Source organism: Zoogloea sp., from assembly GCF_023150065.1.
In the GTDB taxonomy this organism is placed as follows: domain Bacteria; phylum Pseudomonadota; class Gammaproteobacteria; order Burkholderiales; family Rhodocyclaceae; genus Zoogloea.
In genome coordinates, this window is sequence record NZ_JAKLLN010000001.1 from 168,522 (window position 1) to 222,897 (window position 54,376).

The following is a 54,376-nucleotide window of genomic DNA, read 5'->3' on the forward strand; positions in this document are numbered from 1 at the left end:
TGCATGGTCAAGGCTCTTGAACGTCTCTCCTATTTTTATTTTGAAGAGTCATGCGGCCAATGTACGCCCTGCCGTGAAGGCACGGGTTGGCTGTACCGTGTTGTTCACAGGATTGAGAACGGGCTTGGCCGGCCGGATGATCTCGATCTGCTGAATAGTGTGACGGCTAACATCATGGGGCGCACGATTTGTGCTCTTGGTGATGCAGCTTCAATGCCTGTTCAAAGTTTCGTGAAGCATTTCGGCGACGAATTTGCTTTCCACATCGAACACAAGAAATGTCTCGTGCCGAAGGATGTGCAGCACGAAGGCAGCAAGATTTACGTAGCGTAGGCTCGACATGCTAGACATCGAAATTGACGGAAAGCAGTTGCAGGTCGCTGACGGTAGTACCGTCATGGAGGCCGCCACCCAGGTTGGCGCCTATGTGCCTCATTTTTGCTACCACAAGAAACTATCGATTGCGGCTAACTGCCGCATGTGTCTCGTCCAGGTGGAAAAGGCTCCGAAGCCGTTGCCTGCTTGCGCGACGCCGGTCACTAATGGAATGAAGGTATGGACTCACTCTGAGCAGGCGGTCAAGGCTCAGAAGGGCGTAATGGAGTTCCTGCTCATCAATCATCCACTTGATTGTCCGATTTGTGACCAGGGTGGTGAATGCCAGTTGCAGGACTTGTCCGTCGGCTATGGCGGCGCTCAGTCGCGGTACGAAGAAGAGAAGCGTGTCGTATCGAACAAGGATCTAGGTCCGCTGGTTTCGACGGATATGACGCGTTGCATCAACTGCACGCGCTGCGTTCGGTTCACCTCCGAGATCGCCGGTCTGATGGAGCTGGGGCAAGCCTTCAGAGGCGAGCACGCTGAGATCATGCCTTTTGTCGAGAAGACGGTTGATACGGAACTCTCGGGCAATATCATCGATTTGTGTCCGGTGGGTGCTCTCACTTCAAAGCCGTTCCGCTTCGCGGCACGTGCTTGGGAGATGTCCCGTAGAAAATCCGTGAGCCCGCATGATTCACTCGGCAGCAACCTTGTCGTTCAAGTCAAACACGACACTGTCAAGCGTGTTCTTCCGCTTGAAAACGAAGAAGTCAATGAGTGCTGGCTCTCGGACAAGGATCGTTTCTCCTACGAAGCGCTCAACGGGCCTGATCGTCTGACGGCCCCAATGGTGAAGCAGGGCGGCACTTGGATAGAGACGGATTGGTCGACTGCGCTAGAGTATGTTGCTAACGGTCTAAAGGGGGTTGTGGCGGAGCACGGCGCAGATGCGATTGGTGCGCTCGCTTCCCCTCACAGTACCGTAGAAGAGCTTTTCCTGACTCAGGCGCTCGTACGGGGTCTTGGTTCGGGTAACGTCGATTTCCGACTGCGTCAGATCGATTTCTCCCTCGACGGCAAGATGGCTGGGGCTCCCTGGCTCGGAATGCCTGTTGCAGATATCGGTCGGCTGGATCGGCTCCTCATCGTCGGTAGTTTTTTCCGTAAAGATCACCCGTTGATCGCTCAGCGGGTTCGTCAGGCAGTCAAGCGTGGTCTGAAAGTCAGTGCGGTCAATCCCGCGTTTGATGATTGGCAGCTACCTGTTGCGAATGCGCTGTGTGCGTCCCCGTCCGGAATCCCTGGCGCTTTGGCTGCTATCCTCAAGGCCGTTGTTGAGGATAAGGGTACTCAGACCTCTCCAGAATTTGTAGACGTAATCGGCGGGGTTGTCGTTGATGAGACTGCCCGTGCGATTGCAGGCAGTCTCGCCTCGGGGCGTCGCGTAGCTATCTGGCTGGGTAACTTTGCCGTTCAGCATGCCCAGGCTGGTCAGATTCATCGGATCGCCCAAGAGATCTCGCGTGTCACTGGCGGCAGCTTTGGTGTGATCGGTGAAGCTGCCAACAGTGTAGGTGGTTATCTGGCAGGAGCTGTTCCTTTTGGAAAGATCTCTGGTAGGAATGCCAGCGAGATGACTTCTTCGGCGCTGAAGGCCTATCTGCTCGTGAATGTCGAGCCTGAGTTCGATTGCGCAGCTGGTGCATCCGCCGCCGGTATTATCGGCAAGGCGGATATGGTTGCTGTATTCAGTGCTTTTAAGTCGGAATCAGCGCTTGGTTTTGCGGATGTGCTCCTTCCGGTTTCACCCTTTACGGAAGCCCCTGGGACCTTTGTGAATTGCGAGGGCAGAGCTCAAAGCTTCTACCCTGTCGTTAAGTGTCTTGGTGATTCGCGTCCTGCCTGGAAAGTCTTGAAAGTTCTGGGTGAGATGCTCGGCCTTAATGAGCTGACGATTGACTCCATCGAAGACGTGCGTAAGCAGATCTTCGGTAAAGAATTCGTTGTCGATTCAAGCAAGCTGGATAACTCTGTACTAAGCGAAATCGTAGTGCTGGGCAGTGTTGGTGCAGGGCTCCAGCGGATAGCGGATGTGCCGATTTATTTCGCAGACTCTATTGTCCGACGCGCTCCTTCGCTTCAGGCAACCCGTGATTCTTCCGAGCCTGCTGCCAGGATGAGCCGTACGACCTTGGCAAGTCTCGGGGTCGAGGCAGGCCAGAAGGTTCGCGTTTCTACTGGAAGCGGGCAGGCCATTGTGCTCGCAACAGAGGACGAGGGGGTTGCGGAAGGCTGCGTAAGATTGGCTGGAGCTCATTCCCTCACCGCGCCCCTCGGTGCGCTTTATGGTGAAGTCAGCGTGGAGCGGTTGTGATGGAAGCATACATCGAGCCTGTAGCGGCACTCTTCGGGGCATCGTGGCCTCTTGTATGGTCTTTGTTGAAGATCATTGGTATCGTCGCGCCGCTTTTCTTGTGTGTGGCCTATCTCACATTGGCTGAGCGTAAAGTCATCGGTTACATGCAGGTGCGCATCGGGCCGAACAGAGTGGGTCCAAAGGGGCTGCTCCAGCCAATAGCTGATGGCGTAAAGCTTCTGCTGAAGGAAGTGATTGTTCCTTCTGGCGCGAACAAAGGTTTGTTCATTCTCGGTCCTGTGCTTGCTCTTGCTCCTGCGCTGGCTGCTTGGGCGGTTGTGCCGTTTTCGGACGGGTGGGTTGTCGGGAACGTCGATGCAGGTCTTTTGTTCCTGCTCGCGATTACGTCGGTAGAGGTCTATGGGGTAATCATTGCTGCCTGGGCGTCGAACTCGAAGTATGCATTTCTCGGGGGGATGCGGGCAGCTGCGCAGATGGTTTCTTACGAGATTGCGATGGGCTTCGCGCTCGTATGTGTTCTGATGATTTCTTCAAGTCTTAATCTGAGCGAGATTGTCGCGGTTCAAGGCAAGGGGCAGTGGGCGGATTGGGGGTTTGGTTTCCTCAGCTGGAATTGGTTGCCGCTGTTCCCGATGTTCATCGTTTATCTGATTTCCGGGATCGCTGAAACCAATCGCGCGCCTTTTGACGTAGTCGAAGGCGAGTCGGAAATCGTCGCCGGGCATATGGTCGAGTATTCGGGGATGGCGTTTGCGCTGTTTTTCCTCGGTGAATACGCGAACATGATCCTCATCTCCGCGTTGACCTCCATCCTATTCCTCGGCGGCTGGCTTTCTCCGGTTGGCTTCCTGCCTGACGGTTTCATCTGGCTGGTAATCAAGACGTCTTTCATTCTGTTCCTGTTCCTCTGGTTCAGAGCCACTTTCCCGCGCTTCAGGTACGACCACATCATGCGTTTGGGCTGGAAGGTGTTTATTCCTCTGACGCTGTTCTGGGTGGTTGTGGTCGCAGTCTGGGTTATGTCGCCCTTGTCGATCTGGAAGTGAGGAGAAGATAATGGGTTCGATGAAGGATTATGTTGGCAGCCTTTTTCTTAAGGAGCTGCTCAAGGGTATGGCTCTGACGGGCCGGCATCTGTTTGCTCGGAAGATTACTGTTCAGTTTCCGGAAGAGAAGACGCCTCAGAGTCCCCGTTTTCGTGGGCTGCATGCGCTGCGTCGCTATCCCAACGGTGAAGAGCGTTGTATCGCGTGCAAGTTGTGTGAGGCGGTTTGCCCTGCAATGGCCATCACTATTGAATCGGAGCAGCGGCAGGATGGTTCCAGGCGGACTAGCCGCTATGACATCGATTTGACAAAGTGCATCTTCTGTGGCTTTTGCGAAGAAGCATGTCCGGTCGACGCCATCGTCGAGACGCGTGTTTTTGAGTATCACGGCGAAAAGCGCGGGGATCTGTATTACACAAAGCAGATGCTCCTTGCTGTTGGTGATCGCCACGAGGCACAGATCGCCAAGGATCGGGAAGTCGATTCGAAGTACCGGTAGGCTGGTGGGTACGGACTAAATCATCTTTGCGGAACACGTTTATGGATTTCCAGTCGGTCGTTTTCTACTTCTTTTCGACGGTGATGGTGCTTGCTGCGCTTAGGGTCATCACTGCGAAAAACCCGGTTCACGCTGCGCTCTTTCTTGTCCTGGCCTTCTTTTCGGCTGGTGGCATCTGGATGTTGCTTAGAGCGGAGTTCCTGGCTATCGCCCTTGTCATGGTTTATGTCGGCGCGGTCATGGTTCTGTTCCTGTTCGTCGTGATGATGCTCGACATCAATCTCGAGCGTATCCGTCAGGGGTTCTGGAGCTATCTCCCCATAGGTGCTGTCGTCGGGTTGTTGATGATTGCGGAAATGGCCATTGTTCTCGGCGGCAGATATTTTGGTCTTGAAGGCATGCCTGCTCCTTCGGAGCCCGAGCCCGGGTACAGCAACACCAAGGAACTCGGTCGACTGCTCTACACCGAGTATGTGTATCCCTTCGAGCTCGCGTCCATCGTATTGCTGGTTGCAATGATCGCTGCCGTCGCCCTTACGCTGAGAAAGCGGAAGAATGTCAAGAAGATTGACCCGGCTGCTCAGGTGGCTGTGAAGCGCGATGATCGTGTGCGTATCGTTTCGATGCGCGCAGAAAAGGACTGAATTTCTGCTGACGATCGTCAGGGAGGGGTTTTATGCTTTCGTTATCTCATTATTTGATTCTTGCTGCGATTCTGTTTGCGCTCGGTGTCGTCGGGATTTTCCTGAATCGCAAGAATTTGATCGTGCTTCTGATGGCCATTGAACTGATGTTGTTGGCTGTCAATTTGAACTTCATCGCGTTCTCCCACTACCTTGGGGATGCAGCGGGTCAGATTTTTGTTTTCTTCATATTGACCGTTGCTGCGGCTGAAGCGGCAATCGGTCTGGCCATTCTCGTGGCGTTGTTCCGTAACCTGCGGACGATTCACGTTGATGACCTGGATAGTCTCAAGGGATAAGGAAGCGTTTCGATGACTGAGATGCAAAAGCTATATCTGTTGGTTCCCTTAGCGCCCTTGTTCGGTGCGATCGTTGCCGGTCTCTTTGGCAAGGTGGTTGGGCGGGCGGGCGCGCATTCTGTGACGATTCTTGGCGTCGCAGTGTCTTTTCTCGCCTCCATTGTCATCTTTCAGGACGTCCAGGCAGGCAACGTCTTTAATGGGACATTGTATACCTGGGCTACCAGCGGTTCCCTTACCCTTGAGGTGGGTTTCCTGATCGATTCGCTGACCGTCATGATGATGCTGGTGGTCACGTTCGTTTCGCTCATGGTCCACATCTACACCATCGGCTACATGTCAGAAGATCCTGGGTATCAGCGATTCTTCAGCTATATCTCCCTCTTCACCTTCTCCATGCTCATGCTGGTGATGTCGAACAACTTTCTGCAGTTGTTCTTCGGATGGGAGGCTGTAGGTCTTGTGTCCTACCTTCTGATTGGTTTCTGGTACACGCGACCGACAGCGATCTTCGCCAACATGAAGGCGTTTCTGGTTAACCGTGTTGGTGATTTCGGTTTTCTTCTTGGGATCGGGCTTGTTGCTGCCTTCGCAGGAACGCTGAATTACGCCGAGGTCTTCGCAAAGGCTGGTGAGTTGGCCGGCATGACGGTTCCGGCGACGGGATGGCCGCTCATCACTGCAATCTGTATTGGCCTGTTCATCGGCGCGATGGGCAAGTCTGCTCAGGTTCCGCTGCACGTTTGGCTGCCGGATTCGATGGAAGGTCCGACTCCGATTTCCGCGTTGATTCACGCTGCGACGATGGTTACCGCGGGTATCTTCATGGTCGCCCGGATGTCGCCCTTGTTTGAACTGTCCGAAGCTGCGCTTTCCTTTGTACTCGTGATTGGTGCTACCACCGCGTTGTTTATGGGTTTTCTGGGCATCGTCCAGAACGACATCAAGCGCGTTGTCGCATACTCCACACTTTCGCAACTGGGTTACATGACCGTTGCGCTCGGCGTTTCCGCATACTCTGCAGCAGTCTTCCACTTGATGACGCATGCTTTCTTCAAGGCTCTGCTGTTCCTTGGGGCTGGCTCCGTGATTATCGGGATGCACCATGATCAGGACATGCGCAACATGGGTGGGCTCTGGAAGTACATGCCTATAACCTGGCTGACCTCCCTGCTTGGATCACTGGCCCTCATTGGCTTTCCCTTCCTGTCCGGCTTCTATTCCAAGGACATGATCATTGAGGCTGTCAAGCTGTCCCACATTCCCGGCGCTGGCTATGCATACTTCTGTGTGATTGTTGGGGTTTTTGTTACTGCCTTTTATTCCTTCCGGATGTATTTCCTGGTGTTTCACGGGGAGGAGCGCTTCGGCAAGGAGGTCGAGCATCATGGTCATGAACACGCACATGGCGATCATGCCGACGATCACCATGGCGATGATCACGATGATCATGCCCATCATGGACTCGCGCCCGGGCAGAAGCCCCACGAGTCGCCTTGGGTCGTGACCCTGCCGCTGGTGTTGCTTGCCATTCCTTCGGTGATTGTGGGTTTCTTCACCATTGAACCGATGCTTTTTGGCGGCTTCTTCGACAAGGTCATCCACATCGGTGAAAACCACGGTGTTTTGAAGGAACTGGCCGAAGAGTTTCACGGCGCTTACGGCATGGCGATTCACGGCTTGATGACGCTTCCCTTTGCGCTGGCGATGAGCGGTGTGGCGCTTGCCTGGTTCTTCTACATGGTTGCTCCTTCGATTCCTGCTGCGATCATGCGGACGTTCAAGCCGATTCATACGCTGCTCGAGAACAAGTACTACTTCGATCGCTTCAACGAGATTGTCTTTGCAGGTGGTGCTCGTTTGCTCGGTCGCGGCCTTTGGAAGATCGGTGACCAGGCTGTGATCGATGGGATGGTGGTTAATGGTTCTGCCAAGTTCGTTGGATTGATTGCGCAGCTCTCCCGCCTCTTCCAGAGCGGGCATATCTATCAGTATGCGTTTTCGATGATCTTCGGCGTCGTCATCCTCCTGACCTTCTGGTTCAATCGCGGGTGATGCTGGTTTAGTGGATCAGGGCTAACAAAGAGATTTAGGACTTGAGCGCCGCTCAAACGGTGCATAGAACGGAAAGTAGAGATGACGGGTATTCCATTCCTCAGCCTTGCGATTTGGGTTCCGATCGTTGGTGGCCTATTGGCGCTTGCTACGGGCTCGGACCGCAACGCGTCAGTCGCCAGATTTGTAGCGCTCTTTTTCGCGCTCGCGGGTTTGGCGGTCAGTATTCCGCTCTACACCGGTTTCGACGTGAGCACCAGCGCAATGCAGTTTGTCGAGACGTATTCGTGGATTCCCCGGTTCAACATCAACTATGTGCTCGGAGTCGACGGCATCTCCGTGCTCTTCGTTCTGCTGAACAGCTTTATCACGGTAATCGTGGTGCTGGCTGGTTGGGAGGTCATTCAGGAGAAGGTTGCCCAGTACATGGCGGGTTTCCTGATCATGTCCGGTCTGATCAATGGCATTTTCTCCGCACTTGATGGTGTCCTGTTCTATGTCTTCTTCGAAGCGTCCCTGATCCCGCTGTTCATCATCATTGGCGTTTGGGGCGGTCCGAATCGCGTGTACGCGGCTATCAAGTTTTTTCTCTACACGCTGGCCGGCTCACTGTTGATGCTGGTTGCGTTGCTGTACCTCTTCATGGAGTCTGGTGGCAGCTTCAGCATTCTGGATTGGCATCAGCTCAAGCTTGGCATGGACGCACAAACCCTGTTGTTCTGGGCTTTCCTTGCATCCTTTGCCGTGAAGATCCCGATGTTCCCTGTGCATACCTGGTTGCCTGACGCGCACGTCGAGGCTCCCACAGGGGGTTCGATCGTGCTGGCTGCCATCGGCCTCAAGCTCGGTGCGTATGGCTTTCTGCGGTTCTCGCTTCCGATTGCCCCGGATGCCAGCCAAGCCTTCGCGCCGATGATCATCACCCTGTCGCTGATCGCTGTCATCTATATCGGGTTCGTCGCGCTCGTCCAGACGGACATGAAGAAACTGGTCGCTTATTCTTCAATTTCGCACATGGGCTTTGTGACCCTTGGCTTCTTCATTTTCAACCCGCTGGGCATCGAGGGCGCTCTTGTCCAGATGATTTCCCACGGCTTTGTGTCCGGAGCGATGTTTGCGTGTATCGGGGTTCTCTACGATCGCATGCATTCCCGGCAGATCGCGGACTACGGTGGTGTCGTTAACGTGATGCCCAAGTTCGCGGCGCTGTTCATGCTTTTCTCCATGGCCAATTCCGGGCTCCCCGCGACGTCGGGCTTCGTCGGTGAGTTCATGGTTGCCCTGGGGGCGGTTCAGTACAACTTCTGGGTCGGTTTTGCGGCTGCCACCACCCTGATCGTGGGTGCGGCATACACCCTGTGGATGTATAAGCGGGTTGTGTTTGGTGCCATTACCAATCACCACGTTTCCGAGCTTACCGATCTCAATAACAGGGAGTTTGTGTTTCTCGCGATCCTCGCTGTCTGTGTGCTGGCTATGGGTATCTATCCCTATCCGGTCACAGAGGTAATGCATGCGTCCGTCAATGACTTGCTCAAGCACGTATCTGCGAGCAAGCTCTGATCTCGAAGTAAACGACACAAAACCCTCCGGATTGTGGGCTGAAGATGAACTTTGTTATTCCTGATTTTTACCCTGCTGCGGCTGAGCTGTTCGTCGCCGCGATGTCGTTCGTCATTCTCTTGGCTGGAACGTTCAAGCAGAACGCGCGAAATTTGGTATATACCCTTACGCAGTTGACCCTCGTGGTTGCTGCGGTAATTACCTGGAGAACGATGGATGGCCAGGTCAACTTCACGTTCAGCAACATGTACGTGGATGACCTGATGGGTGATTTCCTAAAGCTCATGCTGTACCTGTCGGTTGCAGTAGTGCTCCTCTATTCCCGTGGTTACATGAACGACCGGAAGATGGAGACTACCGAGTACTACCTTCTGGCCATCTATGCAACGCTCGGCATGATGGTGATGATCTCGGCCAATCACTTCCTGACCATCTATCTGGGTTTGGAACTTTTGTCGCTGGCTCTTTATGCCATGGTCGCGCTGGAGCGGGATTCGGCACGTGCGACTGAAGCTGCGATGAAGTACTTCGTGCTTGGCGCGCTTGCGTCGGGTCTGCTGCTGTACGGTATCTCGATGATTTATGGTGCGACGGGTACGCTTGAGATCTCCAGCGTTGCACAGGCCATCTATCATCAGGCTGGCAACCGTACCGTGCTCATGTTTGGTCTGGTGTTTGTGGTAGCTGGTCTGGCGTTCAAGCTCGGCGTCGTTCCCTTCCACATGTGGATTCCGGACGTCTATCAAGGCGCGCCTGCTGCGATCACTCTGTTCATTGCGTCTGCGCCGAAACTCGCTGCGTTTGCGATGGCCATGCGGCTGCTTGTGAATGGCCTCTTTGAGCTCGCCGAACAATGGCAGTCGATGTTGATGTTCCTTGCCGTGCTGTCCATCGTTCTCGGAAACCTTGCGGCAATCGCTCAGACCAACCTGAAGAGAATGCTGGGTTATTCTGGTATCTCTCACATGGGTTTCATGTTGCTGGGATTGATGTCCGGTGTTGTTGGCGGTGATCGGCATTTCGCGCTCAATGCCTACAGCTCTTCGATGTTCTACGTCATCTCGTATGTCCTGATGAGCATGGCGTCCTTTGGCGTGATTCTCCTGATGTCGCGCTCCGGCTTCGAGGCGGAATCCCTTGACGATTTCCGGGGTCTCAACAAGCGTAACTCCTGGTTTGCGGGGGTGATGGCCATGGTCATGTTCTCCATGGCGGGCATCCCGTTCTTTATCGGTTTCTTTGCGAAGTTCTCGGTGCTTCAGGCTGTCGTTGCGGCGGGTTACATCTGGCTCGCGGTGCTGGCGGTCGTAATGTCTCTTATCGGTGCTTTTTACTATCTGCGCGTCGTCAAGATCATGTTCTTCGATGAGCCTGCAGATTCTGCTCCGATTACTGCGACGACCGACATGCGCGTGCTGCTGTCCCTCAATGGCGTAGCGATCGCCGTTCTGGGTCTGATGCCGCAGACTTTGATGTCGCTCTGTGCTTATTCCCTGCTCGGTTCGCTTTGATCTATCTGCCGCGGATCAGCTAGGGGCGAAAGGAGGGTGGGTTGGCTAACTTTGTCGTCGTTCTAGGCGTATTCGGTTTGCTGGCCAACCTTCCTTTCTTTACGCCACGGTTCATGGGTGTAATGCCCATGAAGGCAAGCAAAGTCGGGTTTGTCTTGTTCTTCGAGGTGGCTCTGTGTTATTTGCTTGCGCTGCTTGGCTTGGTTGGTGCTGAGTCTTGGTTGGAAGGCGTGGGCTACAGTCAGGGATGGGAGTTTTATGTCGTGGTCTCCTGCCTGTTCGTCGTTGCGGGTTTTCCTGGCTTTGTTCATCGTTTTTTCTTTAGATCTCCTGTAGCTAGCCAGACAGCGCAGGGTGGGTGAAAGTCTGTTGTCTCCGGCTTTCGAAGTGGTTGGCTTGTTCGATAGTTTTCAGCTCCGTTGTTGGTGAATATGTCTGTTCATTCCGCATGAATTCTAAAGTCGATAACTTCGTGATCGTGGGTCGTACCAGTGATGATCGTACGTTCCGGCCCAGTGACTGGGCGGATCGTCTTTGCGGCATCATGTCTGCTTTTGGAGCAGACCATCGCATGACCTATTCACCCTACGTGCGGCCTGCCTGCAACCTGAGGGGGGACAAGACCGTGCTGGTTGATGCGCGTATCCACGATATAGAGCCCCTTGCCTATAATTTCCTGAAGAACTTTGCGAAGGACAACGATCTTCAGGTCGAACTCCTTCCCGACGATTACTTCATCTGATCGCCTTCCGATCGACTTTCCTTGGCGTCTGATACCTCAGCCGTCATCACAGCAGAAGCGCTGCCTATCCCGGTCTCTCGTTCGGGAGACCTTCCTAAAGTGTTGATATCGTTTCAGTAAGGTCCGGGCTCAGCGTGAGCCCGAATTGCTGTTGGGGCGAAGGTTCTGGTCAATGGCCCAGACGGCTGCCTCAAGGCGTGATCGGAACTTGAGTTTCTTTAGCAGGTTCTTGATATGGACCTTGACGGTCCCTTCGGCGATATTCAGATCGCGGGCGATCAGCTTGTTTGACAGGCCATTGGCGAGGCAGCCGAGAATATCGCGTTCCCTGTCGGTGAGAGGGGCGAGAGAGCGCTCGGCAGCCTGCGCTTCGTCCCGCAAGGACCTTGCGAGCAGGCCGTTCAGACTCTCGCTGATCACGATCCGGCCGCGCTGCGCTTCAACGATCCTTTCCAGCAGTTCCTCCGGCTCCATGTCCTTCAGCAAGTAGCCGTCAGCGCCCGCACGGATTGCCGCGACCAGATCGTCGGCTGCATCTGATACCGTCAGAATCAGGATTCTGGCGGCGAGATCTGCCTCACGCAGCGCGCGTAGGGTCTCGATGCCGTTCATCCCTTTCATGTTTAGATCCAGCAGGATCAGGTCAGGCTCCAGCCCTTTGGCCATTTCCAGACCTTCCTCTCCGCTGGACGCTTCGCCGATGAGATGCAACTCGTCGTTCAGGGCCAGCAACTGGGACACACCTTTGCGGAAGAGGGGGTGGTCGTCGATGATCAGTACGGAACTGGTGGAGGCAATGTTCACTGAGGGGTTCCTTGGTTGAGGGAAGGAGCGTCCTGGAGGACGGGTTGATTGGGAAAGGTGAATTCGACACGGGTCCCACCGCCGTTCCGCGGAAGAACCTTGAGATCGCCCTCCAGGTTTTGGGCACGGTCGCGCATGATCACGATCCCGTAGCGGTGCATGGGAGTGTTGTTTTCGTCGAAGCCGATGCCGTCGTCTTCTATGCTGACGGTGATCAGGTTGTCTTCGGCATTTCTGAGCGTGACTGAAACGTGTCTTGCGTGGGCATGGCGTTCGATGTTGGAGAGCGCTTCCCTGATGATCTGCAGGACGTGAATTTCCCGGTGAGGCGGTAGCTCAAGGCTGCTCAGATGATTCTCCAGCGTGATGTTCAGCCCGGTGCGCCGTCGAAAGTCCTGCACGGTGTCGTCGATGGCTGCCGGCAGGCCGCGCCCGTCGATGCGCAGGCGGAAGGTGGTCAGAAGTTCGCGGAGCTGGCGGTAGGCTTCGTTGAGTCCATCACGCAGTTCGCTCACGACTTCATTGACGGGTTCCGGGCGCGGGTGGGGGCCAAGAAGGCTCTGCAGGCGGGTGACCTGAATTTTCAGGTAGGAAAGGGACTGAGCCAGGGAGTCATGGAGTTCCCGGGCGATCACCGAGCGTTCGTCGAGGAGGGCCAGTCGGTGGCGTTCCTCATTCCGCTGGGTGGTCGCCAGGGCGCTGCCGATGTGCCGACCGACGGCTTCCAGGAGTTCGATCTGCCAGCTTTCGAGGCGCTTGCTGTCTGCCTGCTGAAGCAGCATGGCCCCGTGACTGCGCGTGCCGTCAAAGAGAGGTACCGAAATGTTCCATTCGCCGGGTACCGCGTCACGCACACCGATGGTGACCTGGGGAGGGCTGCCTTTCTCGCAACCGTGGCATTCCGAGCGGCATAGCTCCGTGTCCGGCATGGGGGCTGCCGGATCTGCCTGTACGACCACGCTCATGCCGTCGACCCGGGTGAGGCACAGGGTTCCGGCGCGGATGCCGATCACCTGCGCGACTTCCTGGAGAACCTGCTGCAGCGTGGTCTTGCTGACTGCACGCTCGGAGAGTGCCCGTATGGTCCGATAGAGAAGATTCAGGGATTGGTTGCTGCGGGCCAGCTCCTCGGTCTTTTCCATGACCCGGTTTTCCAGCTCGGCGTAGCTCCGTGACAGATCCTCAACCATGAAGTTGAAGGCCTCGCCGAGTTGTCCGAGTTCGTCGGGCTCGCGAATGGTGACCCGTTGGTTGAAATTGCCTGCCCGGACTACCTTTGCAAGGCCCAGAAGCTCGTCTAGGGGGTTCAGTACGTAGGTCCTGAGCTGGACTACCGCGGAGGCTCCGACGATCAAGAGCAGGGCCAGTGAAATGCCTTGTACGAGGCGCAGTGCCTGAAGTTTGGTCTCGAGCCCGTCTTCCACCAGGGCGACCAGCTGGTCGATATGCACCACCATCTGCGTTGTGTCGGCCTGGAGAGCGAGGCGGGCGTCGGCGTCGGGCCCTGCTTTCTGGACGGCGGGACGGAAGCGGGTGCGCCAGAATTCCCCTACGCTTTCGTAGGCTTGGCGCACGGGGTCGTCGGCGCCGAGGGGAATGATCCGCAGGAGGTCCGGATGGGCGTAGCGCGCCTCGAATTCGGCCATTGCCTTGGCCAGCCTGGGGTAGCGGGCATCCTTGGTGTCCAGTCCTACGGCCGACTGGACGGCGTAGGAGTGCATGCGCAGGGCGCCTGCCATGTTGATTGCACGGGCTTCCCCCGACGACAGCTCGACCACGGTGATCGAGGCGAGAATCGAAATTGCGGCCAGCGTGGCAATGGCGGCGATCCAGCCCCCAAGACGGATGACGACGGAGGGGCGTCCGTTACCGTGGGAGCTTTTCTGATGGATGGATGAGGCACTCAAGGCGTGATCTCCGGTTGCCCTGACGGGGTCTTATTTTGGGCCTGGTGCAGGGTGGAAGGGAATCCGTGCGCGCGTTCCGGGACGGAAAATGGGAGTAGGGCAATCCCGCTTGAAGCCGCGCCGCGAAGTTTGGGATCGTTTTTTTTGATTTGGAAAATCAATTTAAAAGCAGTGTGTTGTATGAATTTTTATGCAATTGGTTGATACCAAAAAAGAGGTATTTCCTGCATTTTCGACCCCTCCGGGAGCATGATCTAGGTCAAATCCAGATACCCGGACGACTCCTAGACTGCGCGGCATGTCAAAGGGCAGCCACTTAAATTCCGGGTTGTCCTGCACATGTACCAAGCGGGGAAAACCATGCATACCAGCCTAGATGACTTGTCCTTGATCCTCAGTGAGATCGCTCTGTTTCGCGCCTTGCCTGAGCATGTGATCAGCGATATCGCCCGCTCCGCGGAGGTTGTCAGCCTTGCCAAGGGCAAGGCGATCTATGCGGCGGGAGATCGGCCGCGTGCCCTGTACCACGTCATGTCCGGTCACCTCAAGGTTTCGGTGTCGTCTCAGGATGGTGGTGAAAAGGTGATCGAGATTCTGTCACCCCGGCAGCTTTTCGGGGTCGCCGAATTGTTTGGAGATGCGCCCTGTGTGTCCTCGGTGGAAACCGTGACCCCTGTGGTCATGCTATCAGTGGGGCGGGACAGCGTGCTGCGAGCCATCGAGCAGGAACCGGGTCTGTCCCGGCGCATGCTCAGCGCCATGGCACAGCGGCAGTCGTCCATCGAGAGGGACATCGCAGCGGACTGCTTCCAGTCGGGCACGGCCAAGGTCGTGGACTACCTCCTGCGTCTGGCGGGGCCGGGCATCGAGAAGGGGAGGGTGGTGGAGCTCGAACTCGAGATTCCCAAGCATGTGCTGGCGGCACGCATGGGTTTTACCCCGGAAACCCTGTCGCGCATCTTCCGTGAGCTCTCCGATGCCGGAATGATTCATGTGCACGGCAAGCATGTCACCCTGATGGAGGCCTTTGTCCGCACACACGCGGCCCGCCCGTCCCTTCGCCGTGAAGGCCCGGTTGGCATCTCCCGAGTACCGGCCTCCTCCCAGGGAAGCGCGTGGTTTTCACGCCAGGGGGTTGGACAAGCGGCAGCCTTCGGGGCCCGCGGCGCCTGAGCAAAGCCATATTCCGATGGCACGGTGCCTTGGAGTATCCTTCGCTCCTCGCCCAACCGACGGAGTGGCCCATGCTTGTCAAGGATTCCGATTTCGATAGTCTTGTACCGGGCTTGCCGCTGAGCCGTCGGACCTTCGTCGGCGCCTCCCTTGCGGCCGGTTTTGCACTGGCAGTGCGCCCGGCCCAGGGTCAGAGTGTCATCCAGACCGAAGCCAGCGGGCTCTCCACGGGCGACATCAGCATCAAGGCCGCCGACGGTGTGCCGCTCAGGGCCTATTGGGTCCAGCCCTCCGGCAAGGGGCCTTTTCCGACAGTGCTCGTGATTTCCGAAATCTTCGGCCTGCACGAGTACATTCGCGATACCTGCCGCCGGCTGGCCCGGCAGGGCTACCAGGCCATTGCGCCCAACCTCTTCCAGCGTCAGGGCGATCCTGCGAGCGTGGGAAGTGTGGCCGAGATCCTCTCGACGATAGTTAGCAAGGTACCCGATGCTCAGGTCATGAGTGATCTGGATGCCTGCGCCAGCTGGGCTGCGGCAAATGGCGGAGATCCGGCAAGGCTGGCGATCACCGGCTTTTGCTGGGGAGGGCGGATCACCTGGCTTTACGCCGCCCACAATCCGCAGTTGCGGGCCGCCGTCGCTTGGTACGGCAGGCTTACCGGTGTGGCAACCGGCACCTCGCCCAAGCATCCTGCCGATCTCGTCGGCCACATCAATACACCGGTGCTCGGTCTGTATGGCGGCAAGGACCAGGGGATTCCGGTGTCCGACGTGGAGGACATGCGCGAGGACATGGCCCGGGCCGGCAAGCGGGCCGAGTTCGTCATCTACCCCGAGGCGGGTCACGCCTTTCACGCCGACTATCGGCCCAGCTATCGGGCTGAGGATGCCATTGACGGCTGGGCCCGGATGCTGGCCTGGTTTCGGGACAAGGGCGTTTAGCTGGCCGATGCGTTTAGCCGGCCGACAGGCCGGAGGCGCGCTCAGCCGCGCAGACTGATCACCGGCCAGTTCCGGGACGTGGCGTGGGCGCGCAAGGTGTCGTCCGGGTCCACGGCGATCGGGTTGCTCACCTTGCCCAACAGGGGCAGGTCGTTGTGGGAGTCGCTGTAAAACCAGCTGCGTTCGAAGCTCGACCAGCACAGACCCAGGCCTTCCAGCCATGCTTCAACCCGCTCGATCTTGCCGTCCTTGAAGGCCGGTGTACCCCGGGGTTTGCCCGTGAAGGCGCCGCCTTCCTGGGCCGGGACCGTGGCGATCAGGTGGGGGATGCCGAAAGCCCGGGCAATCGGGTAGGTCACGAAACTGTTGGTGGCCGTGACAATGGCCACGATCGCCCCGGCCTCCAGGTGCCGGTTCACCAGCGCCCGGGACGCCTCCGTCATCATCGGTAGAATCCGGCTGGTCATGAACGCCTTGTGCCAGGCATCGAGTTGCTCCCGGCTGTGGCGGGCCAGGGGCTTGAGCTGGAAGTCCAGGAATTCGAAGATGTCCAGCGTGCCTGCCTTGTACTGGTCGAAGAAGGCCTGATTGCGCGCTTCATAGACTTCCTTGTCGAGGACGCCGCGGGAAATCAGGTATTGGGCCCACTCGAAGTCCGAGTCACCGGCGAGCAGGGTGTTGTCCAGGTCGAAGAGTACGAGTTCCATCTTGATCGCTTCAAAGGCTCAGGTCGCGCTGCAGGATTTCCCGCAGCAGGGGCAGGGTGATGGCGCGCTTGCGTTCCAGCGAAGCGGCATCGAGGGCATCCAGGGTGCGCAGCAGGCTGGTCAGGTCGCGGCGGCCGTGGCGCAGCAGGTATTGCACGATTTCCGGGTCGAGGCGCAGGCCGCGGGCTGCCGCCTGGGCGTCAAGAATGGCCAGGCGGTCATCGTCATTCAGGGCCTTGACCTCGAAGATCAGGCTCTGGCCGATGCGGGTGCGCAGATCTTCACGCAGATGCAGGTGGAGCGGCGCGGCGCAGCCACTGGTGATGAGGGTCATGCGCTGGCTGCGGGCCGAGTTGAAGGCCCGGAACAGGGCGATCTGGGCATCGGGGCCAAGGGCCTCCACGTCATCCACGGCCAGCATCAGGGCGGGCGCCTCGGGCAGGGTGTCCGTCACATCGGCGGCCCGCAGGTAGCAGGCCGGCCGGCCGGCCTGGGCGGCGGCGGTCACCACGCTACGCAGGAGGTGGCTGCGACCACTGCCGGCATCGCCCCACAGGAAGAGGTGCTGGGGCACATCCGCCACAGGAATGGCTTCGTAGAGGGCGGCGAGCAGGTCGGCGTTGGCCGCGGCAACGAAGTTTTCCAGCAGCGGCGGTGCGTCGGCGTGCAGATCGAGGGTGAGTTGCTTCACGAGGTAGTCTCGCCGTTCAACACCGTGCAAGGGCGGGCTGGCGACATTTCGGCTAAAATTCGGGTTTGTTTGCGCGGGGCAGGTGGGAAACACCCAGATGTCTGCAGCGCAAGGCCCGTTAATGTAGCCGGTCGCGGCGGGGCGCTCAACCCGATGAGTGCAATCCTCCTGCTCGCTGGTCGCTTCACAAGAGATCACAGAACCCATGAGCTCCCTTACTTATCGCGATGCCGGTGTGGATATCGACGCCGGCGATGCCCTGGTCGACCGTATCAAGCCCTTTGCCAAGCGCACCATGCGCCCGGAGGTGATGGGGGGGATCGGCGGCTTTGGCGCCCTGTTCGAGATCTCGAAGAAGTTCAAGGAGCCCGTGCTGGTTTCCGGCACCGATGGCGTGGGCACCAAGCTCAAGCTGGCCTTCCAGCTCAACAAGCACGACACCGTGGGCCAGGATCTGGTGGCCATGAGCGTCAATGATATCCTCGTTCAGGGGGCCGAGCCCCTGTTCTTCCTCGACTACTTTGCCTGCGGCAAGTTGCATGTGGATACCGCCGCCACCGTGATCCAGGGCATCGCCCAGGGCTGCGAGCTGTCCGGTTGCGCCCTGATCGGCGGCGAAACCGCCGAGATGCCCAGCATGTACCCGGATGGCGAATACGACCTGGCCGGCTTTGCGGTGGGCGCGGTCGAGAAGTCCCGGATCATCGACGGCTCCACCATTCGCCCGGGTGATGTGGTGCTGGGCCTCGCATCCAGCGGTGCCCACTCCAATGGTTACTCCCTGATCCGCAAGGTCATCGAGATTGCCAAGCCCAACCTCGAAGGCGACTTCCATGGCCGCAGCCTCAAGGACGTGATCATGGAGCCCACCCGCATCTACGTGAAGTCGATGCTGGCCCTGATGGAAAAGCGTGATGGCCTGGTCAAGGGCATGGCTCACATCACCGGTGGCGGCCTGCTCGAGAACGTGCCGCGTGTGCTGGCGGACAATCTCACCGCTGTCCTGAAGAAGGATGCCTGGGAGATGCCTTACCTGTTCCAGTGGCTCAAGCACGCCGGCAACGTGGACGCCCAGGAGATGTACCGGGTGTTCAACTGCGGTATCGGCATGGTCGTGATCGTGGCCAGTGAGGATGTGGATGCCGCCACCGAGCAGCTCCGCTCCACCGGGGAGACGGTGTACAACCTGGGCACCATCGAAGCACGGGCCGAAGGCCAGGCACAAACGGTGGTGATCTGATCCCCGGGCCCTGACAGGGGGCCTCTGCAGCAGATGAAAAAGCGGGCCTGCCAGGCCCGCTTTTTCATTGACGTCTGCACCTCTGACTGCCTTCCCCCGGCTTAAGGTAGCTGCCGCAGCAGCCCGGCGGGTTGTCCTGGCTGGACCGCCGATCCAGGCCCTGCAGCACGAGTGAGACTACTGCTTACTGCTGCTTGAGGCGATCGATCAGGTCCTGCACCACATCTTCCGCACCGCGCACCTTGAAGAGGGCGCCCTCTTCATCGGCGCGCTCTTCAAGCACCTGGCAGTTGGAGTAGATCTCGCCACGCAGCTGCTGGGCCGACCAGGGCAGGAAGAGCTCGGCTTCGACCAGATCCTGCTGGAAGAAGCCCAGAATGACCTCGCGGAGCCCGGCGACTTCATCCGGGCGGCGGGCGCTCATGACCACGCAGTCCGGGTAGCGGGCCCGCAGCGATGCTTCGCATTCGGCCTGGGCGGCGGCATCGCCGACGTGGTCGATCTTGTTGAAGACGCGGATGCGCGGCAGGGTATCGGCGCCGATCTCGGCCAGCACCACGTCGGTCACTTCGAGCTGACGTTCGAAGCCCGGGTCGCTGGCGTCGATGACGTGGAGCAGCAGTGACGCGTCGAGCGCTTCGTCGAGGGTGGATTTGAAGGATGCGACGAGGCCGTGGGGGAGGTTCTTGATGAAACCCACCGTATCGCTGACCAGCACCCGGGGCACGCCCTCGGGGTGCAGTACCCGCACGGTGGTGTCCAGCGTGGCGAAGAGCTTGTTGGCAACCAGCACCTCGCTGCCGGTGAGGGCCCGCATCAGGGTGGATTTGCCGGCGTTGGTGTAGCCGACCAGCGCCACCGTGGCGAGGCCCTGGCGCTCCTGGCGGCGGGCGCGCTGGGTTTTGCGCTCGACCTCCATGGCGTCGATCTCCTGCTGCAGCTCGGCGATGCGGTCGCGGATCTTGCGGCGGTCGAGTTCGGTATGGGATTCACCGGCACCCCGGCCGCCCACGCCGCTGCGCTGGCGTCCCTGGGGGCCGGCCAGCTTGGCCATCTCGCGCAGGCGCGGCGCCATGTAGCCGAGGCGGGCAATCTCCACCTGGGCCCGGGCCGCCCGGGAGCGGGCATTGCGATGGAAGATCTCGAGGATGACCATGGTGCGGTCCATCACCTCGCAGCCCACCTCGACTTCCAGATTGCGCGCTTGGGAGGGGGAGATCTCGTGGTCCACCAGGATGGCGTCGATCACGCCACCCCCGGGCAGGGCCTCGTGCTCGCCATTGACGTAGGTCTGGATCTCCTGGCGCTTGCCCACGCCCAGGTAGGCGTTGGCGTCGAAGCTGGCGCGCTTCTGGATGAAGGTGTGAACCACCTGCAGTCCGAGGGTCTTGGCGAGCTCCCGGAGTTCGGTCAGCGAGGCTTCGAACTCCAGGTCAGTGACGCTGGGCAATTGCACGGCCGCCACAACGGCGTACCTGGGTTGATCTTTGACTTCCATTTGCATGTGGGGGTGAGCGGATCGGGTGGGCAGGGGCGAAGTGTAGGCTTTCAGTGGCCGGCGCGCTTGCGTACGGCGTCCACATAGGCGCGGCCGTCCAGGGGGGCTTTGTCGCGCTGGGCCTTCCAGATGGTTTCGCCCAGGCATTCGAGTACGTCGTGGAGGGCTGCGTGGCGATCACCATGGCGGCCCTGGCAGGCTTCAAAGGCTTCCCGGATGCCGGGGGGCTGGTTGATGGAGAGCTGTTCCTCGATGGCCAGGTGCAGGGACAGATGCAGGAAGGGGTTGATCTGGCCGTCCTCGGGGCTGAAGTCCTTCATCACCGCCTCGGGGTCTTCGAGCAGCGCGTGATATTCCGGGTGATGAGCGACCAGATCGGCAGCGATGATCTCGAGCTGGGTCAGAACCTCGCGGTTCCGGTGCTTGGCCCAGGCGCTGACGAAGAACTGGCGGGCCTGGTCACGGGATGGGTCGAACATGGCGGGGATTTCCTTGGGGAGCTTGGGGTGATTCCGTGGGGTATCGGGTGGGGCATGCCGGCGTCGTGGGGCGCGTCGCGTTGTCCGCCGGCCCCAGGCTTGCAGGGGGCCGGGCAGCGCGCCTGTCACGGGTCAGTCGGTCTTGTCCCGGGACAGGCACAGGTCGCGGATGATGCACTCACCGCAACGGGGCTTGCGGGCCACGCACACGTAGCGGCCGTGCAGGATCAGCCAGTGGTGGGCGTCGCGCAGGTATTCCTTGGGGATGCGCCGGAGCAGGCGCTTTTCCACCTCCAGCACATCCTTGCCAGGGGCCAGGCCGGTGCGGTTGGCGAGGCGGAAGATGTGGGTGTCCACGGCCATCGTTGGCTCGCCGAAGATGGTGTTGAGCACCACGTTGGCAGTCTTGCGGCCGACGCCGGGCAGGGCTTCGAGGGCTTCCCGGTCGTTGGGGACTTCGCCGCCGTGCCGCTCAAGGAGCTGATGGGACAGGGCCAGGGTGTTCTTGGCCTTGTTGCGGAACAGGCCGATGGTCTTGATGTATTCGGCGATCCCGGCTTCGCCCAGGCTCACCATGGCTTCGGGGGTGGGCGCACTGGCGAACAGCTTGCGGGTGGCGATGTTGACGCCCTTGTCGGTGGCCTGGGCTGACAGCACGACGGCGACCAGCAGCTGGTAGGGCGAGGCATATTCCAGCTCCGTGGTCGGGGTGGGGTTGGCGTCCCTCAGGCGGCGGAAGGCTTCGGCTACCGCGGCCAGCTTCATGTCGGCCATCAGGCGGGGTCGGCCGAGGTCGCCGCTTCGGCAGGTGTTTTCGGACTCCTGGGGGCTGGCGGATTGGCGCGGGCACGGGCCTGTTTGCGGGCCTCGATCCAGTTACGGCCGGCGATCAGGAAGCCCAGGGCGATGAAGGCTCCCGGTGGCAGGATGGCGACGAGGAAGCCCGGGTAGTCGTCACCGAAGAGCGTCAGCCCCTGGATGCCGGGGAAGATCATCTCGATGCCCGAAAACAGGGTGCCGCTGCCGATTACCTCGCGCATGGCACCGAGCACGGTGAGCACCAGGGTCAGCCCGATGCCCATGGCGATGCCATCCACCGTGGCGCCGCCGGGCTCGTTCTTGGCGGCGAACGCCTCTACCCGGGCGAGCACGATGCAGTTGGTGACGATGAGCGGGATGAAGATGCCGAGCACCAGGTAGAGCTCGTGGAGATAGGCGTTGAAGGCGAGGTCTACCACGGTCACCAGGGCGGCGATGATCAGGATGAAGACCGGGATGCGGATCTCGTAGGGAATGAAATTGCGCAAGGCCGAGATGGTCAGGTTGGACAGGGCCATGACCAGGATGGTGGCGAGGCCGAGGCTGACGGCATTGACCACGTTGGAGCTGATGGCGAGGATGGGGCACAGGCCGAGGATCTGGACGACCCCCGTGTTCTGCTTCCAGATGCCGTTCCAGGCGATGTCCTTGTGGGCTTGAAAGTCCATGGCGGGTCTCCCTTCAGAGGGGGCCGCCGCTCTTGGCGGCGAACAGGCGGTTCTGGTTGTCGGCCGCAAAGCGGGCCGCGCGGGCCACGGCGTTGGTGACGGCGCGGGCGCTGATGGTGGCGCCGGTGTGGTAGGTAATCTGCCCGCCGTCCTTCCTTACCTTGCAGGCGGGCACGTCGGCAGCTTTCAGGTCGGCAAACTGGGTGATCCAGGGGGACTTCTTGTCCTTGTCCTTCTTCGGATCGATGTAGTCGCCAAGGCCCGGGGTCTCCCGGTGGCTGACCGCGCGCACGCCGGACACGCTGCCGTCGGCATTGATTGCGATGATCAGGTCGATGCGGCCACTGTAGCCGTCGGGGGCTGTGGCTTCGATGAGCAGGGCCGCCGCCTGGCCGGCCTTGCGGGCCCGGTATGCGCGGCCGCCTTCGTCGAGGCCGAGCTCGCGGGTGGGCCCGAGCTGCACGTAATCGTCCAGCAGCGCGTTGTCGTAGGCGGCGCCGGGCAGCACCTCGGCGATGAGCTTCATCTTTTCTTCGGTGGCCGAAGCCTGGATCTGCTCATGGGTGGCGTCGTAGGTAAACGCCATCATCGCCGTGAACACCACGGTGAAGGCCACCATCACCCCGCCGGTGCGGGCGGAAAGGCCGAGGGCAGTGGTTTCGCTCATGGGCCGTCAGTCCTTCTTGTGGCCGAAAACGGGTGCCTGGGTCTTCATGTCGATGATGGGCACGAGGATGTTCATCAGCAGGGTCGCGAAGGCGATGCCGTCGGGGTAGGCGCCGAAGACGCGGATCACGTAGGTGAGCACGGCTGCGCCGGCGGCAAACAGCAGTTTTCCCCGCGCCGTGGTGGCACCCGAGACAGGATCGGTCAGGATGAAGAAGGCTCCGAGCATGGCACCGCCAGAGGCCAGGTGGAAGAGCGGCGAGGCGAAGCCCTCGGGACGCAGGCCCCACAGCAGGCCGGCGGTGACGAAGAGGGCGCCGCAGAAGGCGGCCGGGATGTGCCAGGTGATGATGCGCCGCTGGATCAGCCACAGGCCGCCCAGAAGATAACCGAGGGCGACCCATTCACCGCCCGTGCCTCCCAGGGCGCCGAAAGCCGGTCCGTCCATGAGTTGGGAGGCGCGCAGGCCGTGGAGCTCGGACTCCGGGCTGGCGGCACTGCGCAGGGCGGTGCGCAAGGCATCGAGGGGGGTTGCGCCGGTGATGGCGTCCACCTGGCGGGCACCCCCGAAGATCAGGTCGAGCTGGGTCTTGAAATCCAGCTGCCCGGCGGCAGGCCACTGGGACATCAGCGCCGGGTAGGCCACGATCATCAGGCAGAAGGCGGCCATGGCCGGGTTGAAGGGGTTCTGGCCGAGACCGCCGTACAGTTGCTTGACGATGACCACGGCGAGCAGGGTGCCGGTGACGGTGAGCCACCAGGGGGCGATGGGCGGGAAGGTGAGGGCGATCAGCCACGCGGTGACGATGGCCGACAGGTCGGTGAGGAAGAGCGCCTTCGGCTTGCCGCGGATGGCGAGCATGGCGGCCTCGCCCGCAAGGGCGGCGGCACTGGCAATGGCCAGCTGGACCAGAATGCCCGCGCCGAAGAACCACACGTAGGCGACGATGCCGGGCACGAGGGCCAGCAGCACCTGGAGCATGACGCTCTGGACGCTGGCGGGTTTGCGGATGTAAGGCGAGTTGATCATGGGTGGTTTCCGGGCGGCGCGCTCAGGCCTGGCCGGCCGGGGGTGGGGGTTCGGTGGGCTGCTCCAGGGCGGCACGGCGGGCATCGATGGCGGCCATCTCGGCCTGCACGCCGGGGGTGCTGGCGTCCGTGTTTTTGGGGGCAATCTGCGCCTTCTGCTGGCGGGCCTTCTCCATGGCGGCCTCGATCAGGGCGCGCTTGGCGTCGCCGCCGGTGGGCTTGGCTGCGGTGGGGGTGGCCCCCGGGGGCGCAGCCTCGCCGGCGACCTTTTCGCGGGTGGCGGCCGCCTTGGCAGCGAGCTTCTCGGCTTTCTCCTGCTTCTCCCGCTCTTGCCGGAGGTTCTTGAACTCGAAGCGTTCGCGGGCGGTGTCGGCCGCCTCCTTTTCCCGCTCACGGGCCCAGATCTCGCTCTTGGAGAAGCGGAAATAGTCCACCAGTGGAATGTGGGAAGGGCACACAAAGCTGCAGCAGCCGCACTCGATGCAGTCGAAGAGGTGGTATTCCTGGGTCTTGCCGAAGTTCTTGGCGCGGGAGAACCAGTACATCTCGAAGGGGGCGAGGTCGGCCGGGCAGGCCTTGGCACACTCGCCACAGCGGATGCAGGGCATCTCGGGCGGGGGCGGCGGGAACAGGGCCGGGCTGCCGACCAGGATGCAGTTGGTGGCCTTGACCACCGGCACGTCGAAGGCCGGCATGCGTACCCCCATCATCGGGCCACCCATGATGTAGCGGTCGGTGTCGGGGTGGGCGCCGGCCAGGCGTACCACGTGATCCATCGGCGTGCCGATCAGGACATCGTAGTTGCGCGGGGTATCGACGTTGCCGGCCACGGTGACGACCCGTGAAAGCAGGGGCCGGCCGTGCTCGAGGGCGTCGTGGATGCTGTAGGCGGTGCCGACGTTGAAGCACTGCACGCCAAAATCGGTGGAGCGGCGCCCGTGGGGGACTTCGATGCCGGTGAGCACCCGGATGAGCTGCTTGGCGCCGCCCGCCGGGTAGCGGGTGGGGATGCTCAGGGCCTCGATGCCCTGCTCTCCACTGGCAGTGATGGCGGCCTGGACGGCAGCGAGGGCCTCGGGCTTGTTGTCCTCGATGCCGATCAGCACTTCCCGGGCCTGGAGCATGTGGCGCATGGCGCTGATGCCCTTGAGCATGTCGGCGGCCCGCTCGCGCATCAGCATGTCGTCACAGGTGATGAAGGGCTCGCATTCGGCCCCGTTGATCACCAGGGTGTCGAGGCGGCCTTCCTTGCCGGGCTTGAGCTTGAGGTGGCTGGGGAACACGGCGCCGCCCAGGCCCACCACGCCCGCGTCACGCAGGTAGTCACGCAGTTCGTCGGGAGTGGCTGCGCGGACGTTGATCCGTTCGAGCTCGCCCCAGCGATCCTCGCCATCGGGTTCGATGACCACCGACAGGGTGGTGAGGCCCGAGGTGTGGGGCATGACCGCCGGCAGCACGTCACGGACGATGCCGGAGGTGGACGCATGCACAGCGGAGGACAGGTTGCCGTCGGCCGCACCGATGCGCTGGCCTTTGAATACCCGGTCGCCGGGCTGCACCAGGGGGCGGGGGTGGCCGCCGACGGATTGATGGAGGGGTATCACCAGCCGGTCCGGCAGGGGCACGGGGGCGATGGGGGCGGTGGTGGAGCGTTCCTTGTTGGTCTGGGGCTTGACGCCGCCATGGAACTTGAAGAGTTTGCGCAGCATGTCAGATCTGCCCGGCGGTCCGGAGGGATGGGTTGGCCCCACGGGGAGCGCGAACGAGGTGTGCGTGGAAACGCTTCATCCTAGGCAGCCTGCTTGATCTGGAAGACCGGGTAGCGCCATTTCCAGGTGTCCACCGTTTCGGCGATGGGCTCCATGGCGATGCAGTCCACCGGGCAGGGGGCCAGGCACAACTCGCAGCCGGTGCAGTCGGCGGCGATGATGGTGTGCATCTGCTTGGCCGCGCCGACGATGGCGTCCACGGGGCAGGCCTGGATGCACAGGGTGCAGCCGATGCAGGTGGCTTCGTCGATCACCGCCACCGACTTGGGTTTTTCAACCCCGTGTTCTTCGGAGAGGGGCTTGAATTCGCGGCCGAGCAGGTCGGCCAGCTTGCGGATGCCCTCTTCGCCACCCGGCGGGCACTGGTTGATCTCGGCCTCGCCGCCGGCGATGGCGTTGGCGTAGGGGCGACAGCCCGGAAAGCCGCACTGGCCGCACTGGGTTTGCGGAAGGATGGCGTCGATCTTGTCCACCAGCGGATCGCCTTCGACCTTGAACTTGATCGAGGCAAAACCCAGCCCGGCCCCGAGGAGCAGGGCGATGCCGGTCATGACGAGGAGTGCGGTGAGCATGGTTCGGTGCGGAGGCTCAGTGATACTTGTCGAGACCGGCAAAGCCCATGAAGGCCAGGCTCATCAGGCCGGCCGTGACCATGGCGATGGCGGTGCCCTTGAACGGGGCCGGTACGTCGGCGCCATCCAGGCGCTCGCGGATGCCGGCAAAAAGGATGAGGACGAGGGAGAAACCGACGGAGCTGCCGAAGCCGAATAGCAGGGATTCAAGCAGGTCGTGGTGCAGGGCCACGTTGAGCAGGGGGACGCCCAGTACCGCGCAGTTGGTGGTGATCAGGGGCAGGTAGATGCCGAGCACCTGATGCAGCACCGGGCTGGTCTTCTGGATGACCAGCTCGGTGACCTGGACGATGGCGGCGATGATCACGATGAAGGCCAGGGTGCGTAGATAGTCCACGCCCGCGGGCATGAGGACGTAGTGATCCACCAGGTAGCTGGTGCCGCAGCCCAGGGTCAGCACGAAGGTGGTCGCTGCCCCCATGCCAATGGCCGTGTCGAGCTTCTTGGAGACACCCATGAAGGGGCACAGGCCGAGGATTCGGACCAGGACGACGTTGTTCACCAGAACTGCGCCGAGGATCACGAAAAGATAACTGGTCATGTCAGCTGCACAGGGGAAGGGCAGGACCCGGATTATCCCGTGATGGCTGGCGGGGGCTCAAGCCTGCTGCGAGTGGGGACAATCCGGCAGGGAGCATCAGCTGTAGTCGCGGGTTTCTGCAACCGCCTCGCGAACCAGGGCCGGGCCGCGGTAGATCAGGCCGCTGTAGATCTGCACCAGCTTGGCTCCTGCATCCAGCTTTGCGCGGGCCTGGCGGCCGTCGAAGACCCCGCCGGCGGCGATGATGGGCAGTTCGTTCTGGAGCGCCTTCGCCAGCGCTGCCACGACGGCAGTGGACGCTTCGAACAGGGGGGCGCCGGACAAGCCCCCTTGCTGATCACCAAAGGGAATCCCCTGGACCTTGTCCCGGGCCAGGGTGGTGTTGGTGGCGATCACAGCATCGATGCGGTGACGACGCAGGGCATCGGAAATATTGGTGATCTGGGCGTCGTCCAGGTCGGGGGCGATCTTGAGGGTGATCGGCACATAGCGGCCGTGCTTGTCGGCCAGTTCGGCCTGACGGGCCTTGAGCTGGCCAAGGAGCGAATCGAGCTCGGACTCGCCCTGCAGCTGACGCAGGTTCTTGGTGTTGGGCGACGAGATGTTGACCGTGATGTAGCTGGCCAGGGGGTAGGCCTTGTCGAGGCAGATCAGGTAGTCGTCGGCAGCCCGCTCGATGGGGGTGTCGGCGTTCTTGCCGATGTTGATGCCGAGGATGCCCTTGAATTTCATGGCTTCGACGTTGCCGATGAGGGCGTCGATGCCGTGGTTGTTGAAACCCATGCGGTTGATGATGCCCTTCACCTCGGGCAGCCGGAACATGCGCGGCTTTGGATTGCCGGGCTGGGCGCGGGGGGTGATGGTGCCGATTTCGATGAAACCGAAACCCATGCGGGCCAGGCCGTCGATGATCTCGCCGTTCTTGTCGAGGCCGGCGGCCATGCCGATGCGGTTGGGGAAGCTGAGCCCCATGACTTCGACCGGGCGGGCAGGCAGCGGCTTGCCGGCTGGCAGCAGGCGCCCGGCGACATTCAGGCCGGCCAGGGCGGTTTCGTGAGCGGTCTCCGCATCAAGGGAGAAAAGGACGGGGCGGGCGATTTCGTAGAGCATCCGCCATTCTACCGCAGTGCGGAAAAGCTATGTTTCGGCGCTCAATCGACGGCGAAGCGGACCTGCAGGCCGAGATAGCCGCTGTAGCCGGGCAGGTTGGGGATGGCAACCAGATTGGCTCCGACCCGGCCCATCTGGATCAATGCGGCCGGCAGGAGCAGGACCGGCGACGGATAGCCGCTGGCGATCAGGCCGAAGGCGCCGAGGCGTAGGGGGCCGAGCGCCAGGGGCATCCAGCGGGCGCCGGCGTAGAAGGTGTTGCGGTCGTAGCTGTTGCGGAAATAGCCCGCCGTTGCCACCCAGGGCGTGCCCGTGAACTCCTTCTCGATGCCCGCCCCGGGGTTGCTTTCCCGCCAGTCCCGACGGTCGGGCTGGAAATGATGGGAGACGCCGGAAAGCACCAGCCAGTGGCGCCCGGGGGCGTCGATGAAGTCATCCAAGGGGGCTGCCGCCCGGGCCGGGGTGCTGACGAGGGCAACGAGGGCAAGGCAAGCGAGGGTGGAGAGGGGGTGATGCCGGATGCTGGGGCGGGCTGGGTGAGTCATTCGAGTTGGGCGATGTCGGTATCGGTAAGGGTTTGCCACTGCCCGCCGACGCGCCCCTGGAGCGGTCTGAAGCGGGCCTTGTAGGCCATCTTGCGGCTGTCCCGGATCCAGTAGCCGAGGTAAAGATAGGGGAGCTGGAGCTCCCTGCAGACTTCGATCTGCCACAGCACGCCAAAGGTGCCCAGCCCGGGTCCGGAGGCCTCGGGTTCGTAGAAGGTGTAGACGCTCGAGAGGCCGTCGGTGAGGCAGTCAATGACGCTGACCATGCGCAGGATGCCGTTCTCGCGAAACTCGATGAGGCGGCTGTCCACGTGGCTTTGCAGCAGGAAATGGGCGTATTGCTCCCGGTTGTCCTGGTCCATGCCGCCGCCGGCATGGCGGCTCGCCTGGTAGCGCTGGTAGAGCAGATAATGCTCCTCGATGAACTCGAGGGGTATTTCCCGGGGCTGGAGACCACCGCAGGCATTCCAGGCGCGGCGCTGGCTGCGATTGGGGCGGAAGGCGGCGACGGGAATACGTACGGGAATGCAGGCGCGGCAGGTGTCGCAGTAAGGGCGGTAGGTGAAGATGCCGCTGCGGCGGAAGCCGCTATGGACCAGCTCGCTGTAAAGCGGTGTGTCGATGAGGTGGCTGGGGGTGGCAACCTGCGAGCGCGCCTGGCGGTCGGGCAGGTAGGAGCACGCGTAGGGGGCGGTGGCGTAGAACTGCAGCAGGGAGTAGGGATAGTCCTTGAGCATCGGGCACTACGTCCAGGGGTGAGTCGCACCATCCTCGGGCCAGCGTGCTGGCGGTGAAGTCACGTCGGCAAAGGCGTCCAGCAGTTTCGCAAATTCGTCCCGGGCGATCTCCCGGCCGCCCAGTGAGGCCAGATGCCGCGTGGTCATTTGACAATCTAGCACGCGGAAATTGCGTTGCTCAAGAAAGCGCGTGAGGTGGGCAAAGGCGATTTTTGACGCGTCGGTACGCCGGCTGAACATGGATTCGCCAAAAAAAGCCTGCCCCAGGGCCATGCCATAAAGCCCGCCGACCAGTGCGCCGTTCATGTAGGTCTCGACGCTGTGGGCGTAGCCGAGCTGGTGCATGCGGATGTAGGCCGCCTGGATCTCAGGCGTTATCCAGGTGCGCCCGCCGGGTTCGCGGGGGGCGGCGCAGGCCCGGATCACGCCTGCGAAGTCGTGATCGAGGCGGACTTCGTAATCCCCTTTGCGCAGGGTCTTGTGCAGGGAGCGGGTGATCCGTACTTCATCAGGGAAGACCACCATGCGGGGGTTCGGGCTCCACCACAGGATGGGCTCACCGTCGTTGAACCACGGGAAGATGCCGCGCTGATAGGCGGCCAGTAGCCATTCGGGGGTGAGGGCACCGCCCGCAGCAAGTAGCCCGTTGGGTTCGCGGAGGGCGCGGGATAGTGGCGGAAAGGCTGGGTGATCACCCAGCCAGGGAATCATGCCGCCCCTTGAAACGTGGGATTGTGGAGTCCGGGCGCCGCATGATGCCGGTGGGGACTGACCCGATGAAGCGGGTCAGTTGGTCTGGGATTGACGTGACTGGGTGCCGGGGAGGACGCGGCGGGCGCCGTCGTAGCGGGCGGCCCAGTAACTGATGCGCATGTCTTCGACGCGGACGACCCCGCCGGTGGACGGGGCATGAACAAACTGGTTGTTGCCGAGGTAGATGCCGACGTGGGAGAAGGTGCGGCGCATGGTGTTGAAAAACACCAGATCACCCGGCTTGAGCTCAGTGCGGCTCACCTGTTCGCCCATCTGGGACATCTCGGCTGCTGTTCGGGGCATGCCGAAGCCCAGGGCGTCGGCGAAGACCTTGCCGACAAAACCGCTGCAGTCAAATCCGGTAAGCGGGCTGGTGCCACCCATGCGATAGGGGACGCCGAGGAAATTGAGGCTGCGATCGACCAGTGAGCGCACCGAGTCGGTATAACGCTCGAAAACCGACGGGGGCGGCGCTTCGTCGTTACCCCGGTATTGGGGCTCGGAGGCGAGGACCGCACCGGTGGAGGCGATCGCTACAAAAAAGCCGATTATCGTCTTCTTGATAGGCATCGCGCGAATATACCTTTGCCCGAAGTGGGTGTAAAGAATTTCGACAAATCTATTCATGCTGTCATGCAGCATGTGCATTGCGCCACGGTGAATCGGTGTCGACATCGTTAGGATGAAATCGCACTGGACGCGAGCAGCAAGGTTGGGGAGACCGCGCGGGAGGCAGGCTGAACCGGTCGGCATGTCTCCATGAAAGGGCCCTTCGGTTTTTCCATCCCAAGCGCTCGTGCCAGTCGCACCAGATTTTTTCAGGCAAACAACCTGAGAATGCCGTCCAGCCCCGCGTGGCTGATGGCATGGGTGGCCTGTTTTCGCACCACTGGCTTGGCGTGATAGGCGATGCCAATGCCGGCTTCAGACAGCATGGGCAGGTCGTTGGCTCCATCGCCGGCGGCGATCACGCTTTCGGGCGAGAAGCCATGGTGCTTGCGCACCAGCTGGAGGGTATGGCGCTTGGCCTCGCCGTCGATGACATCCCCTTTTACCTTGCCGGTCAGCTTGCCGCCGCGGATTTCCAGCTGGTTGGCGACGGCGTAGTCGAAGCCGAGCTGCTTCTGCAGGCGTTCGGTGAAATAGGTGAATCCGCCGGAGACCAGCACGGTCACGATGCCTGCCTGCTTGAGCCCGGTCATCAGTGTTTCGGCGCCGGGGTTGAGTCGCAGACGCTCCTGGAAGACCCGGCCCAGGGCTTCCTCGGGCAGGCCTTCGAGCAGGGCCACGCGCCGGCTCAGGGACTCACGAAAATCCAGCTCTCCGCGCATCGCGGCCTCGGTGATGGCGGCCACTTCTGTCTTGAGCCCCTGCATGTCGGCGATCTCGTCGATGCACTCGATGCTGATCAGCGTCGAATCCATGTCGGTGACGAAGAGGCGGAAATCCTTCAGGTGGCGGTCTTCGGGAACGAAGGCGAAATCCAGCTGGTGGGTTTCGCAGTAGGCCTCGAGGTCGGGGTGGGGCTGGGCGCCGATGAGCCGGAAGGCGTTGTTGCCGAGACGGCCAATGCCCTCCGAGCCGGTCAGTGTGGCGAGATCCTTCAGGGCGCGGGTTTCGACCTTGTGGCCCTGGACTACCAGATTCATCAGGCCGCGCTCCGCTTCGGCAGGATGTCCCGCAGGATGTCGCGGGTGTTGCGGATCATCTCTTCGGTGGTGCTCCAGTCCACGCAGGCATCCGTCACGGAGCAGCCGTAACGCAGCTGGGAGAGGTCGGCGGGGATGGACTGGTTGCCGGCTTCGATGTGGCTCTCGATCATCAGGCCGACGATGGAGCGGTTGCCTTCGCGGATCTGGTGGGCGACGTCGCGCATGACCAGGGGCTGGTACTCCGGGTTCTTCCAGGAGTTGGCGTGGGAGCAGTCAATGACGATGTTGGCCGGCAGCTTGGCCTTGCTGAGGGCCTTCTCGGCGAGGGATACCGAGACGGTGTCGTAGTTGGGACGCCCGCCACCGCCGCGCAGTACCACGTGGCCGTGGGCATTGCCGCGGGTGCGGATCACGGAAGACTGCCCCTGGCCGTTGATGCCCAGGAAGCTGTGGGGGTGGGAGGCGGACAGAATGCCGTTGACCGCGGCGTCGAGGGATCCGTCGGTGCCGTTCTTGAAGCCGACCGGGGTGGACAGGCCGGAGGCCATCTCGCGGTGGGTCTGGGATTCGGAGGTGCGGGCGCCAATGGCGGTCCAGGCGATGAGGTCGCCGTAGTACTGGGGGGCGATGGGGTCGAGGGCCTCGGTACCGGTGGGCAGGCCCACTTCGTTGACCTCCAGCAAGAAGCGGCGCGCCTTCTCCATGCCTTCGTCGATGCGGAAGGAGTCGTCCATGTACGGATCGTTGATGTAGCCCTTCCAGCCGGTCGAGGTACGGGGCTTTTCGAAGTACACGCGCATCACCAGCACCAGAGTGTCGGAGACTTCGTCGGCCAGCTTCTTTAGGCGACGGGCATAGTCGATGCCGGCGACAGGATCGTGGATGGAGCAGGGACCCACCACGACGAAAACCCGCGGGTCCTTGTGGTCGAGAATGGCCTGCAGGGTCTGGCGGCCCTCGGTCACCACCTTGGCGGCGGTGTCGCTGAGGGGCAGGCGGGCGGTGATCTCGTCCGGCGAGGGCATGCGGTCGAAGGCCGCAATGTTCAGGTTTTCAGTCTTGGAGTTGGGCATGACGGACTCGCTGTCTGGATAGCGTAATCCACCATTTTACCTCGAAGTGATGTTCCTGATGGCGTGTCGCGCCAGACCCAGCACCGAGGGCAACTGGCAGTCCACAAAATCGGGCTGGCGCAGGCTGCGGCTGATCCACACGGTCTTCATGCCCAGGCGTTTGGCGGTGCGCAGGTTTTCGGCACTGTCCTCGACCATGATGCAGCGCCGGGGATTGAGCCGGTGATCCCTGATGAGGTGATGGAAGCCGGCCAGCTTGGGCTTTGGATGAAAGCGCATCTGCTCTACCGAGTAGACGTCGGCGAACAGGCTGCGGATGCCCATCACCGCCAGCACGGCCTCGGCATATTGGCGGGGGCCGTTGGAGAAGACGATCTTCTTGCCTGGGAGGCGGCGCAGCAGGTGGCGTACGGCGCTGTCGAACACCACCATCCGCGCCAGGTCGGGGAACTGATGGGTGTGGTGGAGGAAGTGCTCGGGCTGGGTGCCGTGGTGGCGCATCAGGCCGGTGAGGGTGGCGCCGTAGCGTTTCCAGTAGTCCATGCGCAGCCGGTTGGCGTCCCGCTCGTCGAGATCCAGGTGGCGCATGAGGTAGGCCGTCATGCTGCGGTTGATGTGCGGAAAGATGTGCGGGCTGGCGTTGTGCAGCGTGTTGTCCAGATCGAAGAGCCAGATCGGGTGCATGAACTAGGCCGGCTTGCGTTCGAAGCGGACGATGGCGCGACCGTCGTCCAGAACCTTGGGGGCGGCCTTCCAGGCGTGGCCGTACACCACCTCGACGGTGGCTGGCAGGCGCCCGTCCCGGCGCAGTCGTTCGTAGTTGGCCCGGAGCGCGGCCCAGTGGCCCTTGCCGACGAGGCCGCGAGGACGGCTCATGGCGGCATTGCCCGATCCGCTGGTGCGCAGATCGCGGAACAGGTCATCCAGGCGGGTATAGGTGACAGTGAGCATTTCCATGTCCATCACCGGGTCGGAGAAGCCGGCGCCGACCAGGGCGTCGCCGAGGTCGTGCATGTCGATGAAGCGGTGTACGTGTTCGGCGTTGGACGGCGGCAGGGCTGCCCGGAGCTCCTTGAGGGTGTCGGGGCCGAAAGTGGAGAACATGAGCATGCCGCCCACTTCCAGGACGCGGTGGATTTCCTTCAGGGCGGGCAGTGGATCGTGCAGCCACTGCAGCATCAGGTTGGACCAGGCCAGTGATACCGACGCCCGGGCCAGGGGCAGGGCGTTGGCGTCTGCGCAGAGAAAGTCGGGGTCGGCGGGTTTGCCGATGCGCATCAGCCGCTTGAACAGCCCCTTCTCGCCGCGGGCCTGGGCCAGCATGGCCGGGGCACTGTCGATGGCAATGCGGGGCACGCCTGGGTAGCGTTCGGCAAAGGCGGCCAGGTCGGCGCCGGGGCCGCAGCCCAGGTCGAGGATGCGCTTTGGCTCGATGCGGATGTAGTCGAGGCGCTCACCCATGCGCCGGGAGATCTCCCGGGCCAGGGTGTCGACGGAAGCGTAGCCGGTGGCGGCCCGCTCGGCCCGACGCCGCACAAGGCGTGGGTCGAGCTGGAAGTCCGGCAAGGTCATTGCGGTTTGGCGGGCCTCAGACGGACTTGAGTCCGAGACGGGCAAACAGCGCGTCGTCGGAGTCGGCGTCCGGATTGTTGGTGGTCAGCAGGCGTTCGCCGTAGAAGATCGAGTTGGCTCCGGCCATGAAGCACAGGGCCTGGATGCCTTCGCCGAGTTCCTGGCGGCCGGCGGAGAGGCGCACGTAGCTCTCGGGCATGGTGATCCGTGCGGCGGCGATCATGCGCACGAAGTCGAAGGGGTCGATGGGCTCGGCCTTGTCGAGGGGCGTGCCTTCCACCTGCACGAGGTTGTTGATGGGCACGGAGTCCGGCGGCGGGTTCATGTTGGCCAGTTCGGCCAGCAGGGCGGCGCGGCTCTTCTTGGTCTCACCCAGCCCGACGATACCGCCGCAGCACACGTTGATGCCGGCGTCGCGCACCTTTTCGAGGGTGTCGAGGCGGTCTTTCAGGGTGTGGGTGGTGATGATCTGGCCGTAGAATTCGGGCGAGGTGTCGATGTTGTGGTTGTAGTAATCGAGGCCGGCGTCCTTGAGTTGCTCGGCCTGGCCGTCCTTGAGCATGCCGAGGGTGACGCAGGTTTCGAGGCCGAGGGCTTTCACCTCGCGCACCATGTCGAGCACCGGGGCGAGGTCCTTTTCCTTCGGGCCGCGCCAGGCTGCACCCATGCAGAAGCGCGATGCCCCCTTGGCTTTGGCGGCACGGGCGTTGTCGAGCACTTCGTTGAGGGGCAGCAGGGCTTCTTTTTCAAGGCCGGTGTCGTAGCGGGACGACTGGGAACAGTAGCCGCAGTCTTCGGAACAGCCCCCTGTCTTGATGGACAGCAGGGTGGAGCGCTGGACGGCATTGGGGTCGAAATGTGCCCGGTGCACTTCCTGGGCACGGAACAGCAGATCATTGAAGGGCAGGGCGAACAAGGCCTCGATTTCGGCCACACTCCAGCGTTTGCGTGCGGGGGCGTTGGTGGTGGTGAGCGTGTTCTCTGCGTGGGCGACGGTTGCGGTCATTGTCATGCACCCTTTTTATAGGCTGTAATTTTGAATTACGAAGCTCTCAAGTTTCCCTGAAGGGGTCTGGACTTGTCAAATCAAGCGCTTGGATGGCGTCAACGGATGGGCTCGGTTCTGGAGGCTTTTTTCCCTCAGCAGTGCTTTGCGTGCGGCGGGGGGAGCGGGAGTGCCGTGCTGTGCCCGGACTGCCTGCAGACCCTGCCCGGGCGCGGGCAGGCGCGTTGCCCGAGCTGCGGGATTTCCCAGCCGGAGGGGAGTGTGTGCGGGGCCTGCCTCAGCCATCCACCTTCTTTTGATCGTACCGTTGCGGTGCTTGATTACGGCTTTCCGCTCGACCGGCTTGTCCAGGCCTTGAAATACGGGCATCGCCTGTCGGTGAGCCGGCTGTTCGTGGAAATGCTGGCAGCCCAGGCGGCGCCCGAGGCGGACCTGGTGATTCCGATGCCGCTGCATGTTTCGCGGCTGCGTGCCCGGGGGTTCAACCAGGCGGCCGAGTTGGCGCGGCCACTGGCGCGGCGCTGGGGCGTGCCGGTGGCGCTGGATGGTGTGGCGCGTGATGTGGATACGGCTCCCCAGGCCGGACTGCCGTGGAAAGCCCGGGCGGCCAATGTGCGCGGTGCCTTTAGGGTGACGGCAGGGGTGGAGGGGCTGCGGGTGGTGGTGGTGGATGACGTGATGACCACGGGTGCGACGCTTGCAGAACTGGCGCGCAGTCTGAAAGGAGCGGGCGCTGCGAGTGTGGAGAACCGTGTGCTGGCGCGCACACCAAAGCCGGGTTGATCCCGCTGGGCGGGGCGTGCACAATCCGCGCCCATGTTCCATGTCGTCCTCCATCAGCCGGAAATTCCACCGAATACTGGCAACATCATGCGCATGTGTGCCAATTCGGGCGCACGGCTGCACCTCGTCAAACCCCTCGGCTTTACCCTGGAAGAAAAGCAGCTGGTTCGTGCCGGCCTCGATTACCGGGACATGGCGGTGGTCACCGTGCATGAGGACTGGCCCAGTTGCAGGGCCGGTTTTGCGGGGCAGCGGATTTTTGCCCTTACCTCCCATGGCGCCCGCAGTTACGCCGAAGTGGCCTTCGTGCCTGGTGATGTGTTCGTCTTTGGTTCCGAGTCCCGCGGCCTGCCGCTGGAGCTGCACGCGGAGTTTGCCGGGGAACAGCGCCTGCGCATTCCGATGCGACCCGACAATCGCAGTCTCAATCTGTCGAATGCTGCGGCGGTCGTGGTCTTTGAGGCGTGGCGCCAGAATGGCTTTGCCGGCGGGGCCTGAACGGCCCGCCTGATCATTCCTGCTTGGGGTCGCGGGCGAGGAGTTGCTCAACGGCGTCCCGCGCCGACAGCTTGCCTGCCAGCACACCGTCCACGGCCCGGGTGATGGGCATGTCCACACCCAGGTGGGTGGAGAGGGCGGCCACCTCACGGGTGGTGCTGACGCCTTCGGCCACGTGGCCGAGGGCCTCGAGGATGTCGGGGAGGGTCTTGCCTTCGGCCAGCAGCAGGCCGACGCGTCGGTTGCGGGAGAGGTCGCCGGTGCAAGTCAGCACCAGGTCGCCCAGCCCGGCCAGGCCCATGAAGGTGTCGCGCCGACCACCGAGGGCCATGCCCAGGCGCGTGATCTCGGCCAGACCCCGGGTGATCAGGGCAGCCCGGGCGTTGAGCCCGAAGCCCATGCCGTCGGCAACGCCGGCGGCGATGGCCATGACGTTCTTGACCGCTCCGCCCACTTCGGCACCGATGAGGTCGTCGTTGGCATAGAGGCGCAGTCGGTTGTTGTGCAGGGCCTGGACCCAGTGACGGGCAAACTCGATGTCACGGGCGGCGATGGTGACCGCTGCGGGCAGGCCCTGGGCGACTTCGGCAGCAAAGCTCGGCCCGGTGAGCACGCCACACGGCGCGTCGGTACCGAGTTCTTCTTCGATGATCTGGTGGGGCAGTTTGGCGGTGCCGGCCTCCAGGCCCTTGCATGCCCAGAGCAGGGGTGTTGCGGGTGCCGCAGCGCGCAGGGCGCGGGCGGTGGTGCGCAGGCCCGCCAGCGGGGTAACGACGAGGTGCAGGTCGGCCTGGGCGGCCTGCTGCAGATCGTCACTGAAGCTCAAGGTGGCGGGGAGTGGGATGCCCGGCAGGTAGCGGCGATTCTCACCATCCTGGCGCAGGGCGGCAATCTCGGAAGGCTCCCGGCTCCACAGAACCACGTCGTGACCACGGCTGAAGGCGATGGCCAAGGCCGTGCCCCAGGCTCCGGCACCGAAGACCGCGATACGCATGTGCTTAGAGTCCCCAGACCTGATTGACGCGAATGAAGCCGCTGGTGCCGTCCCGGTGCTTGACCTTGACCCAGCCGTCAGCGGGCTTGTCCGATAGTTCGAGAACCACGTCCTTGCTCGCCTCGAAGGCAAGGGGGGCGTTGGCTTCGGGCTTCTGGCGGATATCGGCGCGTGCCGCGGTGATGATCACCGTGCGCTTGTCGGACAACTGGCGGCGCTCCAGCCACAGCAGGCTGCCGGCCGGTTCGCGGACCTTGACCCAGCGATCAATGTTCACCACCGTTTCCACAGGGGTGTAGCGCTGGATCACGAAAAGGGGTTTGCCCTGCTTTGAGGGGGCGTCGTAGAGGATGGCCGGCTCGGCGAGGGAACGGTAGTCCGAGGCAGCTGCGCCTGCCGCTGCGAAAGCGAGCGGCAGGCCGAGCAGCGCCGCGAGGGTAGGGCGGCGCAGCTTCATTACTGGATCGGCGTGTCGGCAGCGGGCTCTTGGGAAGCCTGCTGACGGTTCTGCTGGAACAGGGCCTCGAAGTTGACCGGGGCCAGGATCACCGGCTGGAAGCCGGCACGGGCCACGGCGTCGGAGACGGCTTCGCGGGCGTAGGGGAAGAGGATGTTCGCGCAGCCGATCATCATGATCGGCTCCAGATCTTCCTGGGGCACGTTGCGGATCTGGAAGATGCCAGCCTGGGCCACTTCAACCAGGAACACGGTCTTCTCTTCACCAAGCTTGGCGGTGACGGTGACGGTCAGCTTGACTTCGAAGACGCCTTCATCGACGGCGTTGCCTTCGGTGCGCAGCTGAACGCTGATCTGGGGTGCTTCACGCTCGAGGTAGATCTGGGGTGCGTTCGGCACTTCCAGGGACAGATCCTTGACGTAAAGCTTTTCGATGGAGAAAACGGGCTGTTCTGCGGTTTCGGACATGATGGTTTTTCCGTGGATAAAAGGATTTGGCAGCGTTTCAGGCAGCTTCGCCATTCAGCAGCGAATCAAGCTTGCCTTCGTGGTCGAGGGCGAACAGGTCGTCACAGCCCCCCACGTGAAAGTCGCCGATATAGATTTGCGGCACGGTGCGGCGGCCGGTACGTTCCATCATCTCGTCGCGGCGGGCCGGATCGATGTCGATGCGCACCTTGTCGATTTCCGCAACGCCCTTGCGTCGCAGCAGGCCTTCTGCGCGGACGCAGTAGGGGCACACGGCGGTCGTGTACATGAGCACTTTGGCTTGCATGGTCATTTCTTCTTGCGGCTGATGGGCATGCCCGCCTGCTCCCAGGCGGCGATGCCGCCTTCGAGGTTGTGCACGTGGTTGAAGCCGGCCTTGCGCAGGACGCCGCAGGCCGAGGCGGAGCGGCTGCCGCTCTGGCAGTTGAGGATGACCGGCTTGTCCTTGAACTTGTCGAGTTCGCCCAGGCGCTTCTCAAGCTCGCCCAGGGGGATGTGGCGTGCGTTGAGGAGGTGGCCGGAGCCGTACTCGGCGGACTCGCGGACATCCACCACGATGGCGTCTTCGCGATTGATGAGCATGGTTGCCTGGGCGGGGGAAATACCACGACCGCCCTTCAGGGAGGTGACGACGAGCAGGGAGCCGCTGACGGCGGCAAGGGCTGCCCAGTACCAGTTTTGCTGGATGAATTCCACTAAACGAACTCCGGGTCGAAAAAGGGGGTCAGGCGTCGTCGTTGCAGAAGACTTCGCGCATCATGACGATCAGCTGGAGTGTGCGGGTGTCGCCGACGCGGTAATAAACCCGGTTGGCGTCCTTGCGGGTGAGCAGCACGCCCTTGTCTCGCAGAATGGCGAGGTGCTGGGAAATATTGCTTTGCGAGGTGCCGACGGCTTCCACAATATCCTGTACACAGACTTCCTCGCTTCCGACCACGCACAGGATTTTAAGGCGCAGGGGGTGAGAAATCGCCTTGAGGGCTCGAGCAGCGGTCTCGATGTGCTCCTGTTTGGCGATGAGATCAACAAAGTCTGTTTTCACGAAAGCGACGGACGGTTAAGGGCTGAGTGACCCGATAAAATACCACTTTTTCGCAGGGCCAGTGTAGAGGCCCTGGTGCGTGCCGAGCCGGGAACCTTTCCGGTTTATACTCCTCTCCCTACTCAGAATAGCCCGATTGCGGGCATGTGATGGCGTTCGGGGCCCCCGGGGCCCTGCGTCCAGACGGAGACTTTATGCGCAGCAGACTGCAACAAGCTGGCCTGGTGTTCACCGGGCTTTGTGCCGGGGTTCTGATCAGCCTCAATTTCTCGGCCAACGCGGACAAGGCGGCTGGCCTGGCGCCCCTGCCGGTGGAAGAGTTGCGCAACCTGGCGGATGTCTTCAACGCCATCAAGCAGGGCTACGTGGAGCCGGTGGATGACAAGAAGCTCATCACCCACGCCATCAGCGGCATGCTGTCCAACCTTGATCCCCACTCCGCCTATCTGGATGCGGAAGCCTTCAAGGAACTGCAGGTGGGCACTCAGGGCGAGTTCGGTGGCCTGGGTATCGAGGTGGGGTCGGAGGATGGCTTCGTCAAGGTCATCTCGCCCATCGAGGATACGCCGGCCTTCCGTGCCGGCATCAAGGCCGGCGACCTGATCATCAAGCTCGACGATACCTCGGTGAAGGGCATGCCCCTCAACGATGCGGTCAAGCGCATGCGTGGCAAGCCCAAGACCTCCATCGTGCTGACCATTGCCCGCAAGGGCGAGGCCAAGCCGATCGTGGTGACGCTGGTGCGGGAGGTCATCAAGGTCCAGAGCGTCAAGTCGAAGGTGGTCGAGCCGGGCTACGGCTACGTGCGGGTCGTGCAGTTCCAGGAGCAGACGGCGGCCTCCCTGGTGCAACACCTGGAAAAACTGGTCAAGCAGGGTGAGCTGAAGGGGCTGGTGCTGGACCTGCGCAATGATCCGGGCGGTTTGCTGCATGGCGCGGTGGGGGTTTCGGCCGCTTTCCTGCCGGCAAAGGCCCTGGTGGTGTCCACGGACGGGCGTGCCGAAGACGCCAAGCGCAAGTACCTTGCGGTTCCCGACGACTATCTGCGTGGCGCGCGGGAGGACTTCATCCGTAACGTGCCTCCTTCCATCAAGAACGTGCCGATGGTGGTGCTGGTGAATGGCGGCTCGGCCTCGGCTTCCGAAATCGTTGCCGGCGCTCTCCAGGATCACAAGCGTGCGGTGGTGATGGGTACCCAGAGTTTCGGCAAGGGTTCGGTGCAGACCATCCTTCCGCTCAACAGCAATGCGGCGATCAAGCTCACCACGGCGCGTTACTTCACGCCCAGCGGCCGGTCGATCCAGGCGAAGGGCATCGTGCCCGACATCATCGTCGAGGAGACGCCGGGTGGCGCTTCCCGCGAACGCATGCGCGAAGCGGATCTCGACCGCCATCTTGGCAACGGCCGTGAGCCGGAGCCACTCAAGCCTGAAGCCGTGCCCGCCCCGAAGAAGGAAGCCGTGCCGAAGTCCAAGGACAAGGAAAAGCCCAAGGATGAGGTGGATGAGACCAAGCCGCCCTTCGAGATTGCCGGCAAGGACGACTACCAGCTGGCCCAGGCGGTGAATTTGCTCAAGGGTCTGCAGATCCTCCAGAATAGCGGCAAGTGACGACGATGGCGGGGGTGTGGTGATGCGACGCGAGACTGCTTACAAGCTGGCTGGACGCAAGCACGGGACGCATCACCACGCCGGAGCCGGCATCGCCAAGACCCGGGAGATCTGTTTCAAGACCTACCCGGAAGGCCAGATCCACCAGGCGCGCCGTTCCCTGGCCGCCCTGCGTGGGGTCCAGGTGGAGCAGGGGCGTCATGAGCTGGCTCTGGTGGTGCGCTACAACGTCCTCGACTACACCCTCGAGCTTCTGGAGGAAGCCCTGGTCAATGCCGGCTTCCAGCTTGATCGGCCCTTGCTGGTGCGCCTTCACCGGGCTCTGATCTACTACGTGGAAGACACGCAGGTGCACAACCTGCGTTCGCCGGAGCGGCTCATCAAGCAGTCGCACGAGGTCTACATCAACGCCTACGCGGCCCACCCTCACGGCGATCACGACGACACGCCGCCGGATCTGCGAGAGTTCAAATAAGGGTCCGGTTTCTCCGGATTCAGGGCGCCGGCATGGCGCCATTTCTTTTTCCCCCCCATGAACGACGATCAGCTGCTGCGCTATTCACGACACATTCTTCTGCCCCAGATCGGTATCGAAGGGCAGGATGCCATTGTTGCGGCCCGGGTGCTGGTAGTGGGGGCCGGCGGTCTCGGCTCACCGGCTGCCATGTACTTGGCGGCGGCGGGCGTGGGCACGCTGGTGCTGGCGGACGGCGATACCGTGGATCTGACCAACCTGCAGCGGCAGATCCTGCACAGCCAGGACGGCGTCGGGCGCCTGAAAGTGGAGTCGGGCCGCGATAGCCTGGCGCGCCTGAATCCGGAGGTGAACGTCGTGCCCCTGGCCTGCCGGCTGGAGGGCGAAGCGCTGGCACGAGAGGTCGCCCAGGCGGATGTGGTGCTGGACTGCTCCGACAATTTTGCGACCCGCCACGCCATCAACAGGGCCTGTGTGGTGGCCCGCAAGCCCCTGGTTTCCGGGGCGGCTGTCCGTTTCGACGGGCAGGTTTCGGTCTTCGACCTGCGCCAGGAGAGCAGCCCCTGTTACCACTGCCTGTTTCCTGAAGGGGAGGATGTCGAGGAGGTGCGCTGCGCCGTGATGGGCGTGTTTGCCCCGATCACCGGCATCGTCGGCGCCGTTCAGGCGGCCGAGGCGCTCAAGCTGCTTGCCAGTTGCGGTGAAACCCTGACGGGGCGACTGCTGCTCCTCGATGCGCTGGCGATGGACTGGCGGACCATCCGCCTCGGGCGCGATCCGGGCTGTCAGGTGTGCGCCTCACAGCGCACCTGAGCCCGGGTGGCGGGTGCTGAGCGCCCGCCACAGCAGGACCAGCCCGAGCTTCTGCTGGAGCCAGAAATCATCCCTCGCGGCAAGTACTTCGGCGCTGTCCTCATGGATGCCGGTGGGGGGAAGTCGCTCCTCGAGGTGCAGGGTGCCGAAGAGCGCGTCCCAGAACGGAAACAGGATTGCGAAGTTGCAGCCGTGGCGATAGCGCTTGCCCGGGGGCAGATCCAGGGCATGGTGCCAGCGGTGGTAGCGTGGCCCGACGATGAGATAGTCGCCCAGGCGTCCGAAGCCCAGTCGGGTGTTGGTGTGGGACAGGTTTTCCACCAGGCGCAGGGTGACCAGCAGGCCGATGAAATGGCCGGGTGGCACGCCGATCACCAGGGACAGCCCGGCAAACCATACACCGGCAATCAGGTCGTCGAGCAGGTGGTTGCGGGAGTCCGTCCAGAAGGACATCTGGCGCTGGGAATGATGGATGCCGTGGAGCGCCCACCACCAGGCGAAGGTGTGGGACAGGCGGTGACGCCAGTATTCAGCAAAATCCAGGATCAGCAGGTAGATCACGAAGCTGACCAGGGGATGGGTGTCGAGGCTGGGCAGCCAGTCCTCGAGCTGTTGCGGGATCATGTCGTGAAAGCGCAGCCAGCCGTCCACGGCCATGAAGGCGGGGGCCAGCAGGGCAAAGACGGCCAGAGGGATGATGCCCAGGCGGTTGAGCAGGGTGTAGAGCACATCCACCCTCACGGCCTTGCGGCCGCTCCACCGTTCGGCGGGCCAGAGAGCTTCCAGCGGCCGCATGATCGAATAGGCAATGGCCAGCTCGAGAATGCCGATAAGGACGAATTCGATGCCCTCGAAGCCCATTTCCACGTAGCTGGCCAGGCCCAGGGCAAACAGCACGGGCTGAACCATGCGGTCGAACAGCCAGCCCTGGGTGGCGACGAAGAGGTCGGTGAGAAAGTTGATCATGGCGTCGGTATGCGGGCAAAGCATAAGCCGCGAGCCTTCAGGCCGGCGATCAGGGGGTCGAGCATGGGCGCGAAGGGATCCTGGCGGGACCAGATGCCCAGGTGGGCCATCAGGATGTCACCGTCCCGGATCTGTGCCAGGGCTCGTGCCAGCAGAGCGGCGTTGGGGTGGGTGTGGGACGGCAGTTCATCCCCGAGAAAGCCGGCCGCAGCCCAGGACACGTGGCGATAGCCGCAAGCCTGGGCCGCCTCAAGGGTGAGGCGTGTCGTCCGGCCTCCGGGTGCCCGCCACAGGGGGTCGAGAGGGCGCCCCGTGAGGGCCTGGAAGCGGGTGTCGGGGGCCTTCAGTTCGGCGCAGATCTGGCTTGCGTCGAGCTGCGTCCGGGTGCCGTCCATCAGTCGATAGCTCACTTTCCCGTCCGCGCCATCGTGGCGAAAACTGCCGTGCCGCCAGGTGTGGCTGCCAAAGGCATGGCCTTCCGCGACCCGGGCCTTCCAGTAGTCTGCCCAGCTGGCGTCGAGGGCATGGTCGCCGCGCAGGGTCTTCTCCTGGGCCACGAAGAAAGTCGCCTTCACCTGGTGCTTGTTGAGGATTGCCGCGATCTCGTCGGCGTGGCGCATGTTGCCGGTATCGAGGGTCAGATATACCGTGCCCCGGCAGCTCTCCGGCCCTGCACTGTGGGCGAGGCCGGCGATGGCGAGCAGCAGGGCGGGCAGATAGCGGGAGGCGGTGCTCATTGCCGTGGGGCGTGGTTGATGAAGGAGACCCCGTGGGGGGATCGTCCCACCCGGATGGAGTGGGAGAGCTTCTTCTGCTCCAGGTTGACCACCTGCACGGTACGGGCAAAGCGGGCGGTGGCCCACAGTTCCTTGCCGTCGGCGCGAATCTCCATGTCGTCGGGGCCGCCGGGCACGTCGTAGCTCTCGACGAGGCTCAGGGTCTGCATGTCCACCAGGGAGATGCTGCCCTTGATGGTGCGGTTCGAGACGAAGACATGGCGGCCATCGCCCCGGGGCAGGAAGTTGTGCGCCCCCCGGGCGGTGGTGATGCGCTTGACGGTGCGGCGGGCTCGCCAGTCGATAACTTCAACATAGTCGGCGCCCATGATGCCGACCAGCAGATAGCGGTCGTCGGGGGTCATGTGGATGCCAGCCGGGGTTGGGCCCACGGGGTGCTTCCAGGCAGCTTGGCGGGTTTTCAGGTCGATGGCGAGGACTTCGTTGGAGTCCTGCAGGGTGATGAAGACGAACTGGCTGGCCTTGTCGAAGGCCATGTGGGACGGGGTCTTCTCAGCCGGGACGCGGGCAACCAGGCTGAAGTCGGAGGCACGGTAGAGATCCACCCGGTCAAGCCGCAGGGAGTTGGCGACGAACCAGGTCTTGTCCGGCGAGAAACCAAGCTGGTAGGGGTCGGAGATGTTCTTGATGCGCTTCTGTTCCTTGCCTGTGCGTGGGTCAAAGAACACCAGCTCATTGGAGACGGCGCAGGCGACGATGACCGCGCTGTCGTCGGGCATCGCCATCAGGTGATGGGGCTCCTTGCAGGCCGGCGCGCGGCCGGTCTCCTGATAGCTGCGGGTGTCGATGAAGCTGACGCTTTCGTCTACCGAATTGAGGACGATGGCCGTTTCGGCATGGAGCCCGGGGGCGAGGAGGGCTAGGGCGAGGAGGGCAGTCAGGCGGAGGTGCATCATCGAGGCGGGCGGATTGCGGTAGCAGGCTTACCTTAACGCCACGCAGCCCCTGGCGATGACGCATCTTTCATGTGTCTGTCAAAGGTTTGCAGATTTTCCCGAAGACATGCCTTCCGCTGTGCGGTGTGTCACTCCGGGCGGGCGATGATGCGCAGATCCCGGCCGACCATGCGCACATCCTGAAAGGCGAGGGGGCGCTTGCTGGCGAGACTGCTGAGGGCCGGCAGGTTGAAGAGCCCGCGGGCAGCATCGCCGACCAGCGCTGGTGCCAGGTACAGGACCAGCTCGTCCACGCAGCCTTCCCGCAGCAGCGAGCCGTTGAGCTTGAAGCCGCTTTCGGCGAGAACCTCGTTCAGACCGCGGCGGCCCAGCTCGCGCATCAGGGCGGGCAGATCCACCTTGCCGCCCTGGTCGGGCAGGATGACGACGTCGGCGCCCCGCCGCTGCAGCGCGGCGATGCGATCGGCGTCATTGAGGGCGGCGGCGATGAGGACGGGCCCACCGTCGAGCAGTCGGGCGTTGAGGGGGGTCTCGAGGCGGGCATCGACGACCACGCGCAGGGGCTGGCGCTCGGTGGGAACCGCCCGGACATTGAGTTGTGGGTTGTCGTCGCGCACGGTGCCGATGCCCGTGAGGACGGCGCAGGAGCGGGCGCGCCAGCGATGGGCGTCCCGGCGGGCATCATCACCGGTGATCCACTGGGATACGCCGTTCTCGAGGGCAGTCTTGCCGTCGAGGGTGGCTGCCACTTTCAGGCGCAGCCACGGGCGGCCCCGTGTCATGCGCGAGATGAAGCCGATGTTGAGCGCGCGGGCTGCGGATTCCTGGACGCCGGCAAGTGTGAGGATGCCGGCTTCCCGCAGTCTGGCGAGGCCTCGCCCGGCCACCAGGGGATTGGGGTCTTCCATGGCCACCACCACCCGGCCCACACCGGCCTTGACCAGTGCGTCGGCGCAGGGGGGCGTGCGGCCGTGATGGGAGCAGGGCTCAAGGGTGACGTAAGCCGTTGCACCCCGGGCCTGTTCGCCGGCCATGGCAAGGGCATGGACTTCGGCGTGGGGCTCGCCGGCGCGCACGTGCCAGCCTTCGCCGACCATCTCGCCCTGGCGGACGATGACGCAGCCCACGCGCGGGTTGGGTGTCGTGGTGAGCAGCCCGCGTTCCGCCAGTTCGAGGGCGCGGGCCATCCACCGGTAGTCGTCGGCGGTGGCAGTCATGGGGGCAAAGCTTCAGGAGGTCTTGGGGGGGCGGCCGCGGGGACGGGTACTGACTTCGCGGATGACCTCCGAGAATTCGTCCACGTCCTCAAAGGCGCGGTAAACCGAGGCGAAGCGGATGTATGCAACCTTGTCGAGCTTCTTCAGCTCACGCATCACCAGTTCGCCGATGCGTTCGGAAGGAATCTCCCGCTCGCCGGAGGAAAGCAGCTTGGCTTCGATGCGGTCCACGGCGGCATCGACACTCTCCGCCGTCACCGGCCGCTTGCGCAGGGCCAGGCTGAGGCTTCCGAGCAGCTTGTCGCGGCTGAAGTCGGCCCGGCTGCCGTTCTTCTTGACCACCTGGGGCATCTTGAGGTCGATGCGTTCGTAGGTGGTGAAGCGCTTGTCGCAGGAGAGGCAGCGACGGCGGCGCCGCACGATGTCACCGTCCTCGTTTTCACGGGTGTCGGTGACCTGCGTGTTGTCGGCGCCGCAGAAGGGGCAATGCATGACCTAGCGCGCGTGCCTGCCGTTGTCGCCGTGAGCGCTTAGGCGCCGTACACCGGGAACTTGCGGCACAGCTCGGCAACCTTGGCGCGCACGTTTTCGGTGGTGGCTTCGTCGTTGGGCTTGTCGAGCACGTCGGCGATGAGATGCGCGATGCGCTCGGCCTCGATCTCCGTGAAGCCGCGGGTGGTCATCGCCGGGGAGCCGATACGGATGCCGGAGGTGACGAAGGGCTTCTGGGGGTCGTTGGGGATCGAGTTTTTATTGACGGTGATGTGGGCACGACCCAGGGCGGCTTCGGCTTCCTTGCCGGTGATGTTCTTGGACTGCAGATCGACCAGGAACACGTGGCTCTCGGTGCGGCCGGAAACGATGCGCAGGCCACGCTCTTCACCCAGCACGCGGGCCATCACGCGGGCGTTGGCGATGACTTGCTCCTGGTAGCGCTTGAAGGAGGGCTCGGCGGCTTCCTTGAAGGCCACGGCCTTGGCGGCGATGACGTGCATCAGCGGACCACCCTGGAGGCCCGGGAAAATGGCTGAGTTGAGGGCCTTCTCGTGCTCGGCCTTCATCAGGATGATGCCGCCGCGGGGGCCGCGGAGGGTCTTGTGGGTGGTGGAGGTGACCACGTCGGCGTGGGGCACCGGGTTGGGGTAGTAGCCGGCGGCGATGAGGCCGGCGTAGTGGGCCATGTCGACCCAGAAGATGGCGCCGATTTCCTTGGCGATCTTTGCGAAGCGCTCGAAGTCGATGCGCAGGGCATAGGCGGAGGCGCCGGCGATGATGATGCGCGGCTTGTGCTCACGGGCCAGCGCTTCCATCTTGTCGTAGTCGATCTCTTCGTTCTGGTCGAGGCCGTACGCGACCACGTTGAACCACTTGCCGGACATGTTGAGCGGCATGCCGTGGGTCAGGTGACCGCCTTCGGCGAGGCTCATGCCCATGATGGTGTCGCCGGGCTTGGCGAAGGCCATCAGGACGGCCTGGTTGGCCTGGGAGCCGGAGTTGGGCTGGACGTTGGCAGCTTCAGCGCCGAACAGGGTCTTGAGGCGGTCGATGGCGAGCTGCTCGGCCAGGTCGACGAATTCGCAACCACCGTAATACCGCTTGCCCGGATAACCCTCCGCGTACTTGTTGGTGAGCTGGGAGCCCTGGGCTTCCATGACGGCTGCACTGACATAGTTCTCGGACGCGATCAGTTCGATGTGATCTTCCTGACGGCGGTTTTCGGCCTCAATGGCTTGCCAGAGTTCGGGGTCGACCTTGGCGAGGGTATTTTGCTTGGAAAACATGGCGATCCGGGTGGGTTTGAGTCAAAAGGGGAGTTTAACACGGCCCTTCACGCTTGCCGAAAGCCGGTGTTCCAAAACAGTGCGGCCCTGCCTCGTCGACGAGGGGCAGGGCCGCAGGGGAGTGGGGTTTCAGACCCGGAAGTGGCTGACCTTGGCCTCCAGGTCTGCGGCCAGTTGTTCGAGCACGGCGGTCTGTTCGTGGGTGTGGCGGGTGATCTGGTTGTTCTGCTCGGCCATCTGGGCGATCCGCTCGACGCCGCGGGCGACCTCCTGGCTGGCGGCGCTCTGCTCCCGGGTGGCGTCGGCGATGTCATTGACGGCGCCGGTGGTGCGGCCGCTCTCGCTGCGGATGGTGTCGAGCATGACGCCCGAGTCGGTGGCGAGCTCGACACCCTGGCGCACGTCACCGGTGACGCCCTTGATCATCGCCACGACCCGGTCGGCCTCGCCCTGAACCTCGGACACCGTGGCCGAGATCTCCCGGGTGGAGCTGGCGGTGCGCTCGGCCAGCTTGCGTACCTCGTCGGCCACCACGGCGAATCCGCGGCCGCTCTCGCCCGCCCGGGCCGCCTCGATGGCAGCGTTGAGGGCAAGCAGGTTGGTCTGGTCGGCGATCTCGTTGATGATCTTGCCGATGTTCGAGATTCGCGCCGAGCGTTCGGACAACAGGTTCACCGCTTCGCCGGCCTTGTTGATCTCATCGGCGATCCGGTCCATGCCGCTGATCATGTTACGGACCTTCAGGCCGCCGTCGTCGGCATGGGCCTGGGCCTGCTGGGTGATGTCGCGGGCCATGGCGGCGCTGTCCGAGACATGGGTGATGCTGACCGACAGCTCTTCGATGGCGGACGCCAGCCCGGCTGCCGCTTCGCTTTGGGAGGTGGTGCCATTGACCACTTCATCGGAGCCCAGCCGCACGGTACGTGCCGAATCCTTGACCGTATTGGCCGTGTGGATCACGTCGCCGATCAGGGCGCCGATCTTGCGGGTGGTGCTGTCCAGGGAGCGGGTGATCTGATCCAGCTCGTTGGCGCTGTCGGCCGCGGTCTCCGGAAAGTGCACGCTCAGGTCGCCATCACCGATCCGGCGGGTCGCGTCGAGCAGGCCCTTGATGGGAGACAGGCGGTTGCGGGTTATGAGATACAGCACCAGGGCGAGCAGCAGTGCACCGCCAATGCACAGGGCGATGAGCGTGTTGCGAAGCTGACGGGCTTCCACGGTGAACTCGTCGATGAAGCTGCCGGTGGCGACGATCCAGCCCCAGGAGGGCGCGCTGTCGAAGACGATCATTTTCTGTGCCGTCTCGGTACTGCCAGGGCGACTCCATGGATAGGTCATCAGGCCCTGCTTGCGCCGCACCTGCTCGGCCACGATCTCGCTGAGGCGGGGGTTGCCGATCTCGGCCAGGGTCTTTCCAGCAAAGCTGGGGTGGTGGATGAGCTCGGTCTTGGTGGCGTCTTCCTGGGGGGCAAGCACGTAGGCGTAGCCGGTGGCGCCGGACTTGATCTCCCCCAGCGCGCCGAAAAGGCGCTCCATGTCGCCCTGGATGTCCACCCGGGCGGCCAGGGCGCCGATGACCTTGCCGTCCTCGCCGAGCACGGGCTCGATGGCCGAGATGTAGTACTTGCCGGAGCGCCGGACCACGCCCGTGTAGCTCTTGCCGCTCAGCAAGGCGCGGGTTTCGGGGGCGTTCGCGGGGATGGGGGTGCCCTCGGTGCTTTTCCCGTCCTTGGTCTTGAGCAGGGTCGCGCCGCGTACGAACTCGTCGCCGACCCGGATCAGCAGTGCGGGGTCTGCGTCGATCTGGCGCTTGATGCTTTCCAGCAGGGCGGTGTTGCCGTTGATGATGCGATCACCGCTGCGCACGACGGGCACCTGGTAGCTCCCGGATGCCATCGTGTCAGGGCCGAAGCGGAGCTTGCCCGTATTGTCTTTCATGCGGGCCAGGCTCTTGTTGGCCTGGGAGACGGCGTTGCCGTGGTTGAGCTCCAGCATCCGTACGATGCTCTGGATCTGGTTGTTGAGCTCTTCTTCGGTCTTCGCCAGGGCCGCATGTTCGGCAAAGTAGGTGGTGAAGGCGATCAAGCCGGCAAAGATCAGGAGGCTGACGGTGGTGGCCGCGAGGGCGATCTGATGAACGAGGGACAGGCGGTTGAGCTTGAACATGAAGGACTCCGACCGGGTTTGCCAGATTGGCACCGGGATGCCCGCTGCAAACGGCCGGAGTCGGTATAACTTTAGCGGCGCCTGCCCGAATCAGGCGTTGGGCAACTCGTCCAGGGCGCTGTTCAGATGCTCCTGCTCGGCCCAGGCGATGAGACGCCAATCTGCGCCGTCCCAGTCGATCCAGTTCAGCGCGGCGTTGGGAATCGTGAAATCCCGCGGTGTTTCGAGGGGTTTGCCCGTCGCCATGCGGTGCGCCACGTCGAGGACGCCGCCATGGGTCACCACCAGAACGGTGCTGTCCCGATGACGGGCCGCGATGTCGTGCAGCGCCGCGTGGATGCGAGCGGCGAATTGCCGCAGGCTCTCGCCACCGCCCGGGAAGACGAACTCGGGGTTGCGGCTTTCGAAGTGGTGGTAGTCGTCCGGGAAGCGCGCCCGGGCTTCGTCGTAGGTGAGGGCCTGGAAGCCGCCGTAGTGCCGCTCGCGCAGGCGGGCATCGATGACGGGCTGAAGCTCGCAGCGGGCGGCAATCGCGTCGGCGGTCTGGCGGGCGCGCAGCAGGTCGGAGGCGTAGGCGGCGGCAAAGCCCTTCCCGGCCAGGCTGGCCGCCGTGGCCTGGGCCTGGGCCAGGCCGGTGTCATTGAGGGGGATGTCGGTATGGCCCTGGAGGCGCCGTTCGGCATTCCAGGCCGTTTCGCCGTGGCGAACCAGGCAGATGCGGGTGCTCATGATGGGCTGCGGGTAAATAAGGAGGGAAGATGGGCGGCGGAAGTATCGCACGGCCTGCCGGTGCGACGAAACGCCACCTGCCAGGGGGCGGAAAGCCGCTCCAGCACTGGCTTTGAGGCGTATTGACACCACGGTAGGCGTAATCCCTGATTGTTGCGGGATTCAACTCACCGATAATCCCGGCGCAGCAGACACGGGTTTTCAAAGCCCCGATCAGAAGATTCTCATATCAAAGGAGGTGCGGGACGTGCAGGCCCTGCTCAAATTATCACGCGCTATCGATGCGCTTTCGGAGGGTGTCGGCAAGGCGACGATCTGGCTCGTCCTTGTGGTGACCCTCATCAGCGCCGTCAACGCCTTCGTGCGTTACGCCTTCAACTACAGCTCCAATGGTCTGCTCGAGATCCAGTGGTACCTGTTCTCCGCCATCTTCCTGCTGTGTGCCGGCTACACCCTGATGCGCAATGAACATGTGCGCATCGACGTGATCTCCGGCCGATTCTCGCCCCGGGTACATGCCTGGATCGACATCATCGGCACGCTCTTCTTCCTTGCGCCGATGGCGGTGGCGGTGCTCTACCTGTCTTGGCCGATCTTCATCAATGCCTACCTCAACAACGAGTATTCCTCGAACGCAGGTGGTCTGATCATCTGGCCGGTACGGGCCCTCGTTCCTCTGGGTTTTTCGCTGCTGATCCTGCAGGGTGTCTCCGAGCTCATCAAACGCGTCGCCTTTCTGAAGGGCCTGATTCCCGATCCCAACGCCAAGCCGAAGGCTCCTTCTGCCGAGGAAGAGCTGGCCGAGGCCATCAAGCAGCAACGCGGGGAGACTGTCTAAATGGAATTCATTGCTGCCAACATGGCACCCCTGATGTTCGTGTCGCTGGTCATGTTCATGCTGTTCGGCTACCCGGTGGCGTTTGCCCTGGCTGCCAACGGCATCGTCTTCGGCCTGATCGGCATCGAGCTGGGGATGCTCACTCCAGCCCTGTTCCAGGCGCTGCCCGACCGCATCTTCGGCGTCATGTCCAATGACACCCTGCTGGCCATTCCCTTCTTCACCTTCATGGGTCTGATCCTCGAACGATCAGGCATGGCGGAGGATCTCCTCGACACCATCGGCCAGCTCTTCGGGCCGGTACGGGGCGGCCTGGCCTTTGCGGTGATCTTCGTCGGTGCCATCCTTGCCGCGACCACCGGCGTGGTGGCGGCCTCGGTGATCTCCATGGGTCTGATCTCCCTGCCGATCATGATGCGTTATGGCTACGATCAGCGGCTGGCCTCGGGTGTCATTGCGGCGTCGGGTACCCTGGCACAGATCATCCCGCCGTCGCTGGTGCTGATCATCATGGCCGACCAGCTCGGGCGTTCCGTCGGAGACATGTACCAGGGCGCGCTGATTCCGGGCCTGGTGCTGACCGCCTTCTACGTGGTTTACGTGGCCCTGATTGCGGTCTTCAGGCCCAGCGCTGCGCCGGCCCTGCCGCCCGAGGCCCGGACCCTGCGCGGCGGCAAGCTGCTGTTGCGGGTACTGACCTCTCTGGTCCCGCCGCTGATGCTGATCTTCCTGGTGCTCGGTACCATCTTCCTGGGTATCGCGACCCCGACCGAGGGCGGTGCCATGGGGGCATTCGGCGCGCTGGTGATGGCGGTGATGCGCAAGCGCCTGGGCGTTGCGCTGCTCAAGCAGGCCATGGAGAGCACGGCCAAACTGACCACCTTCGTCATCTTCATCCTTGTCGGCGCCCGTGTGTTTTCCCTGACCTTCTACGGTGTCGAAGGCCATCTGTGGGTCGAGCACCTGCTGGACGACCTGCCTGGCGGCCAGGTGGGTTTCCTGATCGTCGTCAATATCCTGATCTTCCTGCTGGCCTTCTTTCTCGACTTCTTCGAACTGGCCTTCATCGTGGTGCCGTTGCTGGCCCCGGTGGCGGAGAAGCTGGGCATCGACCTGATCTGGTTCGGCGTGCTGCTGGGGGTCAACATGCAGACCTCCTTCATGCACCCGCCCTTCGGTTTCGCCTTGTTCTACCTGCGCTCGGTGGCGCCGCCCTCGATCAAGACCACGCAGATCTACTGGGGGGCCGTGCCCTTCGTGGTCATCCAGATCATCATGGTCGGTGTGCTGATTGCTTTCCCGCAGCTCGTCACCATGGGTCTCGACGACCAGGTCAAGGTGGATACGGACCAGGTGGAAATCGTCGTTCCGGACGGCGCCAGCCAGGATGATTCGCCGGTCCAGTTCGACAACGAGACGCCTCCGGGGGCGCCGGTAGAGGGTGAGGGCAAGGATGCAAGCCCCGCTCCGAACGCCGAGGATGATGCCGCGAAGGCGCTTGAAAAGGCCTTGCAGGGCGACAAGAAGTAATTGCCGGATCCAGTACGGCATGAAAGCCCGGGGTGAGAACCCCGGGTTTTTTCGTTGAGGGGCGGGGCGTTTTCATATGAGCACATACAATGCGCATATTTCTCACCTTCCTCTGAATGATGGATCAACAGACAAATTCGCTTCCCGTCGCCTTCACTGGACAAGGGCGGGATTATTTCGGTATCTGGGCCGTGAATCTGCTGCTCACCGTACTGACCTTCGGCATCTACTCTGCCTGGGCCAAGGTTCGGCGGATGCACTTCTTCTACCGGCATACCCGGCTGGCCGGGGCGGCTTTCGACTACCACGGTGAGCCGCTCTCCATCCTGAAAGGGCGGACCCTGGCCTTCCTGATGTTCATGGGCTACCAGATCTCGGCGGAGGCCGAGCCCATGCTCGCCGCGCTGGTCGTCGTGGTCCTGATGGCGGTGATGCCCTGGCTGCTGCACCGCTCCCTGTGTTTCCGGATGCACAACAGCAGTTACCGGGGCCTGCGCTTCGTCTTCCGGGGCAGCGTCAGGCAGGCCTATGTGGTGTTCCTGGGCCTGCCATTGCTGATCGTCGTTTCCCTCGGCCTGGCTTTTCCCCTGTGGATCCATGCCCTCAAGGTGTATCAGTACGGCAGCAGCGGCTTCGGGCGCAGCGAATTCCAGTGCGCCCTGTCCCGGGTGGAGATCTATCGTATCTATCTTGTCGCGGGCGTGGTCGCCATCGGGGTGACGGGCGCGATCACCCTGCTGCTGGGGCTGGGTATTGCAGAGGGCCTGTCCCTGGACGAGGGGGCGGAGGCTGTGTCCCTGATGATGGTGCTGGGTGTGGTCCTGGTGGTCGGGGCGGTGATGATGCTGTTCGTGGGGCCCTTTGTTGAGGCATCGGTACAGAACGCGGTGTGGGGCGGCCTGAGCCTCGGTCAGCACCGGTTCGTCAGCGTGGTGTCGGGCCGTCGGCTGGCTTTCATCACCGTCACCAACCTGCTGGGCATCATTTTCAGCCTGGGCCTGTACCGTCCCTTCGCCGAGCTGCGCCTGATGAAATACCGCCTGGAGAGCATCTCGATGCTGCCGGACGGTGATCTCGATGATTTCGTGGCCCGCACGGAAGCCGATCTTGCCGCGCTCGGTGAGGAGGCGGCGGAAATGTTCGACGTAGACGTGGGGCTGTAGGTCGTGAATTCGCCCGATCTGG

60 protein-coding genes and 1 pseudogene (2 of these 61 only partly in view) are annotated in these 54,376 nt (G+C 62.6%); 24 read left to right on the forward strand and 37 right to left on the reverse strand.

What is annotated here, in order from left to right:
• From nuoF to L6Q67_RS00840, 11 genes are all read left to right on the forward strand, one after another.
• Positions 1-333, forward strand: the 3' portion of a protein-coding gene (gene nuoF, locus L6Q67_RS00790; RefSeq protein ID WP_296563763.1) for an NADH-quinone oxidoreductase subunit NuoF. 978 nt of this gene lie to the left of the window's left edge; the window shows 333 of its 1,311 coding nt (coding positions 979-1,311); its start codon lies beyond the left edge, outside the window; its stop codon occupies positions 331-333.
• A 7-nt stretch (positions 334-340) separates the two neighbouring features.
• Positions 341-2,695, forward strand: coding sequence for an NADH-quinone oxidoreductase subunit NuoG (nuoG, locus tag L6Q67_RS00795; protein ID WP_296563765.1), 2,355 nt, complete (start codon positions 341-343; stop codon positions 2,693-2,695).
• Positions 2,695-3,744, forward strand: coding sequence for an NADH-quinone oxidoreductase subunit NuoH (gene nuoH / locus L6Q67_RS00800; RefSeq protein WP_296563768.1), 1,050 nt, complete (start codon positions 2,695-2,697; stop codon positions 3,742-3,744). Before nuoG ends, nuoH begins: the two co-directional genes overlap by 1 nt.
• A 10-nt stretch (positions 3,745-3,754) precedes the next feature.
• The gene (gene nuoI, locus L6Q67_RS00805; RefSeq protein ID WP_296563770.1) at positions 3,755-4,243 is read left to right on the forward strand and encodes an NADH-quinone oxidoreductase subunit NuoI; all 489 of its coding nucleotides are present in this window, start codon (positions 3,755-3,757) and stop codon (positions 4,241-4,243) included.
• 41 nt (positions 4,244-4,284) lie between these two features.
• On the forward strand, positions 4,285-4,887 hold the full coding sequence (locus L6Q67_RS00810) for an NADH-quinone oxidoreductase subunit J (RefSeq protein WP_296563773.1): 603 nt from the start codon (positions 4,285-4,287) through the stop codon (positions 4,885-4,887).
• Between the two features lie 32 nt (positions 4,888-4,919).
• Complete coding sequence (nuoK, locus tag L6Q67_RS00815) at positions 4,920-5,225, forward strand: NADH-quinone oxidoreductase subunit NuoK (RefSeq protein WP_296563785.1); 306 nt, start codon at positions 4,920-4,922, stop codon at positions 5,223-5,225.
• Between the two features lie 12 nt (positions 5,226-5,237).
• Positions 5,238-7,280, forward strand: coding sequence for an NADH-quinone oxidoreductase subunit L (gene nuoL / locus L6Q67_RS00820; RefSeq protein ID WP_296563788.1), 2,043 nt, complete (start codon positions 5,238-5,240; stop codon positions 7,278-7,280).
• Between the two features lie 81 nt (positions 7,281-7,361).
• On the forward strand, positions 7,362-8,843 hold the full coding sequence (locus L6Q67_RS00825; protein WP_296563790.1) for an NADH-quinone oxidoreductase subunit M: 1,482 nt from the start codon (positions 7,362-7,364) through the stop codon (positions 8,841-8,843).
• A gap of 44 nt (positions 8,844-8,887) precedes the next feature.
• Complete coding sequence (nuoN, locus tag L6Q67_RS00830) at positions 8,888-10,354, forward strand: NADH-quinone oxidoreductase subunit NuoN (RefSeq protein WP_296563793.1); 1,467 nt, start codon at positions 8,888-8,890, stop codon at positions 10,352-10,354.
• Between the two features lie 41 nt (positions 10,355-10,395).
• The gene (locus L6Q67_RS00835) at positions 10,396-10,716 is read left to right on the forward strand and encodes a DUF2818 family protein (protein WP_296563798.1); all 321 of its coding nucleotides are present in this window, start codon (positions 10,396-10,398) and stop codon (positions 10,714-10,716) included.
• An 86-nt stretch (positions 10,717-10,802) separates the two neighbouring features.
• Complete coding sequence (locus L6Q67_RS00840) at positions 10,803-11,096, forward strand: DUF3579 domain-containing protein (RefSeq protein ID WP_296563800.1); 294 nt, start codon at positions 10,803-10,805, stop codon at positions 11,094-11,096.
• A 129-nt stretch (positions 11,097-11,225) separates the two neighbouring features.
• Here L6Q67_RS00840 and narL read toward each other — a convergent pair whose 3' ends face one another.
• Positions 11,226-11,900, reverse strand: coding sequence for a two-component system response regulator NarL (narL, locus tag L6Q67_RS00845; RefSeq protein WP_296563802.1), 675 nt, complete (start codon positions 11,898-11,900; stop codon positions 11,226-11,228).
• Entirely contained in the window at positions 11,897-13,807 is a 1,911-nt protein-coding gene (locus L6Q67_RS00850; protein ID WP_296563805.1) for a histidine kinase, read from the reverse strand. Before L6Q67_RS00850 ends, narL begins: the two co-directional genes overlap by 4 nt.
• A 360-nt stretch (positions 13,808-14,167) precedes the next feature.
• On the opposite strand from L6Q67_RS00850, the gene L6Q67_RS00855 reads away from it, so the two are divergent.
• Both L6Q67_RS00855 and L6Q67_RS00860 read left to right on the forward strand, forming a co-directional pair.
• Positions 14,168-14,980, forward strand: coding sequence for a Crp/Fnr family transcriptional regulator (locus L6Q67_RS00855; protein WP_296563808.1), 813 nt, complete (start codon positions 14,168-14,170; stop codon positions 14,978-14,980).
• A gap of 71 nt (positions 14,981-15,051) precedes the next feature.
• Positions 15,052-15,924: a dienelactone hydrolase family protein gene (locus tag L6Q67_RS00860; protein WP_296563810.1), complete on the forward strand. Its 873-nt coding sequence runs from the start codon at positions 15,052-15,054 to the stop codon at positions 15,922-15,924.
• Between the two features lie 41 nt (positions 15,925-15,965).
• On the opposite strand, the gene L6Q67_RS00865 is transcribed toward L6Q67_RS00860, so the two are convergent.
• Together L6Q67_RS00865 and hda are read right to left on the reverse strand one after the other, a co-directional pair.
• Positions 15,966-16,631, reverse strand: coding sequence for an HAD family phosphatase (locus L6Q67_RS00865; RefSeq protein ID WP_296563813.1), 666 nt, complete (start codon positions 16,629-16,631; stop codon positions 15,966-15,968).
• A gap of 10 nt (positions 16,632-16,641) precedes the next feature.
• Positions 16,642-17,322, reverse strand: coding sequence for a DnaA regulatory inactivator Hda (hda, locus tag L6Q67_RS00870; RefSeq protein WP_296563816.1), 681 nt, complete (start codon positions 17,320-17,322; stop codon positions 16,642-16,644).
• A 205-nt stretch (positions 17,323-17,527) separates the two neighbouring features.
• Here hda and purM point away from each other — a divergent pair, with 205 nt between their 5' ends.
• The gene (purM, locus tag L6Q67_RS00875) at positions 17,528-18,562 is read left to right on the forward strand and encodes a phosphoribosylformylglycinamidine cyclo-ligase (protein WP_296563820.1); all 1,035 of its coding nucleotides are present in this window, start codon (positions 17,528-17,530) and stop codon (positions 18,560-18,562) included.
• 184 nt (positions 18,563-18,746) lie between these two features.
• Here the strand turns inward: purM and hflX are convergent, their stop codons facing one another.
• The 19 genes from hflX to bioB form a co-directional block, all read right to left on the reverse strand.
• Positions 18,747-20,066, reverse strand: coding sequence for a GTPase HflX (gene hflX, locus L6Q67_RS00880; RefSeq protein ID WP_296563822.1), 1,320 nt, complete (start codon positions 20,064-20,066; stop codon positions 18,747-18,749).
• A 44-nt stretch (positions 20,067-20,110) separates the two neighbouring features.
• On the reverse strand, positions 20,111-20,539 hold the full coding sequence (locus tag L6Q67_RS00885) for a DUF1841 family protein (RefSeq protein ID WP_296563823.1): 429 nt from the start codon (positions 20,537-20,539) through the stop codon (positions 20,111-20,113).
• 132 nt (positions 20,540-20,671) lie between these two features.
• A complete protein-coding gene (gene nth / locus L6Q67_RS00890) occupies positions 20,672-21,304 on the reverse strand; it encodes an endonuclease III (RefSeq protein ID WP_296565176.1) in 633 nt (210 codons plus the stop codon).
• An 8-nt stretch (positions 21,305-21,312) separates the two neighbouring features.
• Positions 21,313-22,026: an electron transport complex subunit E gene (locus L6Q67_RS00895; RefSeq protein WP_296563827.1), complete on the reverse strand. Its 714-nt coding sequence runs from the start codon at positions 22,024-22,026 to the stop codon at positions 21,313-21,315.
• A 13-nt stretch (positions 22,027-22,039) separates the two neighbouring features.
• On the reverse strand, positions 22,040-22,693 hold the full coding sequence (locus L6Q67_RS00900; protein ID WP_296563828.1) for an RnfABCDGE type electron transport complex subunit G: 654 nt from the start codon (positions 22,691-22,693) through the stop codon (positions 22,040-22,042).
• 6 nt (positions 22,694-22,699) lie between these two features.
• Positions 22,700-23,722, reverse strand: coding sequence for an RnfABCDGE type electron transport complex subunit D (locus L6Q67_RS00905; RefSeq protein ID WP_296563832.1), 1,023 nt, complete (start codon positions 23,720-23,722; stop codon positions 22,700-22,702).
• Between the two features lie 22 nt (positions 23,723-23,744).
• Entirely contained in the window at positions 23,745-25,430 is a 1,686-nt protein-coding gene (gene rsxC, locus L6Q67_RS00910) for an electron transport complex subunit RsxC (RefSeq protein WP_296563835.1), read from the reverse strand.
• An 80-nt stretch (positions 25,431-25,510) separates the two neighbouring features.
• Positions 25,511-26,062, reverse strand: coding sequence for an electron transport complex subunit RsxB (gene rsxB / locus L6Q67_RS00915; RefSeq protein ID WP_296563838.1), 552 nt, complete (start codon positions 26,060-26,062; stop codon positions 25,511-25,513).
• A 16-nt stretch (positions 26,063-26,078) separates the two neighbouring features.
• Positions 26,079-26,663 (reverse strand): electron transport complex subunit RsxA, encoded by a 585-nt coding sequence (gene rsxA / locus L6Q67_RS00920; RefSeq protein ID WP_296563841.1) that lies wholly within the window; start codon positions 26,661-26,663, stop codon positions 26,079-26,081.
• Between the two features lie 96 nt (positions 26,664-26,759).
• On the reverse strand, positions 26,760-27,773 hold the full coding sequence (locus L6Q67_RS00925; protein WP_296563844.1) for a quinone-dependent dihydroorotate dehydrogenase: 1,014 nt from the start codon (positions 27,771-27,773) through the stop codon (positions 26,760-26,762).
• A gap of 41 nt (positions 27,774-27,814) precedes the next feature.
• Positions 27,815-28,318, reverse strand: coding sequence for a hypothetical protein (locus tag L6Q67_RS00930; protein ID WP_296563847.1), 504 nt, complete (start codon positions 28,316-28,318; stop codon positions 27,815-27,817).
• Positions 28,315-29,055: an arginyltransferase gene (locus L6Q67_RS00935; RefSeq protein ID WP_296563849.1), complete on the reverse strand. Its 741-nt coding sequence runs from the start codon at positions 29,053-29,055 to the stop codon at positions 28,315-28,317. The genes L6Q67_RS00930 and L6Q67_RS00935 overlap by 4 nt, the downstream gene beginning before the upstream one ends.
• A 6-nt stretch (positions 29,056-29,061) precedes the next feature.
• On the reverse strand, positions 29,062-29,766 hold the full coding sequence (gene aat, locus L6Q67_RS00940; RefSeq protein ID WP_296563854.1) for a leucyl/phenylalanyl-tRNA--protein transferase: 705 nt from the start codon (positions 29,764-29,766) through the stop codon (positions 29,062-29,064).
• 75 nt (positions 29,767-29,841) lie between these two features.
• On the reverse strand, positions 29,842-30,378 hold the full coding sequence (locus L6Q67_RS00945; protein ID WP_296563856.1) for a C40 family peptidase: 537 nt from the start codon (positions 30,376-30,378) through the stop codon (positions 29,842-29,844).
• Positions 30,379-30,626: 248 nt separating this feature from the next.
• Positions 30,627-31,457 (reverse strand): phosphoserine phosphatase SerB, encoded by an 831-nt coding sequence (serB, locus tag L6Q67_RS00950; protein ID WP_296563859.1) that lies wholly within the window; start codon positions 31,455-31,457, stop codon positions 30,627-30,629.
• Complete coding sequence (locus L6Q67_RS00955) at positions 31,457-32,533, reverse strand: 3-deoxy-7-phosphoheptulonate synthase (RefSeq protein ID WP_296563861.1); 1,077 nt, start codon at positions 32,531-32,533, stop codon at positions 31,457-31,459. Before L6Q67_RS00955 ends, serB begins: the two co-directional genes overlap by 1 nt.
• Before the next feature lie 36 nt (positions 32,534-32,569).
• Positions 32,570-33,217 (reverse strand): pyrimidine 5'-nucleotidase, encoded by a 648-nt coding sequence (locus L6Q67_RS00960; protein ID WP_296563864.1) that lies wholly within the window; start codon positions 33,215-33,217, stop codon positions 32,570-32,572.
• 3 nt (positions 33,218-33,220) lie between these two features.
• Complete coding sequence (locus L6Q67_RS00965) at positions 33,221-34,105, reverse strand: methyltransferase domain-containing protein (protein WP_296563867.1); 885 nt, start codon at positions 34,103-34,105, stop codon at positions 33,221-33,223.
• Between the two features lie 16 nt (positions 34,106-34,121).
• The gene (gene bioB / locus L6Q67_RS00970; RefSeq protein ID WP_296563870.1) at positions 34,122-35,117 is read right to left on the reverse strand and encodes a biotin synthase BioB; all 996 of its coding nucleotides are present in this window, start codon (positions 35,115-35,117) and stop codon (positions 34,122-34,124) included.
• A 99-nt stretch (positions 35,118-35,216) separates the two neighbouring features.
• On the opposite strand from bioB, the pseudogene L6Q67_RS00975 reads away from it, so the two are divergent.
• The 3 genes and pseudogenes from L6Q67_RS00975 to L6Q67_RS00985 all read left to right on the forward strand — a co-directional run.
• A pseudogene (locus L6Q67_RS00975) lies at positions 35,217-35,378 on the forward strand (double zinc ribbon domain-containing protein); the annotation flags it as partial.
• Positions 35,379-35,423: 45 nt separating this feature from the next.
• A complete protein-coding gene (locus L6Q67_RS00980) occupies positions 35,424-35,894 on the forward strand; it encodes a ComF family protein (protein WP_296565178.1) in 471 nt (156 codons plus the stop codon).
• Between the two features lie 33 nt (positions 35,895-35,927).
• Positions 35,928-36,392, forward strand: a complete 465-nt coding sequence (locus tag L6Q67_RS00985; protein WP_296563872.1) for a tRNA (cytidine(34)-2'-O)-methyltransferase — start codon at positions 35,928-35,930, stop codon at positions 36,390-36,392.
• Between the two features lie 13 nt (positions 36,393-36,405).
• On the opposite strand, the gene L6Q67_RS00990 is transcribed toward L6Q67_RS00985, so the two are convergent.
• From L6Q67_RS00990 to L6Q67_RS01015, 6 genes are read right to left on the reverse strand one after another with little or no spacing between them, the layout of a single operon-like run.
• Positions 36,406-37,386, reverse strand: coding sequence for an NAD(P)H-dependent glycerol-3-phosphate dehydrogenase (locus tag L6Q67_RS00990; RefSeq protein ID WP_296563875.1), 981 nt, complete (start codon positions 37,384-37,386; stop codon positions 36,406-36,408).
• A gap of 4 nt (positions 37,387-37,390) precedes the next feature.
• On the reverse strand, positions 37,391-37,843 hold the full coding sequence (locus L6Q67_RS00995) for an SH3 domain-containing protein (RefSeq protein WP_296563878.1): 453 nt from the start codon (positions 37,841-37,843) through the stop codon (positions 37,391-37,393).
• Positions 37,843-38,310, reverse strand: a complete 468-nt coding sequence (secB, locus tag L6Q67_RS01000; protein WP_296563881.1) for a protein-export chaperone SecB — start codon at positions 38,308-38,310, stop codon at positions 37,843-37,845. The genes L6Q67_RS00995 and secB overlap by 1 nt, the downstream gene beginning before the upstream one ends.
• Before the next feature lie 37 nt (positions 38,311-38,347).
• Positions 38,348-38,617: a glutaredoxin 3 gene (gene grxC, locus L6Q67_RS01005; protein ID WP_296563883.1), complete on the reverse strand. Its 270-nt coding sequence runs from the start codon at positions 38,615-38,617 to the stop codon at positions 38,348-38,350.
• 2 nt (positions 38,618-38,619) lie between these two features.
• Positions 38,620-39,027: a rhodanese-like domain-containing protein gene (locus L6Q67_RS01010; protein ID WP_296563885.1), complete on the reverse strand. Its 408-nt coding sequence runs from the start codon at positions 39,025-39,027 to the stop codon at positions 38,620-38,622.
• Positions 39,028-39,055: 28 nt separating this feature from the next.
• The gene (locus L6Q67_RS01015) at positions 39,056-39,373 is read right to left on the reverse strand and encodes a metalloregulator ArsR/SmtB family transcription factor (protein WP_296563887.1); all 318 of its coding nucleotides are present in this window, start codon (positions 39,371-39,373) and stop codon (positions 39,056-39,058) included.
• 194 nt (positions 39,374-39,567) lie between these two features.
• Here L6Q67_RS01015 and L6Q67_RS01020 point away from each other — a divergent pair, with 194 nt between their 5' ends.
• Genes L6Q67_RS01020 through L6Q67_RS01030 form a run of 3 tightly spaced genes read left to right on the forward strand, consistent with a single transcriptional unit; the run spans position 39,568 to position 42,271 of the window.
• Positions 39,568-40,983: a S41 family peptidase gene (locus L6Q67_RS01020; RefSeq protein WP_296563890.1), complete on the forward strand. Its 1,416-nt coding sequence runs from the start codon at positions 39,568-39,570 to the stop codon at positions 40,981-40,983.
• 22 nt (positions 40,984-41,005) lie between these two features.
• On the forward strand, positions 41,006-41,458 hold the full coding sequence (locus L6Q67_RS01025) for a hypothetical protein (protein ID WP_296563892.1): 453 nt from the start codon (positions 41,006-41,008) through the stop codon (positions 41,456-41,458).
• 57 nt (positions 41,459-41,515) lie between these two features.
• On the forward strand, positions 41,516-42,271 hold the full coding sequence (locus L6Q67_RS01030) for a molybdopterin-synthase adenylyltransferase MoeB (protein WP_296563895.1): 756 nt from the start codon (positions 41,516-41,518) through the stop codon (positions 42,269-42,271).
• Here L6Q67_RS01030 and L6Q67_RS01035 read toward each other — a convergent pair.
• The 8 genes from L6Q67_RS01035 to L6Q67_RS01070 form a co-directional block, all read right to left on the reverse strand.
• Complete coding sequence (locus tag L6Q67_RS01035; protein ID WP_296563897.1) at positions 42,257-43,237, reverse strand: sterol desaturase family protein; 981 nt, start codon at positions 43,235-43,237, stop codon at positions 42,257-42,259. The two genes, L6Q67_RS01030 and L6Q67_RS01035, sit on opposite strands and share 15 nt — an antisense overlap.
• Positions 43,234-43,974 (reverse strand): polysaccharide deacetylase family protein, encoded by a 741-nt coding sequence (locus L6Q67_RS01040; RefSeq protein WP_296563900.1) that lies wholly within the window; start codon positions 43,972-43,974, stop codon positions 43,234-43,236. Before L6Q67_RS01040 ends, L6Q67_RS01035 begins: the two co-directional genes overlap by 4 nt.
• The gene (locus L6Q67_RS01045; protein WP_296563903.1) at positions 43,971-44,930 is read right to left on the reverse strand and encodes a beta-propeller fold lactonase family protein; all 960 of its coding nucleotides are present in this window, start codon (positions 44,928-44,930) and stop codon (positions 43,971-43,973) included. The genes L6Q67_RS01040 and L6Q67_RS01045 overlap by 4 nt, the downstream gene beginning before the upstream one ends.
• 128 nt (positions 44,931-45,058) lie before the next feature.
• Positions 45,059-46,147: a bifunctional diaminohydroxyphosphoribosylaminopyrimidine deaminase/5-amino-6-(5-phosphoribosylamino)uracil reductase RibD gene (gene ribD / locus L6Q67_RS01050; protein ID WP_296563906.1), complete on the reverse strand. Its 1,089-nt coding sequence runs from the start codon at positions 46,145-46,147 to the stop codon at positions 45,059-45,061.
• A gap of 12 nt (positions 46,148-46,159) precedes the next feature.
• Positions 46,160-46,639, reverse strand: coding sequence for a transcriptional regulator NrdR (gene nrdR / locus L6Q67_RS01055; protein ID WP_296563909.1), 480 nt, complete (start codon positions 46,637-46,639; stop codon positions 46,160-46,162).
• A gap of 38 nt (positions 46,640-46,677) precedes the next feature.
• Positions 46,678-47,928, reverse strand: coding sequence for a serine hydroxymethyltransferase (gene glyA, locus L6Q67_RS01060; protein ID WP_296563914.1), 1,251 nt, complete (start codon positions 47,926-47,928; stop codon positions 46,678-46,680).
• A 129-nt stretch (positions 47,929-48,057) separates the two neighbouring features.
• Positions 48,058-50,094 (reverse strand): methyl-accepting chemotaxis protein, encoded by a 2,037-nt coding sequence (locus L6Q67_RS01065; protein WP_296563920.1) that lies wholly within the window; start codon positions 50,092-50,094, stop codon positions 48,058-48,060.
• Positions 50,095-50,184: 90 nt separating this feature from the next.
• Complete coding sequence (locus L6Q67_RS01070; protein WP_296563923.1) at positions 50,185-50,823, reverse strand: histidine phosphatase family protein; 639 nt, start codon at positions 50,821-50,823, stop codon at positions 50,185-50,187.
• Positions 50,824-51,070: 247 nt separating this feature from the next.
• Between L6Q67_RS01070 and L6Q67_RS01075 the strand changes: the two genes are divergently transcribed.
• The 4 genes from L6Q67_RS01075 to L6Q67_RS01090 form a co-directional block, all read left to right on the forward strand.
• Positions 51,071-51,661, forward strand: coding sequence for a TRAP transporter small permease subunit (locus L6Q67_RS01075; protein WP_296563926.1), 591 nt, complete (start codon positions 51,071-51,073; stop codon positions 51,659-51,661).
• The gene (locus L6Q67_RS01080) at positions 51,662-53,191 is read left to right on the forward strand and encodes a TRAP transporter large permease subunit (protein ID WP_296563929.1); all 1,530 of its coding nucleotides are present in this window, start codon (positions 51,662-51,664) and stop codon (positions 53,189-53,191) included. It abuts the gene before it with no gap.
• 119 nt (positions 53,192-53,310) lie between these two features.
• A complete protein-coding gene (locus tag L6Q67_RS01085) occupies positions 53,311-54,354 on the forward strand; it encodes a YjgN family protein (RefSeq protein ID WP_296563936.1) in 1,044 nt (347 codons plus the stop codon).
• 3 nt (positions 54,355-54,357) lie between these two features.
• Positions 54,358-54,376 carry the 5' portion of a M48 family metallopeptidase gene (locus L6Q67_RS01090; protein WP_296563939.1) on the forward strand. 1,025 nt of this gene lie beyond the right edge of the window, so only the first 19 of its 1,044 coding nucleotides appear in the window; the start codon lies at positions 54,358-54,360; the stop codon falls past the right edge of the window.

Excerpts from the sequence above, each read along its gene's own strand:
- nuoG (WP_296563765.1), top strand. The coding sequence starts at position 341 with ATGCTAGACATCGAAATTGACGGAAAGCAGTTGCAGGTCGCTGACGGT.
- nuoH (WP_296563768.1), top strand. The coding sequence starts at position 2,695 with ATGGAAGCATACATCGAGCCTGTAGCGGCACTCTTCGGGGCATCGTGG.
- nuoI (WP_296563770.1), top strand. The coding sequence starts at position 3,755 with ATGGGTTCGATGAAGGATTATGTTGGCAGCCTTTTTCTTAAGGAGCTG.
- L6Q67_RS00810 (WP_296563773.1), top strand. The coding sequence starts at position 4,285 with ATGGATTTCCAGTCGGTCGTTTTCTACTTCTTTTCGACGGTGATGGTG.
- nuoK (WP_296563785.1), top strand. The coding sequence starts at position 4,920 with ATGCTTTCGTTATCTCATTATTTGATTCTTGCTGCGATTCTGTTTGCG.
- nuoL (WP_296563788.1), top strand. The coding sequence starts at position 5,238 with ATGACTGAGATGCAAAAGCTATATCTGTTGGTTCCCTTAGCGCCCTTG.
- L6Q67_RS00825 (WP_296563790.1), top strand. The coding sequence starts at position 7,362 with ATGACGGGTATTCCATTCCTCAGCCTTGCGATTTGGGTTCCGATCGTT.
- nuoN (WP_296563793.1), top strand. The coding sequence starts at position 8,888 with ATGAACTTTGTTATTCCTGATTTTTACCCTGCTGCGGCTGAGCTGTTC.
- L6Q67_RS00840 (WP_296563800.1), top strand. The coding sequence starts at position 10,803 with ATGAATTCTAAAGTCGATAACTTCGTGATCGTGGGTCGTACCAGTGAT.
- L6Q67_RS00855 (WP_296563808.1), top strand. The coding sequence starts at position 14,168 with ATGCATACCAGCCTAGATGACTTGTCCTTGATCCTCAGTGAGATCGCT.
- L6Q67_RS00860 (WP_296563810.1), top strand. The coding sequence starts at position 15,052 with ATGCTTGTCAAGGATTCCGATTTCGATAGTCTTGTACCGGGCTTGCCG.
- L6Q67_RS00865 (WP_296563813.1), bottom strand. The coding sequence starts at position 16,631 with ATGGAACTCGTACTCTTCGACCTGGACAACACCCTGCTCGCCGGTGAC.
- purM (WP_296563820.1), top strand. The coding sequence starts at position 17,528 with ATGAGCTCCCTTACTTATCGCGATGCCGGTGTGGATATCGACGCCGGC.
- hflX (WP_296563822.1), bottom strand. The coding sequence starts at position 20,066 with ATGCAAATGGAAGTCAAAGATCAACCCAGGTACGCCGTTGTGGCGGCC.
- L6Q67_RS00885 (WP_296563823.1), bottom strand. The coding sequence starts at position 20,539 with ATGTTCGACCCATCCCGTGACCAGGCCCGCCAGTTCTTCGTCAGCGCC.
- nth (WP_296565176.1), bottom strand. The coding sequence starts at position 21,304 with ATGAAGCTGGCCGCGGTAGCCGAAGCCTTCCGCCGCCTGAGGGACGCC.
- L6Q67_RS00895 (WP_296563827.1), bottom strand. The coding sequence starts at position 22,026 with ATGGACTTTCAAGCCCACAAGGACATCGCCTGGAACGGCATCTGGAAG.
- L6Q67_RS00900 (WP_296563828.1), bottom strand. The coding sequence starts at position 22,693 with ATGAGCGAAACCACTGCCCTCGGCCTTTCCGCCCGCACCGGCGGGGTG.
- L6Q67_RS00905 (WP_296563832.1), bottom strand. The coding sequence starts at position 23,722 with ATGATCAACTCGCCTTACATCCGCAAACCCGCCAGCGTCCAGAGCGTC.
- rsxC (WP_296563835.1), bottom strand. The coding sequence starts at position 25,430 with ATGCTGCGCAAACTCTTCAAGTTCCATGGCGGCGTCAAGCCCCAGACC.
- rsxB (WP_296563838.1), bottom strand. The coding sequence starts at position 26,062 with ATGCTCACCGCACTCCTCGTCATGACCGGCATCGCCCTGCTCCTCGGG.
- rsxA (WP_296563841.1), bottom strand. The coding sequence starts at position 26,663 with ATGACCAGTTATCTTTTCGTGATCCTCGGCGCAGTTCTGGTGAACAAC.
- L6Q67_RS00925 (WP_296563844.1), bottom strand. The coding sequence starts at position 27,773 with ATGCTCTACGAAATCGCCCGCCCCGTCCTTTTCTCCCTTGATGCGGAG.
- L6Q67_RS00930 (WP_296563847.1), bottom strand. The coding sequence starts at position 28,318 with ATGACTCACCCAGCCCGCCCCAGCATCCGGCATCACCCCCTCTCCACC.
- L6Q67_RS00935 (WP_296563849.1), bottom strand. The coding sequence starts at position 29,055 with ATGCTCAAGGACTATCCCTACTCCCTGCTGCAGTTCTACGCCACCGCC.
- aat (WP_296563854.1), bottom strand. The coding sequence starts at position 29,766 with ATGATTCCCTGGCTGGGTGATCACCCAGCCTTTCCGCCACTATCCCGC.
- L6Q67_RS00945 (WP_296563856.1), bottom strand. The coding sequence starts at position 30,378 with ATGCCTATCAAGAAGACGATAATCGGCTTTTTTGTAGCGATCGCCTCC.
- serB (WP_296563859.1), bottom strand. The coding sequence starts at position 31,457 with ATGAATCTGGTAGTCCAGGGCCACAAGGTCGAAACCCGCGCCCTGAAG.
- L6Q67_RS00955 (WP_296563861.1), bottom strand. The coding sequence starts at position 32,533 with ATGCCCAACTCCAAGACTGAAAACCTGAACATTGCGGCCTTCGACCGC.
- L6Q67_RS00960 (WP_296563864.1), bottom strand. The coding sequence starts at position 33,217 with ATGCACCCGATCTGGCTCTTCGATCTGGACAACACGCTGCACAACGCC.
- L6Q67_RS00965 (WP_296563867.1), bottom strand. The coding sequence starts at position 34,105 with ATGACCTTGCCGGACTTCCAGCTCGACCCACGCCTTGTGCGGCGTCGG.
- bioB (WP_296563870.1), bottom strand. The coding sequence starts at position 35,117 with ATGACAATGACCGCAACCGTCGCCCACGCAGAGAACACGCTCACCACC.
- L6Q67_RS00985 (WP_296563872.1), top strand. The coding sequence starts at position 35,928 with ATGTTCCATGTCGTCCTCCATCAGCCGGAAATTCCACCGAATACTGGC.
- L6Q67_RS00990 (WP_296563875.1), bottom strand. The coding sequence starts at position 37,386 with ATGCGTATCGCGGTCTTCGGTGCCGGAGCCTGGGGCACGGCCTTGGCC.
- L6Q67_RS00995 (WP_296563878.1), bottom strand. The coding sequence starts at position 37,843 with ATGAAGCTGCGCCGCCCTACCCTCGCGGCGCTGCTCGGCCTGCCGCTC.
- secB (WP_296563881.1), bottom strand. The coding sequence starts at position 38,310 with ATGTCCGAAACCGCAGAACAGCCCGTTTTCTCCATCGAAAAGCTTTAC.
- grxC (WP_296563883.1), bottom strand. The coding sequence starts at position 38,617 with ATGCAAGCCAAAGTGCTCATGTACACGACCGCCGTGTGCCCCTACTGC.
- L6Q67_RS01020 (WP_296563890.1), top strand. The coding sequence starts at position 39,568 with ATGCGCAGCAGACTGCAACAAGCTGGCCTGGTGTTCACCGGGCTTTGT.
- L6Q67_RS01025 (WP_296563892.1), top strand. The coding sequence starts at position 41,006 with ATGCGACGCGAGACTGCTTACAAGCTGGCTGGACGCAAGCACGGGACG.
- L6Q67_RS01030 (WP_296563895.1), top strand. The coding sequence starts at position 41,516 with ATGAACGACGATCAGCTGCTGCGCTATTCACGACACATTCTTCTGCCC.
- L6Q67_RS01035 (WP_296563897.1), bottom strand. The coding sequence starts at position 43,237 with ATGATCAACTTTCTCACCGACCTCTTCGTCGCCACCCAGGGCTGGCTG.
- L6Q67_RS01040 (WP_296563900.1), bottom strand. The coding sequence starts at position 43,974 with ATGAGCACCGCCTCCCGCTATCTGCCCGCCCTGCTGCTCGCCATCGCC.
- L6Q67_RS01045 (WP_296563903.1), bottom strand. The coding sequence starts at position 44,930 with ATGATGCACCTCCGCCTGACTGCCCTCCTCGCCCTAGCCCTCCTCGCC.
- ribD (WP_296563906.1), bottom strand. The coding sequence starts at position 46,147 with ATGACTGCCACCGCCGACGACTACCGGTGGATGGCCCGCGCCCTCGAA.
- nrdR (WP_296563909.1), bottom strand. The coding sequence starts at position 46,639 with ATGCATTGCCCCTTCTGCGGCGCCGACAACACGCAGGTCACCGACACC.
- glyA (WP_296563914.1), bottom strand. The coding sequence starts at position 47,928 with ATGTTTTCCAAGCAAAATACCCTCGCCAAGGTCGACCCCGAACTCTGG.
- L6Q67_RS01065 (WP_296563920.1), bottom strand. The coding sequence starts at position 50,094 with ATGTTCAAGCTCAACCGCCTGTCCCTCGTTCATCAGATCGCCCTCGCG.
- L6Q67_RS01070 (WP_296563923.1), bottom strand. The coding sequence starts at position 50,823 with ATGAGCACCCGCATCTGCCTGGTTCGCCACGGCGAAACGGCCTGGAAT.
- L6Q67_RS01080 (WP_296563929.1), top strand. The coding sequence starts at position 51,662 with ATGGAATTCATTGCTGCCAACATGGCACCCCTGATGTTCGTGTCGCTG.
- L6Q67_RS01085 (WP_296563936.1), top strand. The coding sequence starts at position 53,311 with ATGGATCAACAGACAAATTCGCTTCCCGTCGCCTTCACTGGACAAGGG.